Annotated in this window: 43 protein-coding genes, 3 tRNA genes, 1 pseudogene and 1 riboswitch (1 of these 48 running past the window's edge); of the genes and pseudogenes, 20 read left to right on the top strand and 27 right to left on the bottom strand. The window is 44.5% G+C overall.

The genetic code is table 11. The features are described from left to right. Positions 1-11: 11 nt before the first annotated feature. Positions 12-1,220, top strand: a complete 1,209-nt coding sequence (gene csdA, locus BDE27_RS14490; RefSeq protein WP_099133530.1) for a cysteine desulfurase CsdA — start codon at positions 12-14, stop codon at positions 1,218-1,220. Positions 1,221-1,537: 317 nt separating this feature from the next. Here the strand turns inward: csdA and BDE27_RS20530 are convergent, their stop codons facing one another. Beyond that, positions 1,538-1,720, bottom strand: a complete 183-nt coding sequence (locus tag BDE27_RS20530) for a VapA/VapB family virulence-associated protein (RefSeq protein WP_420882898.1) — start codon at positions 1,718-1,720, stop codon at positions 1,538-1,540. A gap of 52 nt (positions 1,721-1,772) precedes the next feature. Between BDE27_RS20530 and BDE27_RS14480 the strand changes: the two genes are divergently transcribed. Further along, positions 1,773-2,810, top strand: a complete 1,038-nt coding sequence (locus BDE27_RS14480; protein ID WP_120211325.1) for an IS630 family transposase — start codon at positions 1,773-1,775, stop codon at positions 2,808-2,810. Here BDE27_RS14480 and BDE27_RS14475 read toward each other — a convergent pair. After that, positions 2,802-3,089 carry a VapA/VapB family virulence-associated protein gene (locus BDE27_RS14475; protein ID WP_099133050.1) on the bottom strand — a complete coding sequence of 96 codons (288 nt, stop codon included), beginning with the start codon at positions 3,087-3,089 and terminating at the stop codon, positions 2,802-2,804. The two genes, BDE27_RS14480 and BDE27_RS14475, sit on opposite strands and share 9 nt — an antisense overlap. Before the next feature lie 478 nt (positions 3,090-3,567). Here BDE27_RS14475 and csdE point away from each other — a divergent pair, with 478 nt between their 5' ends. Continuing rightward, the gene (csdE, locus tag BDE27_RS14465; RefSeq protein ID WP_099133048.1) at positions 3,568-4,026 is read left to right on the top strand and encodes a cysteine desulfurase sulfur acceptor subunit CsdE; all 459 of its coding nucleotides are present in this window, start codon (positions 3,568-3,570) and stop codon (positions 4,024-4,026) included. Positions 4,027-4,032: 6 nt separating this feature from the next. Here csdE and tcdA read toward each other — a convergent pair whose 3' ends face one another. Both tcdA and mltA read right to left on the bottom strand, forming a co-directional pair. Continuing rightward, a complete protein-coding gene (tcdA, locus tag BDE27_RS14460) occupies positions 4,033-4,845 on the bottom strand; it encodes a tRNA cyclic N6-threonylcarbamoyladenosine(37) synthase TcdA (protein ID WP_099133047.1) in 813 nt (270 codons plus the stop codon). 75 nt (positions 4,846-4,920) lie between these two features. Beyond that, complete coding sequence (gene mltA / locus BDE27_RS14455) at positions 4,921-6,018, bottom strand: murein transglycosylase A (protein ID WP_099133046.1); 1,098 nt, start codon at positions 6,016-6,018, stop codon at positions 4,921-4,923. A gap of 227 nt (positions 6,019-6,245) precedes the next feature. Here mltA and BDE27_RS14450 point away from each other — a divergent pair. The 3 genes from BDE27_RS14450 to BDE27_RS14440 all read left to right on the top strand — a co-directional run bounded on the left by BDE27_RS14450 (position 6,246) and on the right by BDE27_RS14440 (position 6,677). Further along, positions 6,246-6,322: transfer RNA gene (locus BDE27_RS14450), tRNA-Met, on the top strand. A 133-nt stretch (positions 6,323-6,455) separates the two neighbouring features. Then, positions 6,456-6,532, top strand: a tRNA-Met gene (locus tag BDE27_RS14445). A gap of 68 nt (positions 6,533-6,600) precedes the next feature. Then, positions 6,601-6,677: transfer RNA gene (locus tag BDE27_RS14440), tRNA-Met, on the top strand. A gap of 181 nt (positions 6,678-6,858) precedes the next feature. On the opposite strand, the gene amiC is transcribed toward BDE27_RS14440, so the two are convergent. Next, positions 6,859-8,106: an N-acetylmuramoyl-L-alanine amidase AmiC gene (gene amiC, locus BDE27_RS14435; RefSeq protein WP_099133045.1), complete on the bottom strand. Its 1,248-nt coding sequence runs from the start codon at positions 8,104-8,106 to the stop codon at positions 6,859-6,861. 239 nt (positions 8,107-8,345) lie between these two features. On the opposite strand from amiC, the gene argA reads away from it, so the two are divergent. Then, positions 8,346-9,680 (top strand): amino-acid N-acetyltransferase, encoded by a 1,335-nt coding sequence (argA, locus tag BDE27_RS14430; protein WP_099133044.1) that lies wholly within the window; start codon positions 8,346-8,348, stop codon positions 9,678-9,680. A 28-nt stretch (positions 9,681-9,708) separates the two neighbouring features. On the opposite strand, the gene recD is transcribed toward argA, so the two are convergent. The 15 genes from recD to rppH all read right to left on the bottom strand — a co-directional run bounded on the left by recD (position 9,709) and on the right by rppH (position 29,966). Continuing rightward, positions 9,709-11,625 carry an exodeoxyribonuclease V subunit alpha gene (gene recD / locus BDE27_RS14425; protein WP_208638599.1) on the bottom strand — a complete coding sequence of 639 codons (1,917 nt, stop codon included), beginning with the start codon at positions 11,623-11,625 and terminating at the stop codon, positions 9,709-9,711. Between the two features lie 5 nt (positions 11,626-11,630). Further along, the gene (recB, locus tag BDE27_RS14420; RefSeq protein ID WP_099133042.1) at positions 11,631-15,278 is read right to left on the bottom strand and encodes an exodeoxyribonuclease V subunit beta; all 3,648 of its coding nucleotides are present in this window, start codon (positions 15,276-15,278) and stop codon (positions 11,631-11,633) included. Then, the gene (ptrA, locus tag BDE27_RS14415) at positions 15,275-18,160 is read right to left on the bottom strand and encodes a pitrilysin (protein ID WP_099133041.1); all 2,886 of its coding nucleotides are present in this window, start codon (positions 18,158-18,160) and stop codon (positions 15,275-15,277) included. The genes recB and ptrA overlap by 4 nt, the downstream gene beginning before the upstream one ends. A 19-nt stretch (positions 18,161-18,179) precedes the next feature. Beyond that, positions 18,180-21,608, bottom strand: coding sequence for an exodeoxyribonuclease V subunit gamma (gene recC / locus BDE27_RS14410; protein ID WP_099133040.1), 3,429 nt, complete (start codon positions 21,606-21,608; stop codon positions 18,180-18,182). Then, a complete protein-coding gene (locus BDE27_RS14405; protein ID WP_099133039.1) occupies positions 21,601-21,972 on the bottom strand; it encodes a prepilin-type N-terminal cleavage/methylation domain-containing protein in 372 nt (123 codons plus the stop codon). Before BDE27_RS14405 ends, recC begins: the two co-directional genes overlap by 8 nt. Next, complete coding sequence (locus tag BDE27_RS14400; protein ID WP_099133038.1) at positions 21,969-22,427, bottom strand: YgdB family protein; 459 nt, start codon at positions 22,425-22,427, stop codon at positions 21,969-21,971. Before BDE27_RS14400 ends, BDE27_RS14405 begins: the two co-directional genes overlap by 4 nt. Before the next feature lie 22 nt (positions 22,428-22,449). After that, a complete protein-coding gene (locus BDE27_RS14395; RefSeq protein ID WP_099133037.1) occupies positions 22,450-23,061 on the bottom strand; it encodes a prepilin peptidase-dependent protein in 612 nt (203 codons plus the stop codon). Next, the gene (locus BDE27_RS14390) at positions 23,058-23,564 is read right to left on the bottom strand and encodes a prepilin peptidase-dependent protein (RefSeq protein ID WP_222941501.1); all 507 of its coding nucleotides are present in this window, start codon (positions 23,562-23,564) and stop codon (positions 23,058-23,060) included. The genes BDE27_RS14395 and BDE27_RS14390 overlap by 4 nt, the downstream gene beginning before the upstream one ends. A 230-nt stretch (positions 23,565-23,794) precedes the next feature. Then, positions 23,795-24,589, bottom strand: coding sequence for a thymidylate synthase (gene thyA, locus BDE27_RS14385; protein WP_099133035.1), 795 nt, complete (start codon positions 24,587-24,589; stop codon positions 23,795-23,797). Then, positions 24,586-25,476 (bottom strand): prolipoprotein diacylglyceryl transferase, encoded by an 891-nt coding sequence (gene lgt, locus BDE27_RS14380; protein ID WP_099133034.1) that lies wholly within the window; start codon positions 25,474-25,476, stop codon positions 24,586-24,588. The genes thyA and lgt overlap by 4 nt, the downstream gene beginning before the upstream one ends. A gap of 431 nt (positions 25,477-25,907) precedes the next feature. Next, positions 25,908-26,300, bottom strand: coding sequence for a hypothetical protein (locus BDE27_RS19640; RefSeq protein ID WP_208638597.1), 393 nt, complete (start codon positions 26,298-26,300; stop codon positions 25,908-25,910). 2 nt (positions 26,301-26,302) lie between these two features. Next, the gene (locus BDE27_RS14370) at positions 26,303-26,479 is read right to left on the bottom strand and encodes a hypothetical protein (RefSeq protein ID WP_478207877.1); all 177 of its coding nucleotides are present in this window, start codon (positions 26,477-26,479) and stop codon (positions 26,303-26,305) included. A 513-nt stretch (positions 26,480-26,992) separates the two neighbouring features. Next, on the bottom strand, positions 26,993-27,121 hold the full coding sequence (locus BDE27_RS20200) for a hypothetical protein (protein WP_274540005.1): 129 nt from the start codon (positions 27,119-27,121) through the stop codon (positions 26,993-26,995). A gap of 58 nt (positions 27,122-27,179) precedes the next feature. Beyond that, entirely contained in the window at positions 27,180-29,426 is a 2,247-nt protein-coding gene (gene ptsP / locus BDE27_RS14365; RefSeq protein ID WP_099133033.1) for a phosphoenolpyruvate--protein phosphotransferase, read from the bottom strand. A 9-nt stretch (positions 29,427-29,435) separates the two neighbouring features. Continuing rightward, complete coding sequence (rppH, locus tag BDE27_RS14360; protein WP_099133032.1) at positions 29,436-29,966, bottom strand: RNA pyrophosphohydrolase; 531 nt, start codon at positions 29,964-29,966, stop codon at positions 29,436-29,438. 122 nt (positions 29,967-30,088) lie between these two features. Next, a riboswitch (TPP riboswitch) is annotated at positions 30,089-30,193 on the top strand. A 134-nt stretch (positions 30,194-30,327) separates the two neighbouring features. Here rppH and thiB point away from each other — a divergent pair. The 4 genes and pseudogenes from thiB to BDE27_RS14340 form a co-directional block, all read left to right on the top strand. After that, on the top strand, positions 30,328-31,341 hold the full coding sequence (thiB, locus tag BDE27_RS14355) for a thiamine ABC transporter substrate binding subunit (RefSeq protein ID WP_099133031.1): 1,014 nt from the start codon (positions 30,328-30,330) through the stop codon (positions 31,339-31,341). Then, positions 31,317-32,921, top strand: a complete 1,605-nt coding sequence (gene thiP / locus BDE27_RS14350) for a thiamine/thiamine pyrophosphate ABC transporter permease ThiP (RefSeq protein WP_099133030.1) — start codon at positions 31,317-31,319, stop codon at positions 32,919-32,921. Before thiB ends, thiP begins: the two co-directional genes overlap by 25 nt. Continuing rightward, on the top strand, positions 32,914-33,609 hold the full coding sequence (gene thiQ / locus BDE27_RS14345; RefSeq protein ID WP_099133029.1) for a thiamine ABC transporter ATP-binding protein ThiQ: 696 nt from the start codon (positions 32,914-32,916) through the stop codon (positions 33,607-33,609). Before thiP ends, thiQ begins: the two co-directional genes overlap by 8 nt. A gap of 328 nt (positions 33,610-33,937) precedes the next feature. Continuing rightward, positions 33,938-34,111: pseudogene (locus tag BDE27_RS14340) on the top strand (transposase); the annotation flags it as partial. 30 nt (positions 34,112-34,141) lie between these two features. On the opposite strand, the gene BDE27_RS14335 reads toward BDE27_RS14340, so the two are convergent. Then, positions 34,142-35,845, bottom strand: coding sequence for an ArnT family glycosyltransferase (locus tag BDE27_RS14335; RefSeq protein ID WP_099133028.1), 1,704 nt, complete (start codon positions 35,843-35,845; stop codon positions 34,142-34,144). 327 nt (positions 35,846-36,172) lie between these two features. On the opposite strand from BDE27_RS14335, the gene BDE27_RS14330 reads away from it, so the two are divergent. From BDE27_RS14330 to rluA, 3 genes are all read left to right on the top strand, one after another. Next, positions 36,173-38,521, top strand: coding sequence for a DNA polymerase II (locus BDE27_RS14330; protein WP_099133027.1), 2,349 nt, complete (start codon positions 36,173-36,175; stop codon positions 38,519-38,521). 218 nt (positions 38,522-38,739) lie between these two features. Then, positions 38,740-41,649, top strand: coding sequence for an RNA polymerase-associated protein RapA (rapA, locus tag BDE27_RS14325; protein ID WP_099133026.1), 2,910 nt, complete (start codon positions 38,740-38,742; stop codon positions 41,647-41,649). Between the two features lie 108 nt (positions 41,650-41,757). Then, the gene (rluA, locus tag BDE27_RS14320) at positions 41,758-42,411 is read left to right on the top strand and encodes a bifunctional tRNA pseudouridine(32) synthase/23S rRNA pseudouridine(746) synthase RluA (protein WP_099133025.1); all 654 of its coding nucleotides are present in this window, start codon (positions 41,758-41,760) and stop codon (positions 42,409-42,411) included. Between the two features lie 6 nt (positions 42,412-42,417). On the opposite strand, the gene djlA is transcribed toward rluA, so the two are convergent. Continuing rightward, complete coding sequence (gene djlA, locus BDE27_RS14315) at positions 42,418-43,227, bottom strand: co-chaperone DjlA (protein WP_099133056.1); 810 nt, start codon at positions 43,225-43,227, stop codon at positions 42,418-42,420. Positions 43,228-43,409: 182 nt separating this feature from the next. Between djlA and lptD the strand changes: the two genes are divergently transcribed. The 6 genes from lptD to apaH all read left to right on the top strand — a co-directional run bounded on the left by lptD (position 43,410) and on the right by apaH (position 50,167). Then, the gene (gene lptD / locus BDE27_RS14310) at positions 43,410-45,776 is read left to right on the top strand and encodes an LPS assembly protein LptD (RefSeq protein WP_099133024.1); all 2,367 of its coding nucleotides are present in this window, start codon (positions 43,410-43,412) and stop codon (positions 45,774-45,776) included. Between the two features lie 64 nt (positions 45,777-45,840). Beyond that, positions 45,841-47,142, top strand: coding sequence for a peptidylprolyl isomerase SurA (gene surA, locus BDE27_RS14305; RefSeq protein ID WP_099133023.1), 1,302 nt, complete (start codon positions 45,841-45,843; stop codon positions 47,140-47,142). Next, complete coding sequence (pdxA, locus tag BDE27_RS14300) at positions 47,132-48,124, top strand: 4-hydroxythreonine-4-phosphate dehydrogenase PdxA (protein ID WP_187651172.1); 993 nt, start codon at positions 47,132-47,134, stop codon at positions 48,122-48,124. The genes surA and pdxA overlap by 11 nt, the downstream gene beginning before the upstream one ends. Beyond that, positions 48,117-48,932 (top strand): 16S rRNA (adenine(1518)-N(6)/adenine(1519)-N(6))-dimethyltransferase RsmA, encoded by an 816-nt coding sequence (rsmA, locus tag BDE27_RS14295; protein ID WP_099133021.1) that lies wholly within the window; start codon positions 48,117-48,119, stop codon positions 48,930-48,932. Before pdxA ends, rsmA begins: the two co-directional genes overlap by 8 nt. Positions 48,933-48,968: 36 nt before the next feature. Beyond that, the gene (apaG, locus tag BDE27_RS14290) at positions 48,969-49,346 is read left to right on the top strand and encodes a Co2+/Mg2+ efflux protein ApaG (RefSeq protein ID WP_099133020.1); all 378 of its coding nucleotides are present in this window, start codon (positions 48,969-48,971) and stop codon (positions 49,344-49,346) included. 2 nt (positions 49,347-49,348) lie between these two features. Beyond that, positions 49,349-50,167 carry a bis(5'-nucleosyl)-tetraphosphatase (symmetrical) ApaH gene (gene apaH, locus BDE27_RS14285; protein ID WP_099133019.1) on the top strand — a complete coding sequence of 273 codons (819 nt, stop codon included), beginning with the start codon at positions 49,349-49,351 and terminating at the stop codon, positions 50,165-50,167. A 72-nt stretch (positions 50,168-50,239) separates the two neighbouring features. On the opposite strand, the gene folA is transcribed toward apaH, so the two are convergent. The 5 genes from folA to parE all read right to left on the bottom strand — a co-directional run. Then, complete coding sequence (gene folA / locus BDE27_RS14280; protein ID WP_099133018.1) at positions 50,240-50,725, bottom strand: type 3 dihydrofolate reductase; 486 nt, start codon at positions 50,723-50,725, stop codon at positions 50,240-50,242. A gap of 245 nt (positions 50,726-50,970) precedes the next feature. Beyond that, entirely contained in the window at positions 50,971-52,392 is a 1,422-nt protein-coding gene (ftsP, locus tag BDE27_RS14275) for a cell division protein FtsP (RefSeq protein WP_099133017.1), read from the bottom strand. 305 nt (positions 52,393-52,697) lie between these two features. Beyond that, on the bottom strand, positions 52,698-53,429 hold the full coding sequence (locus BDE27_RS14270) for a 1-acylglycerol-3-phosphate O-acyltransferase (RefSeq protein ID WP_099133055.1): 732 nt from the start codon (positions 53,427-53,429) through the stop codon (positions 52,698-52,700). Between the two features lie 83 nt (positions 53,430-53,512). Next, positions 53,513-55,768, bottom strand: coding sequence for a DNA topoisomerase IV subunit A (gene parC / locus BDE27_RS14265; RefSeq protein ID WP_099133016.1), 2,256 nt, complete (start codon positions 55,766-55,768; stop codon positions 53,513-53,515). A gap of 65 nt (positions 55,769-55,833) precedes the next feature. Next, positions 55,834-57,671 carry the 3' portion of a DNA topoisomerase IV subunit B gene (gene parE / locus BDE27_RS14260; RefSeq protein ID WP_099133015.1) on the bottom strand. It continues 58 nt past the right edge of the window, so the window shows 1,838 of its 1,896 coding nt (coding positions 59-1,896); the start codon falls outside the window, past its right edge; its stop codon occupies positions 55,834-55,836.

The following is a 57,671-nucleotide window of genomic DNA, read 5'->3' as shown; positions in this document are numbered from 1 at the left end:
TAGCGCCGTTTATGAAAGCCTTTGACTCAGAAAAATTCCGCCTGCAATTTCCTGCCCTGCAACAATCCACCACATTTTTGGACAGTGCAGCCACAGCATTAAAACCGGCATGTATGATTGAGGCGACCAAGCACTATTACCAAAACCACAGTGCAACAGTACACCGCAGCCAGCATGCCACTGCGCAGGCCATGACGGCTCGTTATGAGCAAGCTCGTTCACTGGTAGCAGAATTGATCAATGCGCCATTACCTGAAGATATTATCTGGACAAAAGGAACCACGGAGTCTATCAATCTGGTTGCCCAAAGTTACTTTCGCCCTCGTTTGAGCGCAGGTGATGAAATCATTGTCAGCGAACAGGAACACCACGCTAACCTGTTACCGTGGCTGATTCTGGCGCAACAAACCGGCGCCAAAATCGTTAAATGGGCGATTGGTAATCGGCACCAACCAGAAATCGATACTCTGGCAGAACTATTGAATGAAAAAAGCCGCTTAGTTGCCATCAGCCAAATGTCTAACGTTACCGGCGCCGCAGTAGATTTGGCGCAAGTCACTACACTCGCTCATCAATATGATTGCCGTGTTCTGGTCGATGGTGCTCAAGGTATCGTTCACGCGCCTGTCAATGTACAACAACTGGATATCGACTTTTATGCCTTCTCTGCTCATAAACTGTATGGCCCAAATGGATTGGGTGTGTTGTATGGCAAAAGTGAATTGCTGAATACGATGTCACCGTGGCATGGCGGCGGAAAAATGCTGACTCAAGTCTCGTTCGATGGTTTCACACCGGAAGCCGTACCTTATCGTTTTGAAGCGGGAACACCCAATGTTGCCGGCGTGGTTGGCTTTGCCGCGACCCTGGAATGGTTGAAAACGATTGATATCCAGCTCGCTGAATCCCATGCGATTGCCCTGACGGATTACACCGAACAGCAACTCAGTACGCTGACGGGATTTAACAGTTACCGTGTGGTGGATTCCAGCTTGCTGGCTTTCAATATCACCGGAATACACCACAGTGATTTAGCGACACTGATTGCCGAACAAAATATCTCTCTGCGTTCAGGACAACACTGTGCCCAGCCATTGCTGGATGCCCTTGGGATCAGCGGCTGTCTGCGTGCTTCGTTCATGCCTTATAATAACCAGCAAGATGCAGATAGATTGATCAGTGCCGTAAAGTTTGCGCTAGCGCTGCTGATGGATGATTGATATTGTCCTATTATTAATTACCCCATTATAAAAGCCTATCAAATATATTTTGGTGGGTTTTCAGCTTAGTAGCAGATAACTATTGAACTTTAAAGTCCCCTTTTGCTGATCAATATTTAATGAAATTAAATTATTTTAAGTTGATGAATTCGGTTAATATAATAAATACGACATCATTAATCTGGAAATAAAGTAAATAAGCCCATATTCCTTTAAATAATCCATAGTAATGATCCTTGCTGTATAAAGTATTACACAGCAAGGACATAGCATTCTACTAATCATTGGGCTTAACTAAAATTATATATGATAGATAATTAACTCCATGAACCTGTTCCACCACCCAAACCTGATATCGTGGAAATAGCAACGCCTTGGAAGTGACCAAGCAGATGACTGTGTGAATCAAAGAAAAGTAAACTAAAGTATGCGATTGATGCATTAAACTCAAAACTTACAGTATCAGAATAGAGTTTACCTAAATCATCTGTATATACCAATCGCCATTGAAGATGCTTGATTTCTTATCCAAATCAGATCATGCATGCAACCATGAAAATTCATCTGACACCAGAACAAAAACACGCCCTTGAATTGATGCATGATACTACTCGCGACAGTCGAGTCTGTGATCGCATTAAGGCGGTGCTTTTGGCCTCAGAAGGTTGGACTGCTCAGATGATTGCACAGGCCTTGCGTATTCATGAAAGTACGGTCAGCCGTCACCTGAAAGATTTTATCGCGCAGGAAAAGCTCACCCCAGAAAATGGCGGCTCTGAAAGCCATCTCTCTGCCGAACAAACCGCCGACCTGATTGATTATTTGACCGCCAATTTGATGCATACCACAACCCAAATTGTGGCCTATGTCCAAGCCCGTTGGCAGGTTTCTTTCAGCGTGGGCGGAATGACAAAATGGCTTCACCGCCAAGGTTTCAGCTATAAAAAACCCAAGGGTGTTCCTCATAAATTCGATGCGCACAAACAGCAACAATTTATTGATGACTACAAGGCGCTGAAAGAGGAAGCGGGGCAGAATGAACCGATCCTATTTATTGATGCGGTGCATCCTTCACAGTCCACAAAGCTCAGCTATGGCTGGATGAAAGCAGGAAAAAATCAGGTAAAAGGGATCGAAACCACCGGCAGTCGTACCCGTCTCAATATTCTGGGCGCCCTGAATTTACAACGGATTGAAGACACCGTGATCCGTGAATATCCGCGCATCAATGCCGAAAATATCGCCTATTTCTTCGGTGCGCTCCGAGAAACTTACCCGCTTTCGCAAAAAATCCACATCATTTTGGATGGAGCGGGTTACCATCGAGCCGAGTTGGTGAAAGATATTGCGTATGTCCTGAATATTGAATTGCATTACCTCCCGCCTTACAGCCCAAACCTCAATCCGATAGAGCGATTGTGGAAGTATATGAATGAGCAAGTGCGTAACAATATCTATTTTCCGGATGCGAAGACCTTCCGTGAAACTCTTCGTCACTTTTTTCATGTCACTTTGCCAGAAAAAGCGAAAGAGCTCACGACTCGACTGACTGATAATTTTCAGATTTTAAAACCTGCATCTTCAAGTTAGATTGGTATAAATATAACCTTCTATCCCGGCAAAACCGGGAAAAGTCAGCCCACCAGCCTTCCCCCTAAAAGATTTTTTATCAATATCCACTTCCAGGCTAAACAGTAGGAAAAACATGACGCTTTGTACATCACCTGTAGCGTAATATTTATCATTACTTGAAGAAGCTATTTTTTTTACGGCCTCACCAATAACATTGGGTTCCAATTTACCCTTTGCATATTGTTTAAAATCCTCAATGATTTTAAATTTTATTTCATTGTGTTCTACTTCGTTCATAATATTATCCTCTTTTATATTCCATAAAATGGAGAAAAAACAACAGGTAAAATATATTATTTTATTATTTGATTTAATACCTCATAACAATATATCTTCCTATATATTAGAATTATTTATGGTGAAATGATGCACTGATATATCTATACAGTATGGTGAATTATTTATAATAGACTAAATAATATTTTATTATATTTATAATATTCTTATACACAATGATAATAGATTGATTTTTCCATTGGGAAATACCCATAAAAATCAAAAAATAATATCTATTAAAAATAGGAAAACATCTAAATAAACTCTCAAAGCATTGGTCATGTATTCAAATGTCAGGGTGAGTTGCGTTTCCTGATCCTGATGGGTTATTTCGTGCCCAAGCAACACAAATAACTTTAGCTTAAAAATATAACTGCTATGATCCTGAAACCTCACCCAGAGGAAATCAGCAACAAGCCCACTATAAGATAAATAACCCATGACACAACTCTCAGACACTATCCTGGCTCCGCATCCATTCGGAACAGAAATCACGGAACAGCAACTTATTGAAAACTTTCAGCAATGCAAATTGTGGGAAGATCGTTATCGGCAGCTCATCGGCCTGGCCAAAAAGCTGCCTCCTTTAGCGGATGAACTAAAACAAAAAAATATCGAAAGATCAGGCTGTGAAAATCGCGTCTGGTTGGGGTATCAACATCTCGTAGACGGCCGATTGCATTTTTATGGCGATAGTGAAGGCCGTATCGTCAAAGGATTATTAGCCATCCTGCTGACCGCCGTAGAAGGCAAAACCCCAGAGCAGGTTATGCAAATATCTTTGGCCGAGCTATTCCAACACCTCGGCCTGGAACAACAACTCAGTGGCTCAAGGCTCAATGGTGTGAAATCCCTGATAAATACCATTCAGGAAATAGCGAACACTTACACTCATTAGGTTCGCTTAAAACGCATTTTCCCGCTCAGCTTTCGCCACCATTTTTTTCAATGCGTGGGATACAGCAACAAAACCAAAAGTCGCCGTAACCATCGTTGCGGCACCAAAACCAGAAGCACAATCCATTCGCTTAGAACCCTCCGCTGTGCTCTTGGCAGCACAAACTGTACCGTCAGATTGTGGATAAACTAACTGTTCCGTTGAAAAAACGCAGTCAATGCCTAACTTACCTTTGCCGTTTTTCACTATGCGGTAATCCGACTTCAAGCGCTCCTTCAATTTCGCCGCTAATGGATCTTGCACCGTTTTTGCTAAATCCACCACCTGGATCTGGGTAGGATCAAGTTGCCCACCCGCTCCACCAGTCGTCACAAGCGGGATCTTATAGCGGCGGCAATAGGCTAGTAACGCCGCTTTTGGCCGTACGCTATCAATAGCATCAATAACATAACTAAACCCTGTCGACATCAATTCAGCCACATTATCAGGGGTGACAAAATCATCAATGCAAGTGATCTGGCACTCAGGATTAATCGCTCGTATCCGTTCCGCGATGACTTCCGTTTTTGGTAAACCCACATTCTGTACCAAAGTGTGCAACTGGCGGTTGGTATTGGTGATGCAAACATCATCCATATCAATCAACGTAATAGCACCAATACCGGTACGCGCCAGCGCTTCTGCCGCCCATGAACCCACACCACCAATTCCTACAACACAGACATGTGAACGGGCAAATAATGAAAGTGCTTTCTGGCCATATAACCGCGCTGTACCAGAGAAACGCTGAAGATAAGCATCAGAGAGAGAAATTTGCATTGCTAAATAAATCCTGCATAAAACCTACCTCTATTGAGATAGGTTATCGATTGATGGTTTGAACTGGAAGGGATCTTACTGGTTTGCCGCCAAAAAACCAGATGATGCTTTCTTCAATACCCAAACACGGCCATAGTGATTATAAAAACCCGCCATTTCACCCGCTTTCTCCCCAACACCGTGATAAATATCAAAATGGTTCCCTTTGATGGCACCACCAACATCCAGCGCCACCATCAGACGCATTCGATACTGGCCGGTAAATTTGCCCTTTTCATCCAGCACAGGCACTTCCGCCAGCAATGCTGTTCCGGGAGGGATTAATGATTTATCAGATGCTACCGAGGCTTTTGCAATAAGGGGCACAGCACTGGCTCCCCGCACAAGGGTATAGGATTCAGGTTTAAAGAAAACGAATGAAGGATTCTGCTCCAGCACTTCTCTCACTTCGGCCTCGCTGTGTTGTTCTCCCCACTGACGGATAGCCTTCATCGACATTTTTTCGCTCGGTACTTCTCCACGGTCAATCAGCACCTTGCCAATACTGCGATAGGCCTGTCCATTTTTCCCCCCATAGCCAAAAAAGGTCAATGGACGTCCATCCCCAAAATCGACATAGCCACTCCCTTGTACTTCCATCATAAAATTATCCATCAGGGAGTTACTGTACCCGATAATAAATTTCTTGCTCAGAGCACCTCTATATATCTCTGCGCGACTTGGCAAACGGGAACGTAAATGAGTTGGCATACGATACAGTGGATATTTAAACTCCCCTTGCCTGGTATGTCGTGCTTGCAAAACAGGTGTGTAATAACCGGTAAACTTCACGTTGCCGTATTTATCTTCACCCTCCATCTGATAAGCCAGTAAACCGAACTCATTTAAATCACGGGTATCACCACCAGACAGCATCCAGTGCTCAATGGCATTAAATAATTTACGGTTATTGTCATAAAGACGAGGAGAAGCTTTGCTGATATATTCAACTTGAGTAGCAAAATCCCTGGCATTAACCGGAGAACCTTCGGCATTAGGGATATTAACCAACTGGAGGTTTCGGGTAATTCGCCCATCCTTATACTGCTGCGCCTGATCAGTGGGTCGAAAATGGCATCCCGATAATAACGAAATGACAAATCCAAATAAAAGATATTTCCCCCAAACTCTCATATTAATGCCTTATCTCTGACCATCACTCACTGGGAGCACGAACAATACCAAACACTCATAAATAATGAAATGTAGTTAGATAAAATAGCTTACCGTTTCAGCCAAACCCATCGGGCAAAAACAAAACAACCAGGCCATTTTTAAATCAAAAAACAAATAAATTTAGTAAATATCAATAAAAAAACTTGCAACTGCTTCGTTCCAGAGTATAGTGTGCCGACATCAGACGCGGGGTGGAGCAGCTTGGTAGCTCGTCGGGCTCATAACCCGAAGGTCGTCGGTTCAAATCCGGCCCCCGCAACCAACTCGATTGTATATCATCCCTAGTATGATGTAGCGTCGATTTGCTCTGGCAACAGAGACAATCTGGTAGTAAAAATGTCATCATTTAAGTGTTTGCATTCATGATTGCTAATCAAGGTTTGCAGATAGACGGACGCGGGGTGGAGCAGCCTGGTAGCTCGTCGGGCTCATAACCCGAAGGTCGTCGGTTCAAATCCGGCCCCCGCAACCAACACTATATGATGTCATTATTCAGTGTTTGCATTCATGATTGCTAATCAAGATTTGCAAATAGACGGACGCGGGGTGGAGCAGCCTGGTAGCTCGTCGGGCTCATAACCCGAAGGTCGTCGGTTCAAATCCGGCCCCCGCAACCAATTTTTTCATTTTTTCCCTTCAATTTTCATCTCTGCTTTCATTTCCTAGCTTGTTACCTTGATTACCTAATTGCCACTGATTTTTAAATTCATATTTAAATATTATTTCATTCCGGTTTAAGCATGAATATAAAGTAAATAACCATCATTTCATCATAGGCAATCAGCCTTAGCGGATATTTCACCGCCGTGCCAATTCAGCCCCATTCTTGAAATACGCCTTAATACCAGCAAAAATGGATTCTGCCACTTGTTGCTGGAATTTCGCTGTCTTAAGTTTGCGTTCTTCTTCCAGGTTACTGATAAATGCGGTTTCTACCAAAATAGAAGGAATATCAGGGGCTTTCAATACCGCAAATCCCGCCTGATCGACGCTATTTTTATGCAATTTATTGATTTTTCCCACCCGCTTGAGCACTTCTTTACCAAATTTCAGGCTATCGTTAATCGTTGCGGTTTGAACCAAATCCAACATGGTATGATCCAAATATTTATCGCCACTTTTGCTGACTCCACCAATTAAGTCTGCCTCGTTCTGAGTTTGGGCGAGAAAACGGGCCGTATTGCTGGTGGCACCCTTAGTCGAAAGCGCAAACACGGATGAACCCCGTGCAGAGCGATTTGTAAAGGCATCCGCATGAATAGAAACAAAGAGATCAGCCCGCATCTTACGCGCTTTTGCCACCCTCACCGTCAAGGGGATAAACACATCTTCATTACGTGTCATGTAAACTTTCATGCCCGGCTCACGTTTGATGAGTGCCTGTAAACGACGGGCAATCTGCAACACGACATCTTTTTCACGGGTTTTATATTTCCCAATTGCTCCAGAGTCTTCACCACCATGACCGGGATCGAGCATAATCACAATCGGCCTGTCTTTGCCTGCCTTGCCGGGTTTACGTGTTTGTGCAGGCAAATGTTGTTCTAAACTCCCACTGTTATACTCTTCAAGCAGGGCTAATAAAGGATCATTAGCCACATCAACAGCCTTTTGGGGATACAGATCGAGTACCAGACGGTGTTTAAACTTCGCAATGGGCGGCAATGTAAAAATATGCGGGGAGACAGGCTGTTTGATTTCAAAGACTAAACGCACCGTTTTAGGATTAAATTGCCCTGCCCGCACTAATTTTAGGTAAGGGTCACGTCGCTGAACCTGTGCCCCCATACTGCTCAAAATGCGATTAAGCTGGATACCCTGCAAATCAATGACAATACGATTAGGGTTTGAAAGCGAAAACTGGCGATATTTAAGTGGAATATTAGACTCCAGCGTCACTCTGGTATAACTTGATGCAGGCCAAATACGAACAGCAATAACTTTTGAAGTCGCTGCATAACCTATTGGGCTGATGCTTAATAACCATACAGCGGCTGCGCCTTTCAGCAGGCGACGACGTGAAGTATTATGGTCTGAATGACTCATTGTTTATTCCGCTTAAAAACAACCAAACGCAGTAATCTTTACCAAACATAATAGTGAGGCAGGAACTCTAATTAATTAGCAAACTTCTGTCATCAAAAAACGTATTTTCTGATAATCTAATTTATTTATACCAATATAAATAATAACGTTATTTTTATCCATGTTTCCTCTTGCCATTTCCCTCCAAAAAGAATAAAAATACAAAAAATACGAATAAAAATTCAATCAGAGAGGGTTTCATGAGCGAACGCAGTACCGAATTGGTTGAAGTCTTACGTCACTCGGTTCCGTATATCAATGCACATCGAGGTAAAACCTTTGTCATTATGCTGGGAGGTGAAGCCATCGCCCATAAGAATTTTTCTAATGTCGTCAACGATATTGGATTACTGCATAATCTGGGCATTCGTTTAATCGTTGTTTATGGTGCCCGTCCACAAATTGAACAGAATATTGCAGAACACAATTGCCAATCGGTTTACCACAAACACACCAGAGTAACCGATGCCAAGACACTGAATTTGGTCAAACAGGCAGCAGGCCTATTACAGCTAGAAATTACAGCTCGTCTTTCCATGAGCTTAAACAATACCCCATTACAAGGCGCTAATATTAGTGTCGTCAGCGGAAACTTCGTTATCGCCCAACCTTTGGGAATCGATGACGGCGTCGATTATTGCCATAGTGGCAGAGTCCGTCGTATTGATGAGAAAGCAATCAACCAACAACTGGATAATGGTGCTATTGTGCTGATTGGGCCAGTTGCGGTTTCCGTTACAGGAGAAAGTTTCAACCTCACTTCCGAAGAAATTGCAACACAACTGGCAATCAAATTAAAAGCAGAAAAATTAATTGGATTTTGCTCATCTCAGGGCGTACTTGACGCTGAAGGCAACACTTTATCAGAAATGTTTCTTAATGAAGGAGAAGCTCACCTGCACAAATTGGAAAACGCTAGTGATTGTCATTCAGGAACCGTGCGTTTCTTAAGAGGAGCGATTAAGGCCTGCCGCCGTGGCGTTCGCCGCTGCCACTTAATCAGTTATCAAGAAAATGGCTCGTTAGTGCAGGAACTCTTTTCCCGCGAAGGTATCGGCACTCAAATAGTTATGGAACGTTCCGAACAGATACGCCGCGCCAATATTAATGATATTGGTGGCATTCTTGAACTTATTCGCCCATTGGAGCAACAAGGTATTTTAGTACGCCGTTCACGTGAACAACTGGAAATGGAAATTGATAACTTCACTCTGATTGAACTCGATAATATCACTATCGCCTGTGCTGCCCTATATCCCTACCCTAATGAAAAAATTGGAGAAATGGCCTGCGTTGCTGTACACCCAGATTACCGAAGCTCTTCCAGAGGTGAAATTCTGCTAGATTCTATTTCCAGCCAGGCAAAACAAAAAGGATTGGAAAAACTTTTCGTGCTCACGACCCGCAGTATTCACTGGTTTCAGGAGAAAGGCTTTAAGCCCGCAGGGATAGATATGTTGCCCGTGGAAAAACAAGCGCTGTATAACTATCAGCGCTGTTCCAAAATTTTGATGCTGGATTTACAGAATTACTAGCCATACAATCCTTAGCCGCATCGCCTTCTTATTGCGGGTTGAACCAATCTGCCAACCCGCTTCGTCGCTGTGTTGCTGTGGCCACAGCTTTATCCAAAACTGGCTTATTGGCATAAATCGTTAGTTTTTCCCTCGCCCGCGTCAGTGCGGTATACACTAACTCCCGACTGAGTATTGGTGAGTATTGAGTTGGTAACACCAAGGCCGTATGCTCAAATTCAGACCCTTGAGATTTATGCACTGTCATCACATAAGCCGTTTCATGTTGAGGTAATCGACTCGGCTGAAACCCTTTAATCTGCCCATCAGACAACTGGAAATAAGCTTTCAGCTCATTATCCTGATTTTTGAGCATAATCCCGATATCTCCGTTAAACAGTCCAAGGGTACTGTCATTACGCAATATCATGATAGGTCGCCCGACATAACCACGGCTCTCCACATGTTTGGGCAGGGTAATCACGCCTTTCCTGTGCAGTAATTGTTCCATTCGTTGGTTCAGCCCCGTAACACCAAAAGGGCCTTCCCTTAACGCACACAGCAATCGAAAGCGATTGAATTCCGCTAAAATGGCTTTTTCTGCCGCCCGTTCATTTGCCATTGCCAAATATTGAGAATAACCAGCAGCGGTTTCCGCCAACAGACGCTGATAATCTTCATCCACTGCAAGTGGATAAAAATTAACATCGGGAAAAGACTGATTCAGCACTGCCGTGACTCCTCCGCGATCTCCTTGATTCACAGCTGATGCCAATCGCCCAATGCCGGAAGCCGAGTTGAAGCGATAGCTTTTGCGCAGCAGACACAGGCTATCCCGCACAGCAGGCGTATCTTTATCAGAATGAGAGGTGGATAAAGTGGAATAAGATGTTAACTGACATCCAGTCAATCGTTCCAATTGCTCAGCCCGCTTGGCGCTATAACCTTGTTCAGCAAAACGGCAAATATCTCCCAATACCGCTCCGGCTTCAACCGATGCAAGCTGGTCTTTATCCCCTAAGAAAATCACTTTCGCCCGTGGCGGCAAAGCATCAACCAAGTGAGCCATCATCGGTAAATCTACCATTGAAGCTTCATCAATGATCAAAATATCAAGGGACAGCGGATTATCACGCCCATAACGCAGTTTCTGGCTATCGGGTTGCGCTCCCAGTAAACGGTGGATAGTTTGCGCCTGTTCTGGAATGCTATGCCACTGTTCTGGCGTCAAATCGAGTTTCTTGACCGCTTCTCTCAGTGATTCAGTTAATCTGGCCGCTGCCTTACCGGTTGGCGCAGCCAATTGAATACTTAATTTTTTCCCTTCATGCAACTTGATCAAGGCAGCCAACAACTTAGCTACTGTCGTAGTTTTACCGGTTCCTGGCCCACCAGAGATCACAGAAATACGGCTCGTTACAGCCACTGCTGCCGCAACCTTCTGCCAATCAATTTCCCCTTCAACAGTGACACCAAAAAGCTCATCCAAAATGCGATGTAGCTGGATTTCATCAAGAGCCGTTTGATCATAGGAAGTTTGAGCAAAAGTATCGGTTAGCTCCACAGCAGCAAAAAAATCCGCCACCCGCCGTTCACTTTGCCACATACGTTGTAAATATAGGCGGTAATCACTCTCTCTTTGATGGGAAAGGATCATCGGTGCCGGAGATTCCCCCGTACTTACCGCCGGACATGTCTGTAAAACAGCCAGAATTTGCTGTTGATCGGGTTCTCCGACCAAAGACCAAAGCGATACAGCTAACTCCGGCTGCCTGCCTTCAAAAAAATATTTTGGCGAAATCCGCTCCAGTGGCAAACAGACATGCCCCGCGCCTGATTCAGCACTTAACAAGGCCGTAATCAACAGCAGTAGCGGGTTTTCATCCTCAATCATCGCATAAGCAAACTGCACATCCAAAGGACGCAGCAGCTTCTGGCTCACCGCCTGTTGCAAGAATGACATCATGGAATTCATACGCTTTGTTCCTCACCAACAGCACTGAAAAGCGTATCCAGTTCGTCAATAAATTCAAAGGGAGGCAAGTAGGAGTAAATACCATGCCCTGGATTATCTTTATCAATACCACGCAAAAACAGATAGATCACGCCACCAAAATGGCGGTGATAATCATAATGAGCTAACCGATGACGCAAATAACGGTGCAGAGCTAAAGTATAAAGCTGATACTGGAAATCGTAACGATGCTCTATCATGGCTCTTGCCATCGCTTCTTGCGTATATGACTGGCTGTTCTCACCTAACCAGTTTGATTTGTAATCCACTACGTAAAACTTATCTTGCCAGCAAAAAACCAAGTCAATAAAACCTCTTAACATGCCTTTGACTTGCTGAAAGGATAACGGAGCACATTGCGCAGACAGCGGATCATAACGACGGGCTAGTGCATCCATTTCCTTTGCATGTAATAGCTTATCTACTGGTAGGTAAAACTGCATTTCACTTTGCTGACAATGACGAGGCACACCGACAAGTTTCATTCCCTGCTCATTCAGCTCTGCGCCCAGAATATCCTCTATCCACAGTTCCAATACCGGTGCCCAGTTTTCATCAAATCCTGACGCTGTCAGTTTTTCCACCAACCACAACTGATCTGGGGGATTGCCGAAATCCAGATCTTCTAAAATACTGTGCAGGAATGTGCCCGCAGACGCCCCACGTGGAAAAGTATGCGGAGTCATCTGTAATGATTGTTCTCCCTGCTTTTCACCACAGGCATCAATATCCAGCTTCGGAGAAATGGATTGCACTATCACATCCACTGATTCCCCAAATGTACCAGCATAAGTAGGAGAAATAGCGTGAGAAGCGGTGTATCGTAACCCCGAATAACTCGTCACCCGCCAGTCATCCCGAACAGGACGTTGCAATTTTTTGGCTGCCAACGACAGAGTATTTTCATTTTGTGGGCACCATTGCAAGTCAGAGGTATCCCCCACTTGCCTTATCTCTATGCCGTTATCACAAAGCTCATTCAAGCTGTTAACCAGTAATTCTGCATCACCTTTCTGTCCCTTTTGCAGTAAGTACCCAAGGGCAGATAAATGCAAATCAGTATCGCCTGCTTTCCCTCTATTTCCTTTAATAAGCGGGGCTACCCCGACGCTACAGTGATAAACCGAACGTGTTAATGCAACGTAGAGCAAGCGTAAATCCTCAGCCAAGCGTTCTTCATCAGCCAGCTCCAAAGCTTCTTTCAACGCTTCATCATCATGGGAAATATTAAGATGAGCCTCAAAATTATGGCGCTCATGATAAATAGCCTGCTTCTGCTTCCTGTAACCACAAACAAAAGGCAAACAAACCAGCGGATACTCCAACCCCTTAGATTTATGAATGGTACAGATCTGCACCAGATGCCGATCACTCTCCAGTCTCAGTTGCTGGTTTTCTGATTGCGGATTAGGTCGTGAAATCTGTTGTGCCAGCCAGCGGGCAACGGCATGTTCGCTATCTAATTGTTGAGATTCCTCCTGCAACAACTCACCAATGTGCATAACATCGGTAAGCCGACGTTCACCATCATCACCTGCCAACAGATTTTCTGCTATCCGGTATTTCACCATTACTGCCCGCAACATGGGTAATACGCCACGAGTACGCCATAAGCGGGCATAGCCATCAAATTCATCAACCAGACGATCCCACGCCATTTCGTCGTTATTCAACTGGTCAATTTGTTGTGCACTTAAGCCAAATAAACTACTGGCTAATGCACTTCGCAATTCACGGGCTTTTTCCGGTGCTAATACTGCCTGTAACAACCACAGCAAATCTTTCGCTTCTGGGGTATCAAACACACTTTCTCGGTTGGAGAGATAAACCGATGGTATCTTCAGCGCGTTCAATTCGTTACGGATTAACGCTGCTTCTCGGCGATCACGCACCAACACCGTAATATCTGCTGCCATAACCGGACGGCTTGCTTCTTTTTGTTTATTTTTTACCTGATATAAAAGCGCCTTCCCTTCTTGCCCTGCCTGCAACCAATCCCGTATCTGGGCAGCACACTGTCGAGCCATGGTTTGCTCATATTCTCCTTTGGACACACCTTCACCAGGCTGTAACCAAAATTGCAAGGCAGCTTGATCCTTACCATGCAAGGAGAATCTCAGGCTCTGATTTATCTCTGCCGCATTGACGTTAATAAATGGGATTTGAGCAAACAAAAATGGATGTTCAGGGCGAGAAAACAGTTTATTGACAACTTGAACCATTGACGCAGAAGAACGCCAGTTCGTTTCCAGCGTGTAATGGGCTTTAACGTTAGAACGGGCACGAATGTAGGTAAAAATATCTGCCCCACGAAACGCATAAATCGCTTGTTTGGGATCGCCAATAAACAATAAGCCGGTTTCGTTTTCAGCCCGTTCATTTTCTGATTGATGGCAATATATGGCCTGAAAAATGCGATATTGTTGTGGATCGGTATCCTGAAACTCATCAATCATTGCGACGGGATAGCGCTGCCGAATGGTTGCTGCAAGCTGCTCTCCTCCAACACGTTGCAAGGCACTGTCCAGACGTGTCAGCAAATCATCAAAACCCATGTAACCACGGATCAGCTTCTCCTGACTAACCGATTGGCGAACTTCAACAATCGCTTTGGAGAGGATGATATCTTTCAACGTCAATGGGTACTGATATAAACCATCAATTGCTGCAAACAGCACATGCTGCGGAGCTTCCCCTTTTTTAGTCTTTTCTAATAAGCGAGATTGACAAAATTTATCCAATTCTTTGGGCAACAGGTAATCTTCGGTTGGTGATTTAGCCCATTCAGAAACACTATTCAGCCAATTAGGTAAATTTTTTTTGCTGTAGCTACGCTTATCAACACCTGAATTAGTAATCAGTTCTTCTAACCCAGAAACAGTGTCATTCCACTGGTGTTTTATCGCCTCAATCTGCTCAATGATTTTCTGATGACGACTAAACAGCGTTTCATCATCAGGGGCATTAAGGATATACGGCATATCTCCGTGTAAATAGCTCGAAATATCTTTTAATAGTGCTTCCGGCCCACTCCATATCCGGCTGACTTCCGCAGCGATTGGCAAGGGTAGGGGATAACAGTGACGCCGCCAAAAATCGGCACAGCCTTGTTTACGTAACTGGTTTTCATCCTGAATTAGGGTTTGATCAAACAGTACACCAGACTCAAACGCATTGTGTACTAGCATACGCTGGCAAAAGCCGTGGATGGTATAAATCGCCGCCTCATCCATCTGGCGTTCAGCGGCTAATAACCAACTGGCTGCACTTTCCTTATCAGGAATTTCATCCAGTAATTGCTGATAGATCGGATCGCTAGCCGCTGTTTCTTCCCGTATACAAGCCAAACGGAGCTGGTGGATGTTTTCGCGGATACGTCCACGCAATTCATTTGTCGCCGCTTGGGTAAAAGTAACAACCAGAATCTCTTCGACATTCAGCGGGCGGGAAAAGGCGGCAGAACCACCTAATCCCAGTAATAGCCGGAGATAAAACAAGCCTATCGTATAAGTTTTTCCCGTTCCCGCAGAAGCTTCGATCAACCGCTGACCATACAGCGGCAATGTTAACGGGTTAAGCTTATGAGAGGATATTTCTTTGCTCACTGAGCATTCACCTTAACCGGTAATTGTTTCTGGAAATCTGACACATAGTCGTAAGTTCGCCAGCCTTTCAGCTCTGCATATTGATGAGCTGTACCTTTTTTCCCGGTAATTTGGGAAACCAGTGCCAATCCCTGACGTTTAAGCACCGCTTTTTCATAAAAAGCAATAACCTGTGCTTTAGTGACTTTCTCCATCGCTGCAATGACTTTCTCACGTGTATCAAATTTGAAGTTGTTGCGCCCAAAATCTGCATCAAAGCTAGCCACTTCTGAATAGAAAGTTTGTGGCGGCTCCCGCATTTCTGTCAGCAGTGATTTTTTATACTGTTCAAACTCAGCATCAGGCATCGCTTTCAACTTTTTATCAGCCTGTTGATAGAAACTCTGGTAGCGTCGATGCAGGTAGTCCGGTTGCTTGCTGTTACTTTGCAGTAAGAAACCCAATCCCCACTGTTTACCGATATTTTGGTTGAAAGCAAAAACCGCATAACCAAGCTGTTCTGTCGTTCTCAATTGATCATAGAACCACGGTGACAAAATGCTACTCAGCAAATTGGAATAGACATATCCCTTGATACGGTCATACCCCGTTGGAATAAAAATTTCGGCCAGAGCGTTATCTGTGCTATTCGCAGTGCCATTGAAATTAGCCGCATAATTACGATCAATGACAAGACGCTCGCCAGTCCACCATACTGTTCCTTGGTTAGCGAGCTGCTTCTGTGCTGACTGAACGATGTCAATACTCTGCTGTTCAGTGAAATTACCGAAGACCAAAGCCTGTAATGCCGCGTGTTGGATCATGCTCTGACGGTATTTCACGATGTCATCAACAGTGATGGTATCCAACACTTTCAATTTTTCTGCCTGTTCAAAGTAAGGGACACCAGAGAGGCGGGAAATGGGTTGCATAGCCATTTGAAAAGCCTTGCCATTATTGGCGACTTCCATTTTTTCCCTATACCATGATTTCGCTTGAGCCAGTTCTTCTTGAGTCGGTATAAACGAAATATATTGATCAATCGCTGAAGATAACAACTCTGGTAAGTGTTGCGTATAACCATTAACGCCGATCTTCAAACCATCAACATAGCTTGTATAAACCCCCATTCCCCCAACCGATGCCTGATAGCCTAGTTGATCAAGTGTAAGTGCAGACAAATAGCTCAATAAGGTATCTGAAACCTGATCTTTGATGTTTTTCAATCCATTGGGGTTACGCATCTCCAGTGTAATACTGCCTTTAGGTTCATCCGCAAAATATTGGCTCGGCATATACAGCAAGCGAACATTGGGCTGTTCCAAAATCATTTTAGGGTGTTCTTGGCTGCCAGATGTTTTAACCAGGGATAAATTATCAGGAATATAGGGATTCAACTCAGGCAAAGAGAATAAGTCTCCCTGTTCGAGTTTTTTCCATTCCGCTAACTGTTTTGACGTAATTTTATTGACTTGATACTGAGCCTGCACAAAGTAAGCTTCTTTATTATGTGGCTCTGTTGGGCTGATAAACCAGATACGCGCATTTTCAGGCGTTAATTCTTCCAGACGGCTAGCTATCGCTTTTGGATTAAACTCATCTGCAACATAACCCGCATCCAACACATGGGATATAGGCAATACCAACATGGCATCAGACAGCCCTTCAATGTAATTCATATTCCGTACGATTGATGCATACTGGAAAGACAAATTCAGAACCTTAGCCATTTCATCGAAATAACTCTTATTAATCCCCTGTTGTTTTAGCAGGTTAATGTAAGAAAAGATGGCTGCGATAACTTGATCACGATGTTCAAGACCCTTATCCGTTAGCGAAACATAAATATCAAACGTCCCTGAATTACCATCAGTTTTGGGGTTTGCACTAGCACCAATACTTTCGATTAATCCCTGCTTTTGCAACCAGTCAGACAAGGTATTTTGGCTGCGATTACCAATCAAATACCCGACATATCCATCTGTTTTGCTGAGAAAATCTGCACTGTTATCAGCAATGCTAAATTCTAGTCGTAACGCTTTGTAAGGTTGTGCGGGCACATAATGGATAATGGTGCCTTTTTCTTTATCTGTGATAGCCGGAACTGTAATAGCAGGCACCGAAGCATGTCGGTTCGGAATACGGCCAAAGGTTTCTGTCGCAATCTGAGCCAATTTGTCGATGGATTGATTGCCATACATAACCCCTTTCATCAGATTAGCGGAGTAATAGCGTTGGTAAAAATCAACCAGGGCCGTCTGTAATTTGCTGTCAGGTTTATCTTTAAGTGTTTCTAAATTTCCGCCAGCAAAGCGGGCATTAGGGTGAGCCGGATTGATAGTCTCAGAACGGATTTGCCATAAGCGATGCCCTTCACCCGCACGAGCGATAGTCATTTCATTATCAACAGCATGGCGTTCACGATCAGCATTGACTGGTTCCAGTAGAGGCTCAGCAAGTGCATCCGCAAGACGATCAACCGCTTCTGTTAAGGAGTCATTTTCAACTTCCAGATAGAATGCAGTACGATTGGCAGTGGTACTGGCGTTACGGCTTCCCCCATGTTTTTGCAAGAATTCAGCAAACCCTCCTGGTTGCGGGTAACGCTTGGAACCCATCAATACCATGTGCTCAAGATAGTGGGCCAGACCAAGCTGATTATCTGGATTTTCCATATGACCAACCGGAAGAGATGCGGCAGCCAATGATTTAATCGCTTTTTCATCAGAAACCAGCAGAACTGTCATGCCATTTTGCAATTTAATGGCTTTATATTGACGAGGATCGCGATCACTTTTGTGGATCGTATCTGGCAATGGCTGCCAGGGCGATTGTGCATATGCAGTAACCCCAAAAAATAGCAAAAAGAGCACCGTCATGATGCGGATAAGACATTTAGGCATAACCTAATATTCTCCCTAATTATTTAAATAATGATCCATTGGAATAGCGTGCCATCGGCAATAAATAGCGCTGAGTTTCACGCTTCATTCGCTCCAAAAGTGATTGATCAGCTTGCCGGAAAGCCCGTTGTACGTAGTGATCAGCGCTTTCCCCTTTTCTGTCATGTGTTCCCAGCCAGTGTTCCATTAATTTATTTTCAGCACCTTGTTGAACCTCTTCACGAAAATCGATTTCACGACTTTCCTTATCAAAACAGTCAACTAGCCATGCCCAGCCGCTTCGGCAAAACAAAGGGAGAGGTTCAGACATTCCTTGAAAATAGCCCTCTATCATCTGGTTCAAATATTGTTTCGCATCATCCTGTTTTAGCGGTAAGAAGCGATATTCTGACACCTTTTTATCTTCCTTCTCTTTTTTTCCCTTTTTACCTGTTCCATACATGCGGCTTTCACTGGTTCCACCTGAAAGACAATAGGCAAGGTGTTCAATCCATAATTGGATACCATCATTGGCCGTTAAGTTCGCTGGTCGCCAACGTAAAATTCCATCAGGCTGTACCTGATTAATTCTGCCAGCCAATATCACCGTGTCTAATGGCTCATATAGGTCAATAGAAGAAGAGGCCGTTCTCTCTTCACGCACCCTGGAGGCCAAAGGCTGCATGGATTCCAGTTGCTCCATCCAATAAACTTCGCCAAAGGAACCATATGGCAACCCTCCCGACGCACGGAGATGGTGAAACAGAGATTCAGGTGCTCCCTGTTCAATCAGGATGCTTAACAGTAGTTGGTTAAATTGGTAACGTTGCAGGTTATCCAGCACAAAAGGTTCTTCTTCAGGTAACTCCATCTCTTCAATGATAAAATGCACCTTCAGCCTTTGCTGAAAAAACGCCCGGACAGGGTGTCGATAAAAGCGGATCAATTCATCTAATGCAACTTCTTTTATTTCACTGCGATCGAAAGCAATCGGCTGGCAAAAGTCAGTTGTTGAAACACCCTGTTGTGTCGCGGCTGGCAACCATTCTGTAGCATAACTTTGTAAGTGATGGTCAGGTAAGAAATTTTCCGGCGCAAAAGGCACACGGGTATGCTGTGACAGCAAATGTTTTCTGACATTTTTGGCGCTGTCATCAACATTCAACATTTCATCGCCGGATAAGCAAAAACTCTGGCAAATATAATCCAGTAACTCGTTGACCAATACGGATGGATTGCACTCAGTATCATCGCGAATCGATTTGCCAATATAGCTAATATAAAGAAATTGCTCAGCCGAAACCAACGCTTCCAGAAAGAGATAACGGTCATCGTCGCGCCGTTTCCTATCCCCTCGCTGGTTTTTTTCTGCCATCAGATCAAACCCAAGTGGCGGGATAGTACGTGGATAAACCCCATCATTCATTCCCAACAGGCAAACAACCTTAAAAGGAATGGAACGCATAGGCATCAGGGTGCAAAAATTGAGTGTCCCTGCAAGGAAACGCTGGCTGATCTTCTCATCATCAAAACGAAACGCCAGCTCATCGCGCAGCAGCACTAAAGGGATGCTTTCGTCATAATGTGCATTCAGTCCATTATCAACTACTTTTTGCCATTGCTGCGTAATAAGCGCCAGAACCAGTTCAACATCGTCATCCGCTGCAAAAAAAGTTTCCAGCAATTGCGGACATACAGCCAACCAATCCGTCAATCGCTGTTCTTCACCCAAAATGTTACGCCAGCGATTCAGTGCCATTAAAAACTCAGCCAATTGCCCTGCCAGTTCAGCAGCAAGACCACTGGATTCATCATAAGGCAAAACATCATTCCACGGTCCGGCATGACTATCCATCGCATAACCCAATAGCATACGCGTCAGACCAAAGCGCCAGGTATTCTGCCCTGTGGCAGGCAACGATAATGCTTCAATATTGTCATCATCCAACCCCCAGCAAATTCCCGATTCTTTTACCCAACGCCGCAATAAACGCAACCCTTCTTCCTGAATCGCGAATTTGTTAGCTAAAGCAGGGACTTCCAATAATGCCAACACCTGTTCTGCCGTAAACCGACTCTGCGGCAAATCCAGCAAGGTAATAAATGCCTGCAAGACAGGATGTGCCTGACTAACTTTACGGTCAGAGATAGCAAAGGGGATATAACGATCATCGGGTGCATTACCAAAAACAGCCTGAATATAGGGGGCATAGCTATCAATATCTGCCATCATCACAATGATGTCCCTCGGTGTCAGTGAAGGATCCTCATCCAATAAATGCAGAATTTGATCCTGCAATACTTCGACTTCCCTCTGCGGGCTATGGCATGAATGAAAAGTCAGTGAGCGCTCAGCACCATTAAATGAGCGCTTTTTCAGACTGTTTTTAAAGGAATTTTCGGTAGAACCAATCTGGGCATGATCTTCAAGATTAAGAATATCTCGCTGGATTTGGTGCAAGATAGAATCAGGTTCTAATTCAACAAAAGCATGAATATCGGAATCTGGCTCCAATTGTGACAGTAGGTAGAGGTGATCTCTTCCCAATTTTCCCCAAGATGCCAGCAATGGGTTATTCAGAACCTGCTCTCCTTCGGCATTAAAGAGCGATGGCGCCTCTTCGGGGTTTTTGAATCTTTCCAGCAATTGTTTGCTTTTATAATGTTTTGGCTTACGGCTAGTTAACTTGGCAAGAAAAGCGTAACTCTGGATATCGCCCCAATAATATTGGCATGGGTTAGTGAACATAAGATGAATATCAATATGTTTACCCAATGCCTTTAACACTTGCAGGTAAGCGGGAGGCAATACAGATATGCCGCAGATGAAAATACGTGGCGGAAGATCCTCCAATGGAAAATTCCCTTCTTCCAACGTCGAGATAAATCGTTGGTATAAATTGGCGCGGTGCCACAAAGGTTGTTGTAACTGACGGGTATAGGCTGTCAGTTCAAACCATAGCCTTTTTTGCCATAACTGGTTGCTGTTGCTGCCCAAACTATCAACTAATTGACCATTTTCCCAACTTTCTAACCATTGGGGACGATAAACCAGATATTGGTCAAACAAATCGGCAATTCGGCCAGCTAGCTGGTGAATTTTGCGTTTATCAATATCTTGATCAAGATAATGCTTGAGCGCTGAAAATTCCGGCTCCATCAACAAATCTGGCAGTAAGGTCATTAACTTCCACTTCATGGCATCCTTACTGAAAGCACTGTCTTTGGGAACATCAAGCAACACTTTGGTAAACATCTGCCAGATAAAGGTTGCCGGCAGTGGGAACTCCATATTCGCAGCAATACCCAGTTTTTCTGCCAACTGAATTTGCAACCACTGTGACATCCCTGGACTTTGAACCAAAATCACTTCTTTGCCAAATGGGTCAGAAAGGGGATCTTCTCCGATCAATATCGCCATCAACTCCTTGAGAATATCGAGCTGATTTGAATGATAAACTCTAAACATCAATGCTCCCACTTGCACAAAACCAGCGTTCCAATTTACTTGGTTTATTGTAATGTACTGTCAGCTTAATCGTTACCTGATAGCACCCCCAAGAACGAAATTCTCGCTGAACCTCCATTTTCCAACCCCGCTGTATAGCTGCCTCTTCTTCTGTTTTCTGCAAATCAATCTGGCCTGACGAACGTTCATACTGTTCCAACTGATTATGGACATATCGTACTGCCTTAAGCTGCCCCCAATATTGTTGAAAATTAGCTGACAGTGCTTGATGGTAACGCATTAAACCCAATAAAGAGATCGCAAATACGGCAGATGCAATCATGACTTCCGGTACACTCATCCCCTCTTGTCGTCCGGTTTTCATAAACAAAACTCAGCTTGAGCAACAGGGCAAAAATCCAACCAACCGCTTTCAATAGGAATCAGTTCAACAGGAATAAGTGTATCTTGATTTAAAGGTTTCATCTGTTTCATCCATTGATAAAGTTCAAGCTTTTCTCCTGATGCAAATTGAGCAACACCTTTTAATAAAAAAAGGTTGTCTGAATAGTGCTTGAGGCAACTTTTTAAATTAAATTCAGTATATTGCAAACAAGACCAAGCTCCTGTTTCTTGCTGATTGATCTGCCATGACTGCGCCTTTCCCCATATCAATGATGATTCAGCCCGCCAAAAAGCCTGCAAATAATTTTGTTCATCCATCATCATAAGCATCGCACTTTCCTGTTGGTAATGAAGCGCTTTCAACATCATCAAACTCAGCGCCAATAGCATCATTATCGATATCAGCAGAATATTTCCCTGTTGTTTATCTGCCATATATTTTCTTTTCCCGATATCTTTATTTTCGGATATTACGCAGCCGAATTGTGGCTTGATGGCGGTACACAATTACTGGGGATTTCAACCAATGGGCATCAATGGACAAAGTGACAAAAATCACCCCATCTTTTGCTTGTGATTTCTCAAGATGAAAGACATCAATGACAATCTCTTTTGGATCAAATAGCCTTTCCCAACCACTTTCCTGACAATCTCCTACCCCTCTCCCCCACTCAAGAGCCCGGTTATTCAAACGATAACCAAAAAATTCAGATTCAATGTGTCCCGGTTTTTCCCATTGATTATTTAAATTGAGATCAAAAGCAACAATAAAACAGGAGTTGGTAATTTCTCTATTTTTATTGTTAATTATCAATGGATCACCTTCGCACTGTTCTCTATCCCGACAATAACCTGCCCGCCGAATATCTTTCTCCATCAAATAGGCCGTTCTGTTAACCAAATAATGCAATCTATATTTACGATAAAGATCGAGAATTTGGCCTGATAAAACCGGATACGTTTTTGTCATGGCAACAAAAATTACGCTACTGATTAGCAGAGCTACCATTATTTCCAATAAAGAGAATCCTGCCTGTTTTTGCTTGCAACAAAAAATAGTCAGAGTCATGGGATTTTTATTCCCTCACAATTGGGAAACGGGCTAATTGTATTACTGCATGTCCTGATTCGCCCACGTCCAGAAACGATGACACTAATTTCACCTGCCGAGTTTGCCAGCGTGAAACTGGCTGGTATTGCTGTATTTCTGATCCCGTAAAAATCAATGCGATCAGTCGTGGAAAATGACAAAAATACATCTTCATGAGGAGAATCAACGCGTTCCCCATCACCTTCATCACAAGCAACGATTTTGGTGACAGACGAGATTAAACACCAAGGCTGTCCTATCACTAACCATAAGGTACGATCCTGATTTAAATAATTTGCTAAAGACTGCTGCCTTTCCATAAAAGACAACACATTATGCACCGCTGATTGTAAACGCAGGCGGCTTTGATATTTCCCCCAATGATACAACCCCCAGGACAAGCTAATCGAAATGATGAGCATTGCTATCATTAATTCTAATAAAGTAAACCCGTTGTGATTGTTAATATATTTATATTCCATTATTTTCTGACGTCTATATTCAGCTCAATTTTTCTCAAGGGGAATATCTACTATTAGAAACTCAATGAACAGTGCCACTATTTAATTATGCGAAGAGCTTTGAAAAGAAAATAGATATTTTATTTTGTTGCATTTTAATTGCGTGGTAGCTCATAAAATGAATAAGATGAACAATTGATAGGGGAAAATATGAGTTTTCCATCCTCAAATTTGAGGATGGAAAAAGAGGATTAAATTGCAACGGGTGCTTTAATACCAGGATGCGGATCGTAATCCACAATTTCAAAGTCTTCGAATCGATAATCAAACAATGAGTCTGGCTTACGCTTAATGACTAACTTAGGTAACGCGCGTGGCTCACGGCTTAATTGCAGTTTGGTCTGTTCAAAATGGTTATTGTAAAGGTGAGTATCGCCACCAGTCCAAACAAAATCACCGACTTCAAGATCGCACTGTTGGGCCATCATGTGCACCAACAGGGCATAGCTGGCGATATTGAATGGCAACCCTAAGAACACGTCACAAGAGCGCTGATAAAGCTGGCAGGAAAGTTTACCGTCTGCCACATAGAATTGGAAAAAAGCATGGCATGGCGCCAAGGCCATTTTATCCAATTCCCCAACGTTCCAGGCAGAAACGATGATCCGACGTGAATCAGGATCACTTTTCAACTGCTCAATAACCTGGGTTAATTGATCGATTTGACGACCATCCGCAGAGTCCCAGGCACGCCATTGTTTACCATAAACAGGCCCTAAATCGCCATTTTCGTCAGCCCATTCATCCCAAATAGACACGCCATTATCATGCAGGTATTTGATATTGGTGTCGCCATTCAAGAACCACAACAATTCATGGATAATGGAACGAATATGGCAACGCTTGGTTGTTACCAACGGGAAACCTTCCTGCAAATTGAAACGCATCTGATGACCAAAGATAGAAAGTGTTCCCGTTCCCGTGCGGTCATCTTTTGCCGTGCCTTCTTCCAGCACTTTTTTCATTAAATTCAGATACTGTTTCATTTTGCCTCTTGTACCTTGTTATTGCGTGTTTTATTGCCAGGGCATTTGTGCGCCCATATCATCAAAAATATTCCCGCAAAAATCATTGGGACAGAAAGGATTTGCCCCATACTTATCCCTTCAAACAACCCAAGCTGTGCGTCAGGCTGGCGGAAAAATTCGACTATTATGCGAAATGCACCGTAACCAATCAGGAATAAACCTGAAACACTCCCCATCGGGCGCGATTTACGGATAAATAAATTGAGGATGATAAATAATACGATGCCTTCAAGCACCATCTCATATAGCTGTGATGGATGGCGGGGTAGGACACCATATTTTTCCAAAATAGGCCATAACGAAGGATTAGCGGTGGCTATTGCAATATCTTCACTACGGGAGCCTGGGAATAACATCGCCCACGGCGTATCAAGCGTAACACGCCCCCACAATTCTCCATTGATAAAGTTACCAATACGCCCCATTCCCAAACCAAAGGGAACCAATGGAGCAACAAAATCCGAGACTTGCAAGAAGTGGCGCTTGGTGCGGCGCGCAAACCACCACATGGCGCAGATAACCCCTACCAGTCCACCATGGAAAGACATTCCTCCATCCCAAACTTTAAACAGATAAAGCGGGTTATCAAGGAACATTGGAAGATTATAGAACAGGACATAACCGAGGCGCCCACCGACGAAAACCCCGACAAATCCTGCATACAGTAGGTTCTCAACTTCGGTTTTGTTCCAGCCACTGTTTGGCTTTGCCGCATGGCGATTTGCCAGCCACATGGCAAAAACAAAGCCAACCAGATACATAAAACCGTACCAATGGAGGGATACAGGCCCGATTGAAAATATGACTGGGTCAATATTAGGAAATGCCAGATAGCTAGTGCTCATCGTTCCCCACTAAAAATATGTTGTGTGAATGAATGATCTTGTGCAAATAAATTATATGACTTGAATGGCTTAAGACAAATAATCGCAGATGATAACACAGGCAAGTGACTTGCTCCCACCACTAAACCGCAAGTGGCAAGCGCTAAGATCTTTCGTACAGTATCTGTGCTGATAGCGGTCACTGCAAAGAGGGTTTTATGACAGCAAGATACATTCGCACAAAAAACGCCAGCATGGCTGTATCATCAGATACCGTACTAACAGGCAAAACAGATAGGGAGGAAAAATAACATCAATTAAGTTGTATTTTGGGTTACATTAGATCGGGTTTCTTCAACAATGACCAATGAAATATTTTCCCGCCATGAATTATATTTTCAGTAATAATGATTGTTAAAACAATCATTATTACTGTTAAATAAAAAATAAAACTAATACATTTCAGGAGTTATATTAAAGTAAGCCACTTCTGTTAATGAACACTCTTCTGCTGATATGATTGATGATGCGATGAAAATAACAGGTTTTTTGTGATTATCGATATGCGGAATAGAAACTTCTATTGTTTGAGTGTACAACTGCCCCCAGTCTTCGAATGTGATTGGTTTCTTTCCTTTTACCAATTTATGTCTTTCAATTAGAGAAGAAGTCGCTTTCATTCGATCAAGCTGTTTATTTCTCTCGACTGCTGCATCTATCACTTTTTGAGCAGCCCAAGATTCAGTTGTAGCACAATAATCTAAAGCTTCTTTTGTTGCATCTTTCGTTGAAGATAATGCAATACCAGGAACAAATAGCATTGCAAGTAAAATCAGTTTTTTCATACTTATTCCACCACTAAATCTCTATCTACAGAGCTGATTATTTCTCTTCTTGCATCTGGTCCTACAACGATACAGCCTTCTGACGCTTCTCCTGGGTGCTCTCTACTATCACCATGAATTATAAAAAGATCTCTTCCATACATATTATTGCAATCACATGGTTCTAAAATTATAGTCATCGGTCCCTTACTATTCGTATATCCTCCTCTAGGGATAGGGCCCTTTCCGCGTACTGATTCTGATGCTGGGTTGTTTTTATGTTTTCCTTTACCACTATAACCACGATCAACTAATTTATCATTATGATATAATTCACCTGAATATTGATGATAAACCCAAACCGTTTAAAACTCCTTTTTAGACTCCTATGGGAATAAGTGATAATTATAATTGGCGCATTGAGTACAAAGTATTACATACAGTTACTCTATCATTTGATTATTTTAATATTCAATAAATCTCATTATTAATTTTAAGAAAAAAATATCACTCATAAATTTTTATTTATTATACTAGAATATTCTTCTTTATATTTTTAATTTCAGTTAAATGAACTAAAGTTGGAATTAGGTCAGCCTAATCAAACTCTATTTGAACTTAATTGTCTTCTTAATTATTTCAATATTTATTATATTCGTGAATATTACTTATTAAAAAGTTATTCAATCCACATTGAAGGAAGGTAAACACGATCATGATGCATACTGATAGGCTCTTCGTGCCAGATCGGTAATATCACGATAGCCTCTTTGGTAAGGCAATGCTGCTGCCATTAACTTGTCGTTAGGTATCGGTGAGTTCCAATCGTTCATTTTCGTCAATGATCTTTCGTGTTCTACTGGCAATACATTGCGGACTACAAATTCGTTTAAGAATCATCTAAATACCCCCTCGAATCAGGCCTCCCAAACCCTGTGATTCCATAAATTCGGCTGACAATACTTTTACTTCATGGCTGGTTTCAGCTTTTAATACCAATTCAATAAGATGCTCAAGTTCTTTGGCATCCAAGTGGCGCAATAAATACTTAATACGCGGAATACTGTGACCACTCATGCTCAGGCTACGGTAACCTAAGCCAAGCAATATGAGTGTCCCCATTGGTAAACCAGCCATTTCTCCGCATATGCTAATCGGGAGATCAAGGCGCTGACATTCATCAAAGGCGAATTTCAAAGCCTTAATTACCGCAGGATGTAAATTATCATATAGCGAAGCTACGTGTGTATTATTACGATCCACCGCAAGCAAGTATTGGGTTAAATCATTCGTACCAATAGAAACAAAATCAATCCGTTGCTTTAATTGGGGCAGCAAAAAAAGGGTAGAAGGTACTTCAAGCATCATACCAATCTGGGGCATTGTGATTGTCTCGGCTAACGTCTGCTCTACTTCAACTTTCGCTCTCTCCAGCAGTTTTCGGGCTTCATCAATCTCTTCAATACTGGTTACCATCGGCAAGAGTATTTTTAAATTGCCCGTTTGTGCATTGGCTTTTAGCATCGCCCGCAGCTGAATCAGGAATATTTCCGGTTGATCCAGCGTGATGCGAATTCCCCGCCATCCCAGACAAGGGTTTTCTTCATTGATGGGCATATAGGGAAGTTGTTTATCAGCGCCAATATCCAGAGTCCTCAATACCACTGGCTTATCAGGGAAAAGCGCCAGTATCTCTTGGTAACGATTTTTCTGCTCATCTTCTGATGGGAAACCGCTATGCAGCATAAAAGGGATTTCTGTGCGGTACAGTCCAATACCGTCAATATTATCTTCTATCTGCCGTTCATGTTTCAAACTCAAGCCTGCGTTGAGCTGTACCAGAACCCGTTCTCCACTTTTTAGCCGTGCTTGTTTCTGCTGTTCATATTCAGCCAGCTTGCTGAGAACCTGTTCTTCTTCAATGATTTGTTGGTATTCCTGGGCAACCAGAGTCTCTGGTTCAATAAAAATCTCTCCACGATAACCATCAAGAATTAGTGTCCGATTGTGTAATAACTCAGGCTGGATATCCGCCCCCATGATAGCGGGAATACCCATCGCACGAACCAATATTGCAGAATGGGAGTGAGTCGCACCATCTCGTACAATCACACCAACCAATTGATCTTGTGGCAACTCAGCCAACAAGTTGGCGCTGAGTTCATCAGCAACCAGAATAAAGCGTTCCGGCCACTGCCTGATCCCCGTGGAGGAACCATTCAGATGAAACAACACCCGCTGACCGAGCGCCCGCAGATCCGATGCCCTCTCGCGCATATAAAGATCTTGCAAACTGGCAAACTGTTCAGCATATTTTTCAATCACAGTTTTAATCGCCCATTCCGCCACAAAACCGTTATCAACGGCACAAAACAGATCCCGCTTGAGTTGAGGATCATTTAATAGATGGGAATAGAGATCAAAAATAGCGGCGCTTTCTTTCTGTGAACTGGCAGTAAAGCGCTTGCTGATACGACGGCATTCAGCGGTTGCTTCTTCAAGAGCCAAAGTCAGCCTGGAACGCTCAGCCTGATAATCCAGCGTCAATGCTTCAGTAACTTGTTCCAACAAAGGTTGGGAGCGATCTTGCCATCCCTGTGCCATAACAATGCCATTAGAAATAGCAAGCGCCTTAATACGGGTCTGACGATACTGGTCAAACAACCCTTTTGTTTGCGCCTGAGCGAGAACAGCAGCAAGCTGCATCGCCAATGTCACCATGAAAGATTCTTCACTTTCATTAAATAACCGTCGCTCATATTGCTGAACAACTAGTATTCCCTGCAATTGGCGACGATAAATAATCGGTACACCTAAAAAAGCCCGCAGACTTTCTTCTCTTACTTGGGGAATATATTTAAAACTGGGATGGTCACGGACATCAGCAAGATTAATTAATTCGGACAAACGCCCAACTTGCCCCACAACGCCTTCATCAAAGGAGAGGCGAATTGCTTGCCCCTTGGGTTTTCTTAACCCCTTGGTTGCCATCAGGTAATAACATTGCCGCTGATGATCCGCCAAATAAATAGAACAGACATCCGTGTTCATTGCCAGACACGTTTCATTGACTAATAACTCAAGCGCTTCAGACAAATTAGCTGCCATCGCAACCTTTTCGACAATTTCCCGCAAGCGCATGAGCATAGCAATTACCTAATTTTTTCTACGACGATGTAAATAAGGTGAATGGAATAATGAAACCGGCTCCTGTGTTGACATCACAATAGAAGAGAATTCTTTCATCACACGGCGATATACATCTCGTTTAAAAGAAACGACCTGCCGGACAGGATACCAATAACTCACCCAGCGCCAACCATCAAACTCTGGTGTCTTACTGCGCTGCACATTAATATCCGCTTCATTACACAATAACTGCAATAAAAACCAACGTTGCTTTTGCCCGATACAAACAGGCTTTGTATCCCAACGCACCAAACGCTTGGGTAATTTGTAACGCAACCAACTCCGGGTTGAGGCAAGCACCCGTACATCTTTGCGATTTAAACCAACTTCTTCGAACAACTCGCGATACATCGCTTGCTCTGGTGATTCCCCTGGATTGATCCCCCCCTGAGGAAACTGCCAGGAATGCTGCCCATAACGGCGGGCCCACAGAACCTGCCCTTGGCGATTACAAATTACAATTCCTACATTCGGGCGGTAGCCATCATCATCGATCACCAGACTACCTCTCGGTATAACAAATTTAAAAAGATAGCTAATTGTTTCACACTCATCTCAAGCGGTAAACCTAAACCTCTATGATTAGACTTTGCAGACGTAGCCGAAATCTCTACAATACCGCCATCTCAACGGGGTGCGGCTGTCGCAAAACAGTACTGCTGAGAACAAACCCGTCGAACCTGAACCGGTTAGTACCGTCGTAGGGATTTGAGACGCTAATCATTGATATAACAGATGTCATTTTCATTTAGCATCTTCTCAGATCCTTTGCTATCTGCTAATAACAAACATTAGTCATTAATGTATATAACCATCAATATTTTTTAACTATTGATATATGCAACTATAGGAGAGCAGAGTGTTTAAGAAATTATTTTCCAGCTTTATGGCTATCAGCCTGCTGTCTCTTTCTACCAGTGTCTTTGCTCAGACAGCTCAGACGAAACCTACCCTGACAGTTTATACTTATGATTCATTTGCCTCTGAATGGGGACCAGGGCCTGCCATCAAAAAAGCCTTTGAAGCAGAATGTGGCTGTGAACTGAAACTTGTTGCGTTGGAAGATGGTGTATCTTTGCTGAACCGTTTGAGGATGGAAGGCAAAAAAACACCCGCAGATATTATACTGGGGTTAGATAACAACCTGATTCAAGCCGCTCAGCAAACAGGGTTATTCACACCGAGTCACGTCGATACCTCAAAACTGAAATTACCCATCACATGGCACAACACGACGTTTATTCCTTACGATTACGGTTATTTTGCCTTTATTTACAACAAAAATACCCTGCCTCATCCACCCAAAAGTATGGATGAATTAATCAATAGCCACCAGAATTGGAAGATTATTTACCAAGACCCACGCACCAGCACGCCAGGCTTAGGACTACTGCTCTGGATACAGGAACTCTATGGCGACAAAGCCGCTCAGGAGTGGCAAAAAGTTGCCAAAAAGACACTCACCGTCACTAAAGGCTGGAGTGAAGCCTATGGCCTGTTTCTGAAAGGTGAAGGTGATATGGTGCTGAGCTATACCACATCACCTGGCTATCACATTATGTCAGAGAAAAAAGATAACTACGCCGCCGCTATCTTCAAGGAAGGACATTATTTGCAGATTGAAGTGGCCGCTCAAGTGGCCTCAAGTAAACAGCCAGAACTGGCGCAAAAGTTTATGAATTTCATGCTCTCTCCGGCATTTCAGCAAGTCATTCCAACAACTCAATGGATGTATCCCGTTATTGATATCCCGTTGCCTGATGTTTTCAAACAACTTCCTGTTCCTGAGAAATCGCTGCAATTCAACGCAGATGATGTGGCAAAACACCGTACAAAATGGATCCGTACATGGCAAAGCGCTGTCAGCCGTTAATCGCGGGTTGGTTATTGCCGGGGGTTATTGCCTCCGGCCTGTTAATTATGGTTGCCCTGTCAGCATTTGGGACGCTGTGGTGCAATGCGCCTGAAAGCCATTGGCAGGAATTCTTGCATGACAGTTATCTCTGGCATGTCATTCGATTCACCTTCTGGCAGGCATTTCTATCTGCCGTCTTATCGGTAATACCCGCTATTTTTCTGGCGCGAGCACTTTACCGTCGCCATTTTCCCGGCAAGACACTATTTCTGCGCTTATGTGCCATGACATTAATTCTTCCTGTTTTGGTTGCTCTATTTGGCATTCTCACCGTTTATGGTCAGACTGGCTGGTTGGCTAATATTTCCCAATGGATAGGCGTTGAATATCGTTTTACACCTTATGGTCTACAAGGGATTTTACTGGCGCATATTTTCTTTAATATGCCAATGGCTACACGGTTATTGCTGCAATCTCTGGAGAGTATTGCCATTGAGCAGCGCCAACTTGCCGCTCAGCTCGGTATGAGCGAATGGCAACATTTCCGTTTTATTGAGTGGTCTTATCTGCGCCGCCAAATTTTACCGACGGGCGCACTGATTTTTATGCTGTGCTTTGCCAGTTTCGCGACGGTTCTTGCCCTCGGTGGTGGCCCAGCCGCAACGACCATTGAACTTGCTATTTATCAGGCTCTCAGCTACGACTACGATCTTGGTCATGCCGCCCTGCTTGCCTTGATACAACTTTTTTGTTGTCTCGGTTTGGTGCTCCTTAGCCAAAAACTTAAAGGCGCACTTTCCGTTGGTTATGGGCACCAACAACAATGGCGTAATCCACAGGATTCATGGCTGCAAAAATTATCTGATGGTTTACTGATTGGCATCGCGTTACTGCTATTAATTCCCCCTTTATTGGCGGTCATCGTTGATGGCCTGAACCGTGATATTTTTAATGTTTTAAGCCAAACAGCTTTATGGCAAGCCCTTACAACCTCCATCATCATTGCTCTGGGCGCAGGATTACTGTGTGTTATTCTCACCATGATGCTGCTATGGAGCAGCCGAGAATTACGCTTACGCCATTCCCCGCGATGGGGGCAAGCAATGGAAACCAGCGGATTGTTGATCCTTGCTATGCCGGGGATCGTTCTTGCCACAGGCTTTTTTCTCTTGCTGAACACAACCATTGGTATACCTCAATCACCTTACGGGCTGGTTATCCTGACCAACGCATTGATGGCGATCCCCTACGCGCTAAAAGTATTGGAAAACCCAATGCGCGATCTGGCAGAGCGTTATAATCCTCTATGCCACTCCCTCAATATTCAGGGAATGCACCGCCTGTATTGGATCGAGCTTAAGGCATTAAAAATTCCATTGGCACAGGCGTTGGCTTTCGCCTGTGTATTATCCATTGGCGATTTTGGTGTGATCGCCTTATTTGGCAATGAAGATTTCCGTACTTTGCCTTATTACCTTTCCCAACAAATTGGGGCATATCGCAGTCAGGATGGTGCCGTGACCGCATTTCTGTTGCTCCTGTTGTGTTTTGTTTTATTCACTGTGATTGAACGCTTACCGAGCCGACGCCATGATTAAACTTGAAAATGTCATTTATGCTTATGAACACCTTGCCATGCATTTTAATGTGAGCGTCAAAGCCGGAGAACGCATTGCAATCCTCGGCCCTAGTGGGGCAGGTAAAAGCACACTGTTAAGTTTAATCGCGGGTTTCCAGTTTCCAGCACAAGGTGATATCTGGTTGGATGACGAAAATCATACGCATACTTCACCTTCCAAGCGGCCGGTTTCGATGTTGTTTCAGGAAAATAACCTGTTTTCCCATTTAACTATCGCGCAAAATATTGGTTTAGGATTACACCCTGGCTTACGGTTAAATGCTGAACAAAAGCAAATGCTGCAACAAATTGCCTCTCAAGTGTCACTGGAAGAGTGTTTATCACGCCTGCCCGCGCAACTTTCTGGTGGACAACGCCAGCGGGCAGCGTTAGCACGTTGTTTAGTCCGCCATCAACCGATTTTATTGCTGGATGAACCCTTTTCGGCACTTGATCCGGCTTTACGCAATGAGATGCTGGAATTATTGGATCAAATATGCACCGAACAGCAAATGACTTTACTCATGGTGTCCCATAATCTTGAGGATGCCGCCAAAATCGCGCCACGCTCTTTGCTGATTGTGGATGGAAAAATTTATTATGATGGTGCAACAGAGAAGTTGGTGAGTGGCGAGGCTGCTGAGGCGGTGGTTTTGGGGATTGGTTGATGTTGATGTATAAACTATCCTCCTCCGAAAAATAATGAATATGGCTTATGGTTAAAGAAAAAATCCCAGCGCTGTGGCTGGGATCTTCTTTTAGTCAGCCTTCGTATTATCCCATTGATTAATAGTATAATATTTTTGATTTAATGAAGGCAGAAAGATCATGATAATCTGTCTGCCTTTTATTATGGGTATGACTAATCAGTTAGCTCAAAATACCATTCAATGAAGGAGTTAAAATCTTTCCATTGAGGTTTGAATTTTCCTTCGTAAAAATAGAGCATCTCTTGCCCTAACCCTATTTTTAGCACCTCTCCCGTTTTTCTATTATAGAAAAATCCATATTATTCTGGACGGTGCGGGTGACCACCGAACAGAATTGGTGAAAGATATTGCGTATGTCCTTAATATTGAATTGCATTACCTACCGCCTTACAGCCCAAACCTCAATCCGATAGAGCGATTGTGGAAGTATATGAACAAGTTTGCCAATAACTTGAAATGGCCGCTTAAACGGCCACTAATCAAACATAAATTACTCATTGTTCTTTATATCACCCAACCCCACTTTCTTATAAACAACTAAGTTCTCGCTATCTCGATTTGGCCTATGTCCATGCCAAAATAACGCCATCCCTTTGGGGGCGGGTTCTATTTCTTCGGATAATACAATCAACCAATCACATTTTTCAGGAGTTTCAAATTTACGCTGTTGTTGATGCAAAACACGGGCAAAGTAATAAAGCATTGGCGCTTCCGATTCCCCAATATAATACGACGCCATACAGTCATTATCTTTATACACTCCGGTCAACTTCTGTTTTAAATCAAGAAACGCCTCTTTATACCCCTTGGTATAATCAATCCAGCCAACAAATAATGTAAATACTAATCCCCAAACTGTAGCAATACCTAAAACCCAATTTTGGGCAGCGCGCAAGTCTGGTGATTTAGCAAGAAGCCAACTTTTAGCTACCCATACCGCAGTGATCAAGGCAGCGGCAGCAACGATAAATCCCGAAAAATGCATTTGATAACTCATTGGCAACCATCGGCTAAATGGCATTAACCAATGTTTGTAATCAGTGGAAAGAGATAAAAAATAACAGGCCCATAAAAATATAATCAGGACAGACCAAAACAGGGAAGATAATAGGGTTAAATATTTATAGATTATTTGCGGTATTTTAATGAAAATTCCTGTAGCCAGGATCGCCATGGGTGCAAGAAAAGGCAGCAAATATAATGCTCGACCAGAGGCTGATATTTGCAATAGAACAACCCCCAATACAACAAAGGCAGCACACAAAAAATAATGTTTATCTGACAGAATCTTAATTGGATTTTTCAATATAAAGATAAAAGCCAATATGCCTGATGGCAAGGCAAACAACAGCACCGCCTCAGGGATCATGGTCAAATTCCCCCTTGCCCCAAGATCTTCAACAGAAAAACCTAAAAAACGACCGATATTGTTATCCCAAATCCAGATTTTAAATAGATCAGGATGTTCAATAAGTAACATGATCGGCCACGGCAGGATTAAAACCAGCGCAATGATGCCTGACAATAAAGCTCTTAGCCAATATTGTTTGGTTCGGCAATGTTTAAGGAACACGGGCGCTAAGACAAGACAAATCCATAATAATCCCGGAATAAATACCCCTTTTGATAAGAGTGTTACAGCCGTACCGATGATCAACCATAAACAGGAGTAGCCTGTTTTTTCGTTTTTGATTAATCCCAATAAGCCATATAATCCGAGAGTTGTCCCTGTTATCAATGCGGTATCAGTAAACATGTCGTGGCTGTGGCGAACTAATCCAGGTGCACTTGCATACAAAGCAAAAGCTATCCATATTCGACTATCGGAAAAGTTTTTGACATCAAATACGCGACGCGCCAACAGTATAAAAAAGGAAAAATTGATCACTGAAAAGAATAAAGAGGCGGTTCTGGCTGCATCGTGCATCGGAAGCCAATGGGATAACAAATGAATAAATGAAGTCGCTGTCCAATAATACAAAGGAGGCTTTTCCATAAAAGGTTGCCCGGCATTCATGGTTACCAACCAATTCCCTGTTTCATACATGGTATGAATAATGCCAAAACTGTAATTTTCATCTTGTTTCCAGGGTGTATGTCCATAAACACCCGGCAACAAATACAGCAGAGTAAAAGCAATAAATAATAGTAAGGCTTTGATATCTGTTTGCGTCAATTTATTGGGATTATTCATCAATATTTACCAGATTCAATTAATGTTTCATTTTCTCAGTAAAAAATCGATAGAATATTACCCAATTAATAATAACAACAAAAGTGACTGACAGGCGAAAAAACAATTGACCCTTCTGATAATTTTAAAAGGTTAATATCTCTCTGGTAAAAATTTATTTATTATGAATAATATTTTTATATCCTTATTAATTAATCAAATAATAAATCCTCCTAGCTATAGAAAATATCCCAACACAAAACACTGTATAAATAAACATAACCAATGCTATGATTGAAATGCTCCCTATAACACTAAATATGGTTGGTTTCTCATAAGAGAAAGATTATGCAGATACATCACGTTGAACAAGGTTTTATCCTGACTCGTCACTGGAAAGATACCCCATCGGGTATCGAGTTGGTGTATTGGCTGGCGACGGAAGCGGGCGCACGCCGCATAACTATTCCTCACCAAAAAGCAATTGCCTTTGTCCCTCAACATGATCTGCCTAAAATAAAACCTTTACTCATACAGGAGCGGCACTGCGAATTAAAGGCATTACCATTAAAAGATTTCAATCGCCAGCCTGTTTCTGCGCTGTATTGCCCGCATTATCACCAATTGCAACACCTGGAGAAAATTTTCAAGGAACAGAATGTCCCCCTCTACGAAACCGATATCCGCCCACCCGACAGGTTTATAATGGAACGCTTTATCACTGCTCCCGTTTGGTTCAGCCAGAAACCCGACGGAAGTTATCAGATGAAACCCAATCCCGCCTATCGGCCTAATTTGCAATGGGTATCACTGGATATCGAAACCAGCCAACATGGAGAGCTGTATTCCATTGGCTTAGCTGGATGCGGCGAGAAAACCGTATTTATGTTAGGGCCAGCAAAGGGTAATCAACAGGCTCTCGATTTCAAATTAGAGTATGTTGCCAGTCGTCCGATGATGCTGGAGAAACTCAATGAATGGCTGGCACATTATGATCCTGATGCCATTATTGGCTGGAATCTGATTCAGTTTGATTTGAGGGTATTACAGCAACATGCTGAGCGCTATAACGTGCCGTTAAAATTCGGACGCAATCAGACTTTGCTCGAATGGCGAGAACACGGTTTCAAGCCAGGGCACTTTTTCGCCTCAGCAGAAGGCCGTTTGATTATTGACGGCATTGATGCACTGAAAACCGCAACCTGGAACTTTCCTTCTTTCAGCCTTGAATATGTGGCACAACAACTTCTGGGAGAAGGAAAAGCCGTCGATAATCCTTATGATCGCATGGATGAGATCAACCGCCGCTTTCAGCAAGATAAGCCTGCCCTCGCCCACTATAATTTGCAGGATTGTATTCTGGTTAATCGTATCTTTGAGAAAGCAGATTTGATGGACTTCTTATTGGAACGCGCTACGGTAACAGGGTTGGCGGTGGATCGCAGCGGCGGATCTGTGGCAGCATTCACGCACCTTTATTTGCCCAAAATGCACCGTATTGGCTATGTTGCGCCTGCCCAGCCAACGTATTTCGATGATAACAGTCCAGGCGGTTTTGTGATGGATTCATTTCCAGGGTTATACGATTCGGTGTTGGTACTGGATTACAAGAGCCTCTATCCATCGATCATTCGCACGTTTTTGATTGATCCGGTCGGCATGGTTGAAGGCCTTGCCAATCCTGACAGTGAACACGCCGTCCCTGGCTTTCGTCAGGCATTTTTTTCCCGTACACAGCACTGCCTGCCGGATATCGTCACACAAATCTGGCATGAGCGCGACAAGGCCAAACAGCAACAGAATGCGCCCCTTTCTCAAGCCCTGAAAATTATTATGAATGCCTTTTATGGTGTACTCGGTGCCTCTGGCTGTCATTTTTTTGATCCTCGCCTGACTTCATCAATTACGATGCGCGGCCACGAAATCATGCACCAAACCCGTGAGCTAATCGAATCACAAGGCTATCAGGTGATTTATGGCGATACGGATTCCACGTTTGTCTGGCTAAAACGCGCTCATTCAGAGGAAGAAGCCTGCCAAATCGGACATTCTTTGGCGCAATTTGTCAACCAATGGTGGCGAAACCATCTCAAAACCGAATTCAATCTTGCAAGTACGCTGGAGTTGGAATTCGAGACACATTATCGGCGTTTTCTGATGCCAACGGTACGCGGGGCAGAGCAAGGCAGCAAAAAACGTTATGCCGGATTAAGCGGTGATAAGGTGATTTTCAAAGGGCTGGAAACGGTAAGGACTGACTGGACGCCGCTGGCACAAATATTCCAGAAGGAACTGTATACTCTGATTTTTCATCAACAGCCGCATCAAAATTATATTCGTGAGTATCTTGCCAAGACGCTGGCGGGTGAATTTGATGACCGTCTGGTTTATCGTAAGCGACTACGCCGTAAGTTGTCTGATTATCAGCGCAATGTCCCGCCCCACGTTCGGGCAGCACGTTTGGCGGATGAGTATAATCAATTGCATCATCGTCCACTACAGTACCAAAATGGTGGCTGGATCAACTATGTCATCACCCAAACAGGCCCTGAGCCATTAGAGAACCAAACCTCTGTCCCCGATTATGAACACTATATCAATAAGCAATTAAAGCCGATTGCTGACGCTATCTTGCCATTTATTCAAGATGACTTTATGCCTCTGCTGACAGGGCAAATGAGCATCTCTTTCGAATAATGGATATTTTTGCAGGTGACGGCTTGCTCGGCTTCAATTAACATATCGCCCCTCTAATGGGCCATTGTACTTTTGCGATCCCTTTATCAAAAAACAGGCGTTGTAAAGTGCAATTGAAAACTATCCCTATCGATAACCAATAACGATCGATATCCAACAAAAGCAGCCATCCTGCAACCATAAATAATATTGTCTAACAGAAAACTGAGCCAAAATTTATGCCATTTACTCTTGGTCAACGCTGGATAAGCGATACAGAAAGCGAACTTGGATTAGGAACAGTCGTGGCGCTTGATGCGCGCATGGTAACGTTGCTCTTCCCTGCCAGCGGAGAAAACCGCCTTTACGCACGCAATGACTCCCCTATCACTCGTGTTATGTTTAATGTGGACGATACCGTGACCAGTCACGAAGGCTGGAAACTCAAGATTAATGATGTCCAACAAGATAATGGTTTGCTGATCTATGTCGGTACGCGTCTGGATACGGAAGAAGAAAATACCTGCTTACGGGAAGTTTTTCTGGATAGCAAGCTGACGTTTAACAAGCCACAAGATCGCCTGTTTGCAGGTCAGATTGACCGCATGGATCGCTTTGCTTTGCGTTTTCGCGCCCGTAAGCACCAAAGCGAGCAGTTCCGTCTGGCAGAAAGTGGGCTACGTGGTATCCGTGCCAGTTTGATCCCTCACCAATTACATATTGCCAATGAAGTAGGCAAGCGCCACGCACCACGTGTATTACTGGCGGATGAGGTCGGCCTGGGGAAAACGATTGAAGCCGGGATGATTATCCATCAGCAATTAATGGCTGGGCGGGCTGAACGTGTGTTAGTTATTGTGCCAGATAGCCTGCAACACCAATGGCTGGTAGAAATGCTGCGCCGTTTCAACCTGCGTTTTTCGCTGTTTGATGATGACCGATATAGCGAAGCACTGCATGACAGCGATAATCCGTTCGAAACCGAACAGTTGATTATCTGTTCCTTAGATTTTGTTCGCCGCAATAAGCAACGTTTTGAACTTCTGCTGGAAGCAAGCTGGGATTTGATGGTGGTGGATGAAGCTCACCATCTGGCATGGAGCGAAAAATCCCCAAGCCGCGAATATCAAGTTATCGAACAATTGGCAGAACAAATCCCATCTGTCTTATTGTTAACGGCGACACCAGAGCAGTTGGGGCAAGAAAGCCACTTTGCCCGCCTGCGCCTGCTGGACCCAAATCGTTTCCACGATTATCAGGCTTTCATTGATGAACAACAGAAATACCGCCCTGTCGCGGATGCAGTGACGTTGCTGTTGTCCAGTGAAACCCTGAACAATGACCAGCAAAATGCCATCGGCGAACTGATTAGCGAACAGGATATTGAGCCTCTGCTGAAAGCAGCAAACAGTAATCAGGATGGAGAGAGCGAAGATGCGCGTCGCGAACTGATCACCATGCTGATGGATCGTCACGGCACCAGCCGCCTGCTTTTCCGTAACACCCGTGGTGGTGTGAAAGGCTTCCCGCATCGTGAACTACACGAGATCAAGTTACCACTGCCAGCCCAATATCAGACGGCAATCAAGGTTTCTGAAATCATGGGGGCCAAAAAGACGGTGGAGTCTCGCGCCAAAGATATGCTCTATCCTGAGCGGATCTATCAGGAATTCGAAGGTGAAAATGCCACATGGTGGAATTTCGATCCCCGCGTAGAATGGCTGATGGGATTCTTGATGGCAAACCGCGATGAGAAAGTGCTGGTGATCTGTGCCAAGGCAGAAACTGCGCTGCAACTGGAGCAAATTCTGCGTGAACGCGAAGGCATCCGCAGTGCTGTGTTCCACGAAGGTTTGTCCTTGCTGGAGCGTGACCGTGCCGCCGCTTATTTCGCTTCTGAGGAAGAAGGCGCGCAAGTGCTGCTCTGCTCTGAAATTGGCTCAGAAGGGCGTAACTTCCAGTTTGCCAACCAGCTTGTCATGTTTGATCTACCATTCAATCCTGATTTACTGGAACAACGTATCGGTCGTCTGGATCGTATTGGTCAAAATCGTAATATCAAAATCAGTGTGCCTTATCTGGAAAATACTGCGCAATCCATTCTCCTGCGCTGGTATCACGAAGGGCTGGATGCCTTTGAGCATACTTGTCCAACAGGCCGTGCCATCTATGACAAGTATTATGAAAACCTGCTCAATTTCCTGGCCAAACCCAATGAACAAACTGGCTTCAGTGAGTTTATTACCGAATGTCGCGGGCATCATGAGAAGCTTAAACAGCAATTGGAACAAGGACGTGACCGTTTGCTGGAGATGAACTCCAACGGTGGCGAGCAAGGCCAAAAACTGGCAGAAAAGATTGCTGCGCAAGATAACGACACAGATCTGGTGAATTTTGCCCTGAATCTGTTTGATATCATTGGTATCAATCAGGAAGATCGCTGCGACAATATTATTGCCCTGCATCCATCCGATCATATGCTGGTGCCTGATTTCCCTGGATTACCCAAAGATGGCTGCTCAATTACGTTTGACCGTGAAAAAGCACTCTCCCGCGAAGATACTCAGTTCCTGAGCTGGGAACACCCTATCATCCGCAATGGTCTCGATTTAGTCCTGTCGGGGGATACGGGAAGCTGTGCCGTTTCTATCCTGAAAAACAAAGCGCTGCCAGTAGGTACGTTGCTGGTTGAGTTAATTTACGTTGTTGAAGCTCAGGCACCGAAGCACCTGCAATTGACTCGTTTCTTGCCACCAACACCAGTGCGTCTTTTGTTGGATCTGAAAGGCACCAATCTGGCTCCTCAGGTCGAGTTTGAAAGCTTCAACCGTCAACTCAATGCGATTAACCGCCATAACGCCAGCAAGCTGGTTAATGCGGTACAGAAAGAGGTTCATGCTATTTTGCGTCAATCCGAACCTCTGATTGAAGAGCAAGCGCGCGTGTTGATTGAGAAAGCGAAAAAAGAAGCTGATGAAGCGCTGTCGACTGAATTGTCACGTCTGGAAGCCCTGAAAGCGGTTAACCCGAATATCCGTGATGATGAGCTGGAAGCGATCGGTTCCGAGCATAAACATCTGCTGCTCAATCTTGATCAGGCCAACTGGCGTCTGGATGCGATTCGTTTGGTGGTTATTTCTCACCAATAAACAGACATCAATAAATAGACAGCAATAACCTGTCATTCGGTAAACTCAGGGGCGCTTTCCGCAAGATGCCCCTGGGGATCCAATTTTTTCCGACCCATTGGAGCCACTATGCTGGAGTCTTATAATCCCCCGACAGATCCTTGGTTATATGTGCTGTATCAGGACGAGTACATTATGGTTGTCAACAAACCCAGTGGATTACTTTCTGTGCCGGGTAAAGCGGAAGAGCACAAAGACAGTATCATGACACGGATCCAAGCTGAATTTCCTACAGCCGAATCAGTCCATCGATTGGATATGGCTACCAGCGGTATCATGGTCGTGGCGCTGACTAAAGCCGCCGAGCGTGAGTTGAAACGCCAGTTCCGTGAGCGTGAGCCGAAAAAAATCTATATCGCACGGGTATGGGGAAAGATGGAGCAGGAAAAAGGTTTGGTGGATCTGCCCCTAATCTGCGACTGGCCGAATCGCCCAAAACAAAAAGTCTGTTTTGAAACGGGCAAATCCGCACAAACTGAGTATCAGGTACTGGAATATGAAGCTCAGGCAACACGTGTCAGGCTCGCACCAATCACAGGGCGCTCTCATCAGCTCCGGGTACATATGCTGGCACTGGGTAATCCCATCCTGGGAGATAAGTTCTATGCCCATACGCAGGCAAGGGAAATGGCGCCTCGCCTACAATTACATGCTCAAGAACTCTTTATTACTCATCCGGCTTATGGCACACCAATGCATTTTGAGTGTAAAGCCGAATTTTAACGTGCGCTATTTAAAACCCCGCTCCTTTTTAATCAAATCGTAAGCCGACTGGATGGACTGCGTCTTTTGTTTCGCCAGTTCCATCATTTCTGGTGGTAAACCTTTTGCCACCAGTTTATCGGGATGGTGCTCACTCATCAGTTTTCGATAAGCTCGCTTAATGGTGGTCGCATCATCCTGTTTATTGACGCCCAATACCTTACAAGCATCTTCCAATGTCGCACGCTGCTGCTCATGGCCTTGATAGCGCCCATACTGCTGGTACTGTCCACTGAAATGGCGTCCGCCTTCCATCATGGCAAGGAATTGTTCAAATTGAATACGGGAAATACCTAACTCTTCGGCAATGACAAACAGAACTTTTCTTTCATTAGGATGCAGTTCGCCATCAGCAAATGCTGCTTGTAGCTGAATTTCCAGAAACATGCGGATCAAATCAGAACGACCGAAACAGGCACGGCGTAATTGTCGCATTGTTTCACGCAAAGGAAATTGAGACTGTTTGCCTTCACGAAACGCCTGCTGCGCAGAAAACCGTGCCTCACCATGCAGTTGCATTCTGTTCATCAATTGGATAGCGAGCTGGATATCCGTTTCTGTTACCCGACCTTTTGCTTTGGTTAAATGCCCCAATACTTGAAAAGTACTGCGGAAAAACAGCGCCTGCCGGGTTGGGCCTTTAGTCGTTCTCCCCAATTTCTGCATCCTGATTTTGTCAAGGATATGACCAAGCACTAAGCCAATCACAATCCCCCAAAAACCCGCACCAGATGCAATCCCAAATATCAATCCGAATAATTTTCCCCAATACTGCATATAGTCTTCAATTCCCCAATGCTCTGAGCGCAATTTTGCATTATCATACTCTCCATTAAGCTCTGTGCCTAACAACAAGATTAGCAAAGTTAAACTTTACTCTGGCGCATATCTCTCAACTACGTTAGTCTCTGAGCGTTTGCCGGCACGATGCCACTGATGACGGAACCGCATAAACATCTATGAATAAATGTTATCCTACCCTGCTGGCCACAATGGTATGGGCAGCACTTTATAGTCAGCAAGCTCATGCTGACCTTGCAGCACAATGTATGCTGGGTGTACCTGTCTACGATAAGCCGATTATCACAGGCGATCCAAATAAACTGCCAGTTTATATTCAGTCCGATGATTCTCACGGTGAATATCCCAATGCGGCTGAGTTCATTGGCAATGTGAATATCCAACAGGGAAATAAAACACTGATAGCCGATAAAGTTCGGCTCGAACAGACCCAAGAGCAGGATAAAGAACCTGTGCGCACTGTTACCGCAGTGGGTAATGTCAGCTATGATGACCCTCAGATCATTTTGAAAGGACCACGCGCCTGGGCGAATCTGAACAATAAAGATACCGACGTGGAACAAGGCAAGTACCAGATGGTTGGTCGTCAAGGACGTGGTAGCGCAGATAAGATGATGCTGCGTGATGAGAACCGCTACACCATCATGAATAATGGGATATTCACTTCCTGTCTGCCCGGTAATGATAGCTGGAGTGTCGTGGGTTCTGAGGTCATCCTTGACCGTGAAGAAGAAGTCGCCGAAATCTGGAATGCCCGTTTTCGCGTTGCTAATGTGCCGGTGTTTTACACGCCGTATTTGCAATTACCCATTGGGGATAAACGTCGTTCTGGTTTTTTAATCCCTAATGCCAGTTTTTCCAATAAGGAAGGCTTCCAATTCCTGCTGCCATATTATTGGAATATTGCACCCAACTATGATGCCACAATTACACCGCATCTCATCACGATGCGTGGTTTGAAGCTGGATAATGAATTCCGTTATTTAACCAAAGCGGGGGCAGGTACAGTTGCGCTGGATTGGATTGGTCACGACCGTCTGTATGAAGAGGATAAAAGACTCAATATCAGACCTGAGCGGGATAGCAACAGCCGCTGGTTGTTCTACTGGAATCACAGTGGTGTCATGAATCAGGTTTGGCGTTTCAGTGCTGATTATACTAAAGTCAGTGATCCGAACTATTTCAGTGACTTCAACTCACAATACGGTTCCAGCACCGATGGCTATGCCACTCAGAAATTCAGTATTGGCTATGCCCAGAAAAACTGGAATACCACACTAACAACCAAACAGTTCCAAATCTTTACCCCAAGTGAGAGCAAAAAAGCTTATCGGGCTGCCCCTCAGTTAGACTTTAATTACTATAAGAATAATCTGGGACCATTTGATTTTCATACTTATGCTCAAGTAGCGAAATTTACCAGTGTCGGCAATCAATGGCCGGATGCAACACGCTGGCATTTGGAACCAGCCATTAACTTACCACTCTCTAATGGCTGGGCGAGCATCAATAATGAATTTAAATTGATGGCGACGCACTATGAGCAAGATATTTCAGAAGCGACCAAAAATAAGCCTAATACGGCGTCATTGGAAAGATCAGTAAACCGTGTCCTGCCGGTATTTAAATCAGATGCGAAGATGGTGTTTGAACGCGCCATGTATTTTAACCAGGGTTATACCCAGACGCTGGAGCCACGCGTTCAATATCTCTATGTGCCTTATAAGAATCAAAACAACATCAATAATTTTGATTCTTCTTTACTGCAATCGGACTATACCGGGCTGTTCCGCGATCGCTTCTACAGTGGCTTAGACCGCATCTCGTCTGCCAATCAATTTACCACTGGCGTGACTACCCGTATTTATGATGAAGATTTAGTTGAACGTTTTAGCCTGTCCGTAGGTCAAATCTACTACTTTGAACGTCCACGTACCGAAAACACTGAATCTGTTTCAGGTAGCAAGGATATCATCGGGAATAAAAAAGGAACGGGGGCGACAACCTGGGCTGGGGATGTACACTGGAGAATCAATGATTCCTGGGGCATCAAAGGCGGGTTACAATATGATAATCGTCTGAACAGCTTCACTATGGGTAATGCCGTAGTGGAATACCGTCGTGATGCTGACCGCATGTTGCAGTTAAGCTACCGTTTTGTTGACCGCGATTATATTCAAGCCACACTCAAGGGAGGCGCGCCCGCTTACCAGCAAGGAATTTCTCAGATTGGTATGGTGGCAAGCTGGCCGTTGTCAGATCGTTGGGCGTTTGTCGGGGCTTATTACTACGATACCAAAGAGAAACAGCCAGCAAACCAGATGGTCGGTTTGCAATACAACACCTGCTGCTGGGCAGTCAGTGTAGGTTATGAACGCAAGATCACCGACTGGCGCTTCGACAGCAGTCAATATGACAACAAATGGTCATTCAATGTTGAACTTCGTGGCTTAAGTAACAATCATAGTTTGGGTAGTCAGAAAATGTTGCAGCAAGGTATTCTTCCATACCAACGTGCATTCTGATACCGATAAACGCAATGTAAACAAAATAACCCCGCCAAGGCGGGATTGATATGATGGGAAATGTATGAAGAACTGGAGATCGCTGATTTTCGGATTGATGTTTTCAGTAAACTCTGTCGCAATGGCGGCTCCACAAGAGCTGAATAAGGTAGCTGCCGTTGTTAACAATGATGTCGTACTGGAAAGTGACGTCAACAGCCTTTTACAATCCGTTAGACTCAATGCAAAACATGCAGGCCAGCAATTACCGGATGAGAAAACATTGCGTCACCAAATCCTTGAGCGCCTGATTATGGACGACATTGTTCTGCAAATGGCAAACCAGATGCAGATAACTATTCCTGATCAAGCCTTAGATTCTGCGATCACAAATATTGCAGCTCAAAACCACTTGAGCCTTGCCCAGTTGAAGCAAAATCTGAGCACAGAGGGTATGAGCTTTGATGCTTACCGTACTCAGATCCGCAAGGAAATGATGATTGCAGAAGTACGTAACAATGAAGTGCGCCGCCGCATCACTATCCTGCCACAGGAAGTTGATTCACTGGCTAACCAAATCAGCAACCAAAACAGCCAGGACTCTGAGGTAAATATCAGCCAGATCCTGATCCCTCTGCCGGAAAACCCGAGCCAGGAGCAGGTAGAAAAAGCGGAAACCACGATCAAAAAAATCTTATCTGAACTCCAGAATGGTGTTGATTTCGGCAAATTAGCGCTCTCCTATTCCGGTGATACCCAAGCCCTGAAAGGGGGAAATATGGGTTGGAGCAAACTGCAAGAATTGCCATCCCTGTTCGCTGCACAGCTCCAGTCTGCCCATAAAGGACAAATTATTGGCCCAATTCGTTCCGGTGTTGGTTTTCACATTCTGAAAGTGAATGATATCCGTGGTGGTCAGATGTCTATTGCCGTCACCGAAGTGAATGCCCGCCATATTCTGCTGAAAACATCACCTATTATGAATGACGAGCAGGCACGCAACGAGTTGATGAAACTCAGAGAAGAGATCTTAAGTGGCAAAACCTCATTCGAAGAAGCAGCAAAAGCGCATTCTGAAGATCCAGGTTCAGCCATGCGCGGTGGAGAACTGGGTTGGAATTTGCCGAGTGCTTACGATCCTGCTTTCCATGATACGTTGATGAAACTGCAAAAAGGTGAGATCAGCCAGCCTGTTCACTCCTCGTTCGGCTGGCACTTAATCCAACTGCTGGATAGCCGCAAAGTTGACAGAACAGACGCCGCACAGAAAGATCGCGCCTACCGCCTGCTGTTCAACCGTAAATTCAATGAAGAGGCACAAAGCTGGATGCAGGAATTACGCGCCTCTGCTTATGTGAAAATTCTAGATGGTAACAATGCACAATAATAAACCCATCGTCATTACCCCCGGCGAACCAGCCGGGGTTGGCCCTGACTTAGTCATTGCCCTGGCTCAAAAAGAGTGGCCTAGCCAACTGGTTGTCTGTGCTGATCCAGAGCTGATGCTGTCCCGAGCTAAGCAACTGAATTTACCTCTGCAACTGCAAACTTATTCTCCGGAACACATTTCTTCATCACAAGCCGCCGGAACCCTGACCATCCTGCCCGTTAACCTCCACTCCCCGACGATTGCAGGGGAATTAAACCGGAAAAACGGTACTTACGTCACGGAAACCTTAGCAAGAGCTTGCGATGGCTGCCTGAATGGGGAGTTCTCAGCATTGGTGACAGGGCCTGTACATAAAGGTGTCATTAATGATGCAGGCGTACCTTTTACCGGACATACTGAGTTTTTTGCTGACCATAGCCAATGCTCAAGGGTAGTCATGATGTTGGCAACGGAAGAGCTACGGGTAGCGCTGGCAACCACGCACCTGCCGATTCTGGATGTCCCCAACGCAATTACGTTTGATTCTCTGCGGGAAGTGATCACCATTCTTAATCATGATCTAAAAACCAAATTCGGTATCCCCCGTCCCCATATCTATGTTTGTGGTCTGAATCCTCATGCCGGTGAAGGTGGGCATATGGGACATGAAGAAATAGATATCATCATTCCTGCCTTAGACAGTCTGAGAGCAGAAGGGATATGGCTGGAAGGTCCATTACCTGCGGATACCCTGTTCCAACCCAAATATTTAGATCATGCTGATGCCGTGCTTTCGATGTATCATGATCAAGGGTTACCCGTGTTAAAATACCAAGGTTTTGGCAGGGCCGTAAATATTACGTTGGGACTGCCATTTATCCGAACTTCTGTCGATCATGGCACAGCACTGGAGCTGGCGGGGACAGGTCAAGCTGATGTGGGTAGTTTTATCACCGCATTGAATCTAGCAATTAAAATGATACAAAATAGTAATGAATAACAAAGTCCATCAAGGGCACCATGCCCGTAAACGTTTCGGGCAAAACTTTTTAACCGATCAGTTTATCATTGATAGTATTGTCAATGCGATGAACCCACAGGCTGGCCAAGCCATCGTGGAAATCGGCCCAGGTCTGGGGGCACTGACTGAGCCAGTTGGTGAACGCATGGATAAGATGACTGTCGTCGAGCTTGACCGTGATTTAGCGGCTCGCCTGCATGTCCACCCCAAACTGAAAGATAAGCTGACAATCATTCAACAAGATGCGATGACCGTTGATTTTGGTCAGATTGCTAAAGAACATGGGCAATCCCTGCGTGTATTTGGTAACTTGCCTTATAACATCTCTACGCCGTTAATGTTCCATCTTTTCAGCTATACTGATGCTATCGCTGATATGAGCTTTATGTTGCAGAAAGAAGTTGTGAATCGTCTTGTCGCAGGGCCTGACAGTAAAGCCTATGGACGCTTAAGTGTGATGGCACAATACTACTGTCAGGTAATACCTGTTCTTGAAGTACCGCCAACAGCATTTACACCAGCGCCAAAAGTGGATTCTGCTATTGTGCGTTTGATCCCACACAAGAGTATGCCTTATCCTGTTCAGGACATTCGCATGTTAGCCCGGATCACAACTCAGGCATTTAACCAACGGAGAAAAACGATCCGTAATAGCCTTGGGAACATTTTTTCTGTTGAACAGTTAACAGAATTGGGTATTGATCCAAACTCGCGGGCTGAAAACATCTCTGTCGAGCAATACTGTAAGATGGCGAATTGGTTATCATCTCAACCTGAAATTGCCTAAACAAATAAACAGGCGTTGCAGCAACAGGAGGTATCTATGCTCAATGAACCAAGAATTCATATTCAAGTACAAAGTACTTACGTAGAAAGTCAATCACAGCCGGAACAACAACGTTTTGTGTTTGCTTATACCGTATCAATTCGTAATCTTGGGCATTCCCCTGTGCAACTTATTAGCCGTTACTGGCGCATTACCAATAGTGATGGTCACCTAACCGAAGTTCAGGGTGAAGGGGTTGTGGGAAAACAACCTTTGATCCCACCGGGAACAGAATATCGCTACAGCAGTGGCGCTATTCTGGAAACACCTCTGGGGACAATGGAAGGTCACTATAACATGATCGATCACGATGGTCGTCCATTCCGTGTCGCCATTCCCGTGTTCCGGCTGGCTATTCCAACACTGATAAATTAATTATGGCTACATACCTTATTGGCGATATTCACGGCTGTTATCGTGAATTTCGCGCCTTGTTACAACAAGTCGATTTTAATTCCAGTGAAGACACTTTATGGTTAACAGGCGATCTGGTCGCTCGTGGCCCTGATTCATTGGCAGTACTTCGCTACACTAAGCAACTCGGCTCCGCAGTTAAACTGGTATTAGGCAATCACGATCTGCATCTGTTGGCGGTTTACGCTAAGATCAGCCGCAATAAACCGAAAGATTTGCTGGATGAATTACTCGCGGCACCGGATGTCGATGAATTAATAAATTGGTTGAGAAAGCAGCCAATGCTGCAAATCGATGAAGAACTGAAACTCGTCATGGCACATGCCGGGCTCACTCCACAATGGGATCTGGGAACAGCCAAAATATGTGCCCGTGAAGTGGAAGCCATTCTTCGCAGTGACAGTTATCCCTTGTTTCTCAATGAAATGTATGGAGATATGCCGAACAATTGGACGCCAGAGTTAAGCGGACTTGCTCGATTACGTTACAGTACCAATGCCTTGACCCGAATGCGTTATTGTTTTCCACATGGTCAATTGGATATGAGCTGCAAATCCAAACCGGAAAATGCGCCTGCCCCACTAAAACCCTGGTTCGAATTACCACGCAGCATTCCTGAAGACTATTCAATTGCCTTTGGTCACTGGGCTGCTCTGGAAGGTCAGGGCACCCCCGCTGGCATCTACGCTCTGGATACCGGGTGTTGTTGGGGAGGTAAATTAACCCTGCTTCGTTGGGAAGATAAACAGTATTTCAGCCAAAAATCATTATCCAAATCATAAGCTTGGTAAATAAAATAATAAACCTGGCTGTGACACTGGAGTGCCCCAAGGCACTCCACACGTAAGATTAACTCACTCTCGGCGTTCCAGAATTTCAAAACAATAGCTATGAGAATTGTTTTCATCTGCATCGTGATATTCGGTAAACGTTGAATTCCATTCATCTGGTTCATAATCGGGGAAATGCGTGTCACCAATCACTTCTGCATCAATGTGAGTCAGGTACATACGATTAACCAGAGGAATAAACTGCTCATAAATTTTTCCTCCTCCCATCACCATAACTTCTTTAACATCGCCAGCGGCTGATAAAGCAGCTTCGATAGAGTTAACCCAAGTCACCCGATCATCATTTGCAGGTTGACTGCTAATCACGATATTCAGGCGCCCTGGCAGAGGGTGGCCAATAGACTCATAAGTCACTCGCCCCATTACAACCGGCTTTCCGAGTGTATTGCGTTTAAACCAGGCTAAATCACCCGGCAAAGTCCACGGCATGGCATTTTCCATACCGATAACTCGATCCATAGCCATCGCAGTAATCAAGCTGATAATCATTAAATCACCTTACAGCCAAGTAGTATGAAAATTTGGGACACTATACGGAAAGGGTTACTCACAGTCGATAAGATTAGCCATTTATCCGAACAAATAGTGAGTTTGCCCGCGAATTGTTAAACAATCCGTTGTTTAACAGATTATTACTTAACAAGCAGGCAGCAAAATAACAACTTTATTCCATTTGACAGAACATCTATCTAAAACAGAGCCAGAAACGAGTAAAGTCAGAACAAAGATTTCATTTAAAAACCAGCAGGATTGACAATTAACTGTCCGGCAACTCCACGATCTGCCATCTCCAATATCTGGCTGTAATACATGAAAGGAAAATGTTCATAAGACGGCTGCATCATATTAACCAGCAATTCTGCCCGGCTATCGATCCAAACGGTATCTTTCCAGCCATAATCCTGTGGTTCTGGACGGTTGCCATTCAGGCTGATGACCTTAAATCTTACCCCTTCAATATGGAAAGGCTGGGGCACTGACGTTGTGACTATCCAACGTTCCCATGCGCCTTGTTGGCTTGTGATATCGATTCGATGCTCATTCAGCAGTGAGCCATTAATCCCTTGAGAATAATTGCCCAAATCAATCTGACGATTTTGAATGGTAGAGTTGATCTGTGGATTATCAACGATAAGCTGAGTCGGTAGTTGATCTGTCACCAAAGGAAGCAACCCGCTGGCTTTCAGGGTTAATACCGTCGTTGACAGCAGTTTGGTCGAAGGTTCAAACATGCCTTTCAAACGATCGATTACGCCAGCAGATTCTCCCGCAGTAACGGTAACACTTTCCACTTTCGACATATCAATCAAGACTTCTCGCCGTTCTCCCGGCGCAAGTGACAATAATTGTACCGCCACGGGAGCAGGCAGCAAGCCTTGATCAGTGGCAATCATGTAGAAAGGACGCCCATCACTGAGTTGCAATTGATATCGTCGGGCATTGGATGCATTCAGAAAGCGTAACCTGACCCAACCTCTGGCAACCTCCACAAAAGGATTTTCGACACCATTAACAATTAAGGTATCGCCAAGAAAACCTTGATTGGCTGGCGGGTTATATTGCGGTACACCAAAATTATTCAATCGCTTATCTTGCAAGATAACAGGAAAATCATCGACACCATAATGTCTGGGTAAAGGCAGGCGGCGGCTACTTTCGTCTTCCACCAGCCACATACCAGCAAGGCCGGCATAAACATGCTGTGCCATGCGATTTGGGGTATTGGCATGATACCAACAGGTCGATGCAACTTGATCTATCGGGATAACCGGCGACCAATTTTCCCCCGGCGCCATCAAACGAGCCGAACCGCCCATCAAGGTTCCAGGCACCAGTAATCCCCCGACGGTCATTGAAACCGGTTCAGATAACCGATTGCTATAGATCAGTTTGACATCATCCCCTCGATGAACCCGAATGGTTGGCCCCAAATAATGTCCGTTGATGCCCCAGACTGGCGCTTTATTATGACCATTAAACGACCAGGTGGCTTTTTGTATGGCTAAAAACAGGGGTTGCCCTCTGCGGGATTCCAGTAAGGGAGGGAGCGGCAATTTTGTTTGTTGATTTTTGTTGGCCCGAACAACAAAAGGAAGCGCCCCTAAACACATTGCCAAACCAGAAGCCTGAATAAATTGGCGCCGACTCAGTGACATACTTTCTCCACAGAAGGTCTCCACAGAAGGAATAGTCTCTCTACGATAAAAATAATTTTCACAACCCAAATAGCAATTTCCAATGATTGCCTAATTCAAATAATTGCAGGGATGAATACCCTGATATTGTGGCTATCAGAATTTATTATTCTATCGATTGCGTTTAATAAAAACGTTAATTCATTAAACGCAATCATATCGCGAACAGGAGAGAATTTCTAAAATTATCGAAAAATTATAGCGATAATCAGTCCAACATGTGGGAGAACATAATGGATCATTCAGGCCAATTAACCATCATTTAATTATCCACGCTGATTAAGTGCCTCGACTTCTTTATCCAATTCTGCAATTTTAGTTTTCATCATTTGTCGGCAGTGTTCTGCCAATTCACGAACCTGTTCTTTGGTATATTTCGTGGTGTCAATTGGAGGCAACATTTCAACAATAACGGTGCCATTATCCCAACGATTTAGTTTTATTTTATCGTGTGTTGTAGAAACACAGACCGGCACGATAGGTACACCTGCTGTAATGGCGGCATGAAAAGCACCTGTTTTAAAAGGCATCAACCCACGGCCACGACTGCGCGTTCCTTCTGGAAACATCCAAATCGAAACCCGATTTTTTTTGATCTGTTTGACAACCTGTGAAATCGTGCCATGTGCTCTTGTCCGATTATCCCTGTCGATCAAAATATTACCTGTCAGCCAATAAAGCGGGCCAAAGAAGGGAATAAAGACCAGGCTTTTTTTGCCCACAGTGACTGTACGTGGCTGTACCGCATTCGACATCGTAACCATGTCGTAATTATTTTGGTGATTGCCGATATAAATGCTAGGCCCATATTCCTGTGCTTCCTCTGGAATACGTTCCAGCAGCTTGATGCCAAGCACTTTGTGCAATTTGCCAAACGCATGCCCGAAAGTCATAACATGACGTGGGTTGCGTGGGCTGAATAAACAGTAGATACAGCCAAAAATAAAGATCAGTATCACAAACAGGATAACAATAATTCCCCGAATGATTGCTAGCATAGCGGCCCCTTGTTGAAAGGCCAGTGCATTCATTACACTGGCCTAAAATTACGATTTATACCTTTCACCCTGCAATTTGCAGCTTAATTGCTTGTATTACAAACTATTTCAACGCGTTCAATACGCTGTAACCCACGAGGCAGAGACACGCCCTTGCGCCCTCTCTCTGCCCTGAATTTCTGTAAATCCTCAGGGCGAAGCAGTAACTTGCGTTTGCCAAAATAAAGCGTGATTGAAGATTGTGGCGGCAATACCAATAACCAAGCCAGCATATCTTCGCCTGATGCAGCCTGTGCCGCCGGGATGGAAACAATCTTATTGCCCTTACCCTTTGAAAGCTGCGGCAGATCAGCCACCGGAAACATCAACATACGACCCGCGTTGGTAATCGCCAGTAACATGTCTTCCTGTTCGTTGTTAATCTCCAACGGCTGCATCACTTTGGCATTTTCAGGCAAAGTAATCATCGCCTTGCCCGCTCGGTTCTTGGCAATCAGGTCATTGAAAGTACAGATAAAACCATACCCCGCATCAGATGCCATCAAGAATTTCTGTTCTTCTTTCGCCATCAAAAGATGCTCAACCGATGCCCCTACCGGCAACGCCAGTTTGCCTGTTAGTGGTTCTCCCTGCCCTCTGGCTGATGGCAAATCCAACGGATCAACGGAATAACTGCGCCCTGTGGTATCAATAAAGACCACTGGCTGGTTACTCTTGCCGCGCACCGCACTGCGGAAGCTGTCACCAGATTTGTAATTCAAGCCAGCCGGATCAATATCGTGCCCTTTCGCACTACGTACCCAGCCCATCTCTGACATGATGACGGTAATCGGCTCAGAGGGCAGGATGTCATGATCACTCATGGCCTTCGCTTCCGTACGCTCTTTCAGCGGGGAGCGACGGTTATCACCGTAGCTTTCTGCATTGGCAATAATTTCTTTTTTCAGTAATGTATTTAACTTACGCTCAGAACCCAAGATCGCCTGAAGTTTGTCACGTTCTTTCGCCAATTCATCCTGTTCGCCACGGATTTTGACTTCTTCCAGTTTTGCCAAGTGGCGCAATTTCAGTTCAAGAATGGCTTCTGCCTGCGTTTCGGTTAATTCAAAACGCTGCATCAATACTGACTTCGGCTCATCTTCATTACGAATAATATGGATGACTTCATCAATATTAAGATATGCTGCCAGCAAACCTTCCAGGATATGCAAACGCTTAAGCACTTTTTCCAGGCGATGGTTCAGGCGATTACGCACTGTTTCACGGCGGAAAACCAGCCATTCACTGAGGATCTCAACCAAACCTTTAACCGCAGGACGGTTATCCAGGCCGATCATGTTGAGATTGACGCGATAGCTTTTTTCCAAATCGGTGGTTGCAAACAGGTGGTTCATCACCTGCTCGACATCCACGCGGTTAGTACGGGGAACAATCACCAGGCGGGTTGGATTTTCATGATCAGACTCGTCACGCAGATCATCCACCATCGGCAACTTTTTCGCCCGCATTTGGCTGGCGATTTGTTCTAAAACCTTCGCGCCAGATACCTGGTGAGGTAAAGCCGTGATCACTACGTTACCTTCTTCTTTCGACCAAACCGCCCGCATCCGTACCGAACCACGACCATTTTTGTAGATCTTGCGGATATCTTCTTTTGGCGTGATGATCTCAGCTTCTGTTGGATAGTCTGGCCCTTTGACATATTCCATCGCCTCATCAAGCGACAGATCAGGCTTATCCAACATGGCTATCAGTGCATTCACTACCTCACGAGCATTGTGTGGCGGGATGTCGGTCGCCATACCAACGGCAATGCCCGTGGTGCCATTAAGCAAGATATTAGGCAGACGTGCAGGCAAACACTTAGGCTCCTGCAATGTACCATCAAAGTTTGGCACCCAATCTACGGTTCCTTGCCCCAACTCAGACAGTAACAATTCGGCATATTTAGACAAACGAGATTCGGTATAACGCATCGCCGCAAAGGATTTTGGATCATCCGGCGCCCCCCAGTTTCCTTGCCCGTCGACTAACGGATAACGGTATGAGAAAGGCTGAGCCATCAAAACCATAGCTTCATAACAGGCCCCATCACCATGCGGATGATATTTACCGAGAACATCACCGACAGTACGGGCAGATTTTTTAAATTTGGCGCTGCTGCTCAGCCCAAGTTCTGACATCGCATAGACAATACGACGCTGAACAGGCTTTAAGCCATCACCAATAAAAGGTAACGCCCTGTCCATGATGACGTACATGGAGTAATTCAAATAGGCGTTTTCAGTGAACTTGTGGAGCGGCTGACGCTCCACACCGTCGTGAGTTATCTCACTCATGTAATAATTTCCTCAGGATCTGTATTGACTACCTTTGCGCTGTATTTATGCACTAAATTCATGCGCTAAATTTCGATATCAATGGAATCACCCTTCTCTTGCAGCCAATTACGGCGATCTTCTGAACGTTTTTTCGCCAAAAGCATATCCATGACTGAGAGCGTTTCTTGATAATTTTCATCGTCGATAGTCAATTGCACCAGACGGCGAGTGTTAGGATCTAACGTGGTTTCACGCAACTGCATTGGGTTCATTTCACCCAACCCTTTAAAGCGCTGAACGTTCGGCTTGCCCCGCTTGCGGCTCAAACGATCCAGGATGGCACTTTTTTCCCCTTCATCCAGCGCATAATGTACTTCTTTGCCAAGGTCGATGCGGTATAGCGGCGGCATTGCCATGTAGACATGCCCACGTTTCACCAATGTCGGGAAGTGACGGACAAACAGGGCGCACAGCAATGTTGCAATGTGTAATCCATCAGAGTCTGCGTCCGCCAGTATGCAGATTTTACCGTAGCGCAGTTGGCTTAGATCATCACTATCCGGATCGATACCAATCGCCACAGAGATATCATGAACTTCCTGCGAAGCCAGTACTTCATCCGAAGAGACTTCCCATGTATTCAGGATTTTTCCACGCAGTGGCATGATCGCCTGAAACTCACGATCACGAGCTTGCTTCGCAGAGCCACCCGCAGAATCCCCTTCTACTAAAAACAGTTCAGTAACATTGAGATCTTGTGCAGTACAATCTGCCAATTTACCCGGCAAAGCAGGGCCATTGGTCAGCTTTTTGCGTACCACTTTCTTCGCCGCACGCATTCTACGCTGCGCACTGGCAATTGCCATTTCAGCGAGTTGCTCCGCATCTTGAATATGCTGGTTCAACCACAAGCTGAATGCATCTTTCACCACACCAGAAACGAAAGCCGCAGACTGGCGAGAAGAGAGGCGCTCTTTGGTTTGGCCGGCAAATTGTGGATCTTGCATTTTAAGCGATAGCACATAAGCACAGCGATCCCAAATATCATCAGCAGAGAGTTTAACCCCACGTGGCAATATATTGCGGAACTCGCAGAATTCACGCATGGCATCCAACAAACCTTGACGCAAGCCGTTAACATGGGTGCCACCTTGTACCGTTGGGATCAGGTTGACGTAACTTTCCGTCAATAATTCTCCGCCTTCCGGTAGCCAGAGCACTGCCCAGTCAATCGCTTCAGTATCTCCACTTAATGTGCCGACAAAAGGCGCTTGTGGCAATGTTACCAACCCGTTGACGGCTTCTAACAGATAATCTGTCAACCCGTCGGCATAACACCATTTCTGCTCGGTATCATTCAGTTTGTCCTTAAAAACAATCTCAACCCCCGGACACAGCACCGCCTTGGCTTTTAGTAAATGAGTCAAGCGGGTGGCAGAAAAACGGGGTGTATCGAAATAGCTTTCATCTGGCCAGAAATGGACACTCGTTCCGGTATTGCGTTTGCCACAACTGCCGATGACTTCCAATTCTTGTACTTTCTCACCATTTTCAAAGGCGATTTGGTGTACCTGACTGTTACGACGAACAGTCACTTCCACGCGCTTGGACAGAGCATTGACCACCGAGATCCCAACCCCATGCAAGCCACCAGAGAATTGGTAATTTTTATTGGAAAATTTTCCGCCCGCATGTAGGCGGGTTAAAATCAATTCAACAGCAGAAACTTTTTCTTCAGGATGGATATCAACCGGCATACCACGGCCATCATCTATCACTTCCAGAGACTGATCGCTGTGAAGGATTACTTCAATATGCTTCGCGTGACCAGCCAGAGCTTCGTCCACACTGTTATCGATCACTTCCTGTGCCAAATGGTTCGGGCGGGCTGTATCAGTATACATTCCGGGACGACGACGAA

The sequence above is a fragment of the Xenorhabdus ehlersii genome, from assembly GCF_003610465.1.
Lineage (GTDB): Bacteria > Pseudomonadota > Gammaproteobacteria > Enterobacterales > Enterobacteriaceae > Xenorhabdus > Xenorhabdus ehlersii.
Note: the sequence above shows the minus strand (reverse complement) of the source record. Positions and strands in the feature narration are given on the sequence as shown.

Excerpts from the sequence above, each read along its gene's own strand:
- csdA (WP_099133530.1), top strand. The coding sequence starts at position 12 with ATGAAAGCCTTTGACTCAGAAAAATTCCGCCTGCAATTTCCTGCCCTG.
- BDE27_RS14480 (WP_120211325.1), top strand. The coding sequence starts at position 1,773 with ATGAAAATTCATCTGACACCAGAACAAAAACACGCCCTTGAATTGATG.
- BDE27_RS14475 (WP_099133050.1), bottom strand. The coding sequence starts at position 3,089 with ATGAACGAAGTAGAACACAATGAAATAAAATTTAAAATCATTGAGGAT.
- csdE (WP_099133048.1), top strand. The coding sequence starts at position 3,568 with ATGACACAACTCTCAGACACTATCCTGGCTCCGCATCCATTCGGAACA.
- tcdA (WP_099133047.1), bottom strand. The coding sequence starts at position 4,845 with ATGCAAATTTCTCTCTCTGATGCTTATCTTCAGCGTTTCTCTGGTACA.
- mltA (WP_099133046.1), bottom strand. The coding sequence starts at position 6,018 with ATGAGAGTTTGGGGGAAATATCTTTTATTTGGATTTGTCATTTCGTTA.
- amiC (WP_099133045.1), bottom strand. The coding sequence starts at position 8,106 with ATGAGTCATTCAGACCATAATACTTCACGTCGTCGCCTGCTGAAAGGC.
- argA (WP_099133044.1), top strand. The coding sequence starts at position 8,346 with ATGAGCGAACGCAGTACCGAATTGGTTGAAGTCTTACGTCACTCGGTT.
- recD (WP_208638599.1), bottom strand. The coding sequence starts at position 11,625 with ATGATGTCATTCTTGCAACAGGCGGTGAGCCAGAAGCTGCTGCGTCCT.
- ptrA (WP_099133041.1), bottom strand. The coding sequence starts at position 18,160 with ATGCCTAAATGTCTTATCCGCATCATGACGGTGCTCTTTTTGCTATTT.
- recC (WP_099133040.1), bottom strand. The coding sequence starts at position 21,608 with ATGTTTAGAGTTTATCATTCAAATCAGCTCGATATTCTCAAGGAGTTG.
- BDE27_RS14405 (WP_099133039.1), bottom strand. The coding sequence starts at position 21,972 with ATGAAAACCGGACGACAAGAGGGGATGAGTGTACCGGAAGTCATGATT.
- BDE27_RS14400 (WP_099133038.1), bottom strand. The coding sequence starts at position 22,427 with ATGGCAGATAAACAACAGGGAAATATTCTGCTGATATCGATAATGATG.
- BDE27_RS14395 (WP_099133037.1), bottom strand. The coding sequence starts at position 23,061 with ATGACTCTGACTATTTTTTGTTGCAAGCAAAAACAGGCAGGATTCTCT.
- BDE27_RS14390 (WP_222941501.1), bottom strand. The coding sequence starts at position 23,564 with ATGGAATATAAATATATTAACAATCACAACGGGTTTACTTTATTAGAA.
- thyA (WP_099133035.1), bottom strand. The coding sequence starts at position 24,589 with ATGAAACAGTATCTGAATTTAATGAAAAAAGTGCTGGAAGAAGGCACG.
- lgt (WP_099133034.1), bottom strand. The coding sequence starts at position 25,476 with ATGAGCACTAGCTATCTGGCATTTCCTAATATTGACCCAGTCATATTT.
- BDE27_RS19640 (WP_208638597.1), bottom strand. The coding sequence starts at position 26,300 with ATGAAAAAACTGATTTTACTTGCAATGCTATTTGTTCCTGGTATTGCA.
- BDE27_RS14370 (WP_478207877.1), bottom strand. The coding sequence starts at position 26,479 with ATGACTATAATTTTAGAACCATGTGATTGCAATAATATGTATGGAAGA.
- ptsP (WP_099133033.1), bottom strand. The coding sequence starts at position 29,426 with ATGCTCATGCGCTTGCGGGAAATTGTCGAAAAGGTTGCGATGGCAGCT.
- thiP (WP_099133030.1), top strand. The coding sequence starts at position 31,317 with ATGGCAAAGCGCTGTCAGCCGTTAATCGCGGGTTGGTTATTGCCGGGG.
- thiQ (WP_099133029.1), top strand. The coding sequence starts at position 32,914 with ATGATTAAACTTGAAAATGTCATTTATGCTTATGAACACCTTGCCATG.
- BDE27_RS14335 (WP_099133028.1), bottom strand. The coding sequence starts at position 35,845 with ATGAATAATCCCAATAAATTGACGCAAACAGATATCAAAGCCTTACTA.
- BDE27_RS14330 (WP_099133027.1), top strand. The coding sequence starts at position 36,173 with ATGCAGATACATCACGTTGAACAAGGTTTTATCCTGACTCGTCACTGG.
- rapA (WP_099133026.1), top strand. The coding sequence starts at position 38,740 with ATGCCATTTACTCTTGGTCAACGCTGGATAAGCGATACAGAAAGCGAA.
- rluA (WP_099133025.1), top strand. The coding sequence starts at position 41,758 with ATGCTGGAGTCTTATAATCCCCCGACAGATCCTTGGTTATATGTGCTG.
- djlA (WP_099133056.1), bottom strand. The coding sequence starts at position 43,227 with ATGCAGTATTGGGGAAAATTATTCGGATTGATATTTGGGATTGCATCT.
- lptD (WP_099133024.1), top strand. The coding sequence starts at position 43,410 with ATGAATAAATGTTATCCTACCCTGCTGGCCACAATGGTATGGGCAGCA.
- surA (WP_099133023.1), top strand. The coding sequence starts at position 45,841 with ATGAAGAACTGGAGATCGCTGATTTTCGGATTGATGTTTTCAGTAAAC.
- pdxA (WP_187651172.1), top strand. The coding sequence starts at position 47,132 with ATGCACAATAATAAACCCATCGTCATTACCCCCGGCGAACCAGCCGGG.
- rsmA (WP_099133021.1), top strand. The coding sequence starts at position 48,117 with ATGAATAACAAAGTCCATCAAGGGCACCATGCCCGTAAACGTTTCGGG.
- apaG (WP_099133020.1), top strand. The coding sequence starts at position 48,969 with ATGCTCAATGAACCAAGAATTCATATTCAAGTACAAAGTACTTACGTA.
- apaH (WP_099133019.1), top strand. The coding sequence starts at position 49,349 with ATGGCTACATACCTTATTGGCGATATTCACGGCTGTTATCGTGAATTT.
- folA (WP_099133018.1), bottom strand. The coding sequence starts at position 50,725 with ATGATTATCAGCTTGATTACTGCGATGGCTATGGATCGAGTTATCGGT.
- ftsP (WP_099133017.1), bottom strand. The coding sequence starts at position 52,392 with ATGTCACTGAGTCGGCGCCAATTTATTCAGGCTTCTGGTTTGGCAATG.
- BDE27_RS14270 (WP_099133055.1), bottom strand. The coding sequence starts at position 53,429 with ATGCTAGCAATCATTCGGGGAATTATTGTTATCCTGTTTGTGATACTG.
- parC (WP_099133016.1), bottom strand. The coding sequence starts at position 55,768 with ATGAGTGAGATAACTCACGACGGTGTGGAGCGTCAGCCGCTCCACAAG.